We start from the raw sequence: 56,960 nt of genomic DNA on the forward strand, positions 1-56,960 counted from the left end.
CACAGTGGTAACCGACACCGGCCAGCGCTGGAATATTTCGCCGCACTTACTGTCACCGATCAAAAACGTACAGGCGGGGATGGTGGTGGATATCAGGCCGAAAAAATGAAGTAACTGTGCCGAGAATCGTCTCCGCGCCAGCATGATTTGATTCCTCCCCACCTCAGGCGCCGTCTGTTTGGATAGGTGGGGTTTATGGATCAGTTACAGTCAAGTACGGGCAGCAAACTGTCTTTCGATAGTTTTCTTCGCGAATGAAAACTTGCCAGGAACGCTAAAGGGGGCACATTTTTCTGAACGACTCTGACGTCCGCTTCTGGCCGAGTCCCGCCTGTCCTGACCGGCAGTTGTGCGTCGATTCTGCCACCGTAATGTAAGCGTCCAGTCAAGTCATCTACCGATCCAGCTATCAGCACGAGGATGACTGCTTGCCGCCCATGCCGTAAGGTTCGCTACCAAAATCGCCACAGCCTTCCAGTGGTGGTAATACAGCAAGGAGAGCGAACAATGAACATCTTCAAATCATCAGTTCAAAACGTAGCTGCGGCCATAGGCCTCATCGCAGCAGTGACAGTCGGTGGATGCGTGATGATCCCTTACGACACGCCGGAATCAAAAGTCCAAATCCAGCGCGATCTGAAAATTGCACCATCGGATATTCAAGCCGTGTCGGAAACGAACTGGTGCTTGTTCCCATATGGAAGCGAAGGCAGCTGCAGAGCCACTCAAGGCCTGGGAGTGTTGACCAGCAAAGGCCTGATCCTCAGCCTCTACAACAACCACACCTACACTGAAACCGCACGCATCCTCCCAGAACAAGTGCAGTGCGTGAAGACAGTTGGTGGTCGCACTGGAGTCGAACCGTTCGTTGTATTCACCAAAGACCGAGCGATCATGCTCGCCGTCATTACGCCGGGTGGGCAAATGAATGCGCCTGTGAAAGTCAGTTTCTTTGATTATCTGACGAAGCCAGGGCAGCACGTCTTCACTGGGACGGATGGCGGATATGTGCGCAAGTCGGGTCGACAGCAAACCGTAGGCGGAATGGTGTCAGGCACTGCCGTCCCGTGGCATACAACACTCGACGTAACCGAGGTTTTTAACCCTTGCCCGCAGGTTACAGATTAACGAGGAGTGGTGCGTTCCCTCGCAAGCGGTACGCGCATGCCGAAGCCCGTAGGTGTGAAGGATGAATGCCCGAAGGGCCGAGACGCCCCGGCGGCTCGGCTCGCGACAGCCGCCCTTGAAGAGGCACACCTTGAAACAGTCAGTACAGGGCTTTTAGCATCCGCTCAAGCGTTTGATGTCCCCAAGTCGACAGCAGCGCTACCCATTAACAATAATTGGTGCGGGAACCAGATCCGACCCTGGGCGTTGGGTCGCAAGAACTGGCTCTTTACAGGGTCGCTACGAGCGTTGCTGGGCTCGTTGAAGCATCCGCTGATCTTGGTCGATTGGTCTCGAATTGATGCCCCTGGTTGCGCTTTTTTGTTGAGAGCCGCAATCCCGCTGGCAGGTCGTTCGTTTCCTATTTATGAATGTGTTCATGAGCGGGAAGGTTGCCCCAGGTATCAAAGTCGCCTGATTAAAACGCTGGCTCAATTGCTGCCTGATGGCTGTATCCCAATCTTGGTAACTGATGCAGGCTTCCGGCGGCCATGGATGAAGGCAGTAGCCGCGCAAGGTTGGTATTACGTGGCGCGCATACGTAACCGTGAGCTTTATCGTCGCGAAGAAAGTGAGTGGTTACCCGTGAAGAATTTGTATGCTCTGGCCACCTCTTCGCCCAAGTCGCTGGGTCGAGTTGAGATGACCCGCAGCGCGCCTCACTTCATTGATTTGTACTGCGTTCGCCACTCTGCCAAGGGCCGTAAACATCAACGAGTCACTGGATCAATCGCCAAAAGCAAGCTCAGCCGGCAGTCCGCCAGTCGTGAGCGAGAGCCGTGGTTGCTGGCAAGCAATCTGAAGCAAAGCGAGTGGAATTCAGCAAAAATCGTGGCCATTTATAAGCGGCGTATGCAGATCGAAGAAGGCTTCCGAGATGTGAAAAGTGAGCACTTGGGGCTGGGTTTGAATCTGCATCGAAGCAGGTGCCCAAAGCGAATAGAGGTGCTGCTGTTGATTGCTGCACTGGCCAACTATCTCCTCTTTTTAACCGGGCTTCAGGCGCGAGAACGTGATTTGGAACGACGCTATCAAAGCAACAGCCTCAAGGTGAAACGTGTACTTTCATTGTGGCGGCTAGGCATGGAATATTGGCGCAGTTGTACAGATTTTGGTGGGCGAGAAGGCTTGGAAGTGTTGGAGAAAGCCCTGCGTGATGAGGTGCGCCATCAGGCGCAGAGCCTGGAGTAGATTTGTGGGGATCCCTCAGGGACGGATCTGTTTTCTAAACGTCGGCGTCTGGCCGATGCTGTTGAAAAAGTAGCGCCCCTATCTGGCCTGCGGTGCTGCGGTTGTAGCAGACGCTGACCATACTGGAGCCCTGAACCCGCGTAGCCTTGATCGACATCTGTACAAGGCCCGCAACCTGGTGGTGCGCTTTCTCCTGAAGTTGAAGCAGTTCCGCCGGATAGCGACACGACACGATCGGCAGGCAAGGAATTACCCGTCGATGTTATCTCTTGTTTCTCCTGTCATATGGCTGGCCTGAATGAGCCCCCGCAGCACGATCCGATTTTTCATAAAATCCGAAACTGGTCGCTCATTGGCCTGCCCCCAACGACTAAACCTTGCCTTTCCACGGTACCAGCTTGCGTTCCAGCCAGCGCATGCCTAGGTCGAACAGCAGTGCCATGGCTCCAATTACCAGAATGCCCATGATCACCACGTCGGTGGCCATGAACTTGGAAGCTGTCAGCACCATAAATCCCAAGCCGGCGGTGGCGGCAACCATTTCAGCGGCAACCAGAGTGGTCCATCCAAAGCCGATGGCGATGCGCATTCCCGTTAACACTTCAGGCAGTGCCGCCGGCATAATCACATGCTTGAGTACCTGAGCGCGGCTCGCCCCCATGGAATACGCGGCGTGAATCTGTTCGATGGCCACAGACTTCACACCGGCCCGCGCACTCAGCGCCAGCGGAGCGAACATGGCGAGATAGATCAGTAAAATTTTCGAGCCTTCACCGATGCCCATCCAGATCACCACCAATGGCAGATAAGCCAGCGGCGGCAGTGGACGATAAAACTCAACCAGCGGATCGAAGATGCCGCGAGCCACGCGATTGACGCCCATCAGGATGCCGACCGGAATGGCGGTCAGCACCGCCAGCACAAACGCACCAAACACCCGCAAGGCGCTCCAGCCAATGTGCGTGAGCAAAGTGGCATCGGCAAAACCTTCCTGGAATACATCCACCAATTGCGCCCACACCGCCTGTGGCGAAGGTAAAAACAACGGTTTGATCCAGCCTCCGTTGGTGGCGACGTACCATGTGCCGAACACCACGCAGAGGGTCGCTAGGCTCAATGTCAGGCTCGAGCCGTTACCAGGCGCGCCGTATTGCTCGCCAGGCCGGGCAGGTGCCGCGCGACGCAGCTCGCTCCAGGTGTGCATGACTGCGCGGCGTTGTTTTTCGTCGAACAGGCTCATGCGGCCACCTCATCACCATGAATTATGCTCAGGATCTGCTCGCGCAGCGCAATGAAGTCAGGGCTGGACTTGACTGATCGAGCATCGCGACAGGCGAGAAATCGCTTGCCGAAGTCCACCGGGAATTCGTGGGTGATACGGCCGGGACGCGGCGACATAATGATCAGGCGGGTCGCCATGAACAGAGCTTCCTCGACATCGTGCGTGATGAAAAACATCATTTTTTGCGTGCTGTGCCAGATGTCGAGAATCAACTCCTGTAAGCGCTCGCGCGTCAGCGCGTCGAGTGCGCCCAGCGGCTCGTCAAGCAGCAACATTTGTGGATCGTTGGTCAGCGCACGAGCGATTCCGACCCGTTGTTGCATGCCTCCTGACAGCTGATAGATCGCGTGTCCGCTAAAATCTGCCAGCCCGGTCAGCTCAAGAAAATACATGGCCCGCTGTTCACGTTCGGTCTTGGACATGCCACGCAACTTCAGGCCAAAGGCAACGTTGTCGAGTACGTTGAGCCATGGAAGCAACGCATGCTTCTGGAACACCACCCCACGCTCGGCGCCGGGGCCGCAGACCTGATCGCGCAACTCTGCACCTCTGCCGAATTTTTCTGGCACTTGCCCTTGAAAGTCGCCCAGCGTGATCAGGCCGCTGCTGGGCTGGATGAACCCCGCCATCAAATTCAGCAGCGTGGTTTTGCCACAGCCTGATGCGCCTAGCGCAACGACAAAGTCGCCGGCGGCAATGTCTAGGTTAACGCCGGCCAGGGCGCTGACCTGTTGGCCTTTCTGCTGCCCAGGATAGAGCACCGAGACATCGTGGATCTTGAGGCTCAGGGTCATGATGGTTCCTCATATCGGGTTCGGCATCGGGCGATCACTGACTGATCCGCCCGTGCAGGTTTTGCTCCGGATTACTCGGCGGCTTGAACGAAGTCGGGAGTGATGGCGACGCTGTAGTCCGGCAGTACGGCCGACACTTTTTTCTGCGCCTTGAGGAACTCCGCCGTTGCTGCCAGCGCCTTGGCTGCTCCGCCGTCTTTGCCGTTGCCCAGCCACTTGTTGCTGGCCTGTTCGGACGCCAGCGGAAACTGATACAGCGCCAGCACCGGCGGAACTTCGTCTGGCTTGGCGCCAGACTGTTTGGCGATATTGATCACTTGCGGCGAGCTGGCGGTCCAGGTATCCGGCGCCTTTACGTAATCGCCAGTGCTGGACTGCAGCACTTTGGTGAACGAGGTCATACCGTCCTTGTTTTTGGCCGCGAATTTTTTGTCGACAACAATGCCGTCGAAGGTGGCTTTGCCCCAGTTGGTCAGATCGCCCGAGGTCAGTAATACGTGACCACTTTGTTTCAAACGACCCAGCGCCGGGTCCCAGATGAAGGCTGCGTCGATGTCGCCACGCTCCCACGCCGCCGGAATGTCCGAGGGTTGCAGGTTGATGACCTTGACCTTACCGGTTAGGCCGAACTGCTCAAGGGCAAACAAGGCATGAAAATGCGTCGTGGACACGAAGGGTACCGCCAAGGTTTTACCCGCCAGGTCCTGCGGCGCGACGATGCCACTGCCATTACGCACTACCAGCGCTTCAGCGCTGGCGATGTTGTCGAGAATCCAGAACAACTGCGCATCGACGCCACGGCTGACCGCTGCGGCGATCGGGCTGCTGCCGGCCACGCCGATCTGCACGTCACCTGAGGCCATCGCCAGCATCACATCGCCGCCGCTATCGAAGTTGCGCCACTGGATATCCCAGCCGGTGGCTTTCTCGAATTCTTTCTCGGCTATAGCGTTTTTCCACGGCGCAAACATGCTCTGCACGCCGATGGTCACAGTTTGGGCATGAGCGGTGGCAGCGAGGCCGATAGTCAGCGGCAACAGGAGTGAGTGGCGAATCCATTTATGCAGAGGTTTAAGCATGGTGGAACTCCAGAGTGGGACGACAGGTTTGAAGTCCATGCGATCTTAGTGCCGGCTCGAAACTTGCTTTAGATCCAGTTGCTACAGCCTTTAGTGCCAGCGGGTTTCAGCCCGTCATGGGATAAGGCCTATAGCATTTTCGGTGCGTCATAAGGGGGCGGCGATGCGGGAGTCCGGACCATGTTGGAGCGTTATTTACATCCGTTCGAAGCGGGGCGGGGCTTGCAGGAACAATTGCGCGAGCGGCTTCTCAACGCGATCCTTGACGGCGCGATGCCGCCCAGCGAGGCAATGCCGTCATCGCGCAAGCTCAGCGAACTTCTGAAGATATCTCGCAACACCGTGGTTCTCGTTTACGAGCACTTGGTGCAGGACGGTTACCTGATCCCATCCGACCGGCGGGGTTACTTTATCAACGAAAAATTCCTGCATCAGCAACTGAACGTCAGTTTGCGTGCTTCCAGTCAAAAACTCTTCGACCGGCCGGATCATGCGCCGGACTGGGGGCGCCGAATGCAAACCGAATCGGCGCAGATGCGCGCGATCATCAAACCACGCAATTGGCGTGAGTACCGTTACCCTTTTATCTATGGGCAGGTTGAAGCCGATGAGCAAACTGCGGTGCGTTGGCGTGACTGCGCGCGCATCGCGGCCATGGGGGCGCACATGCGTTGCTGGGTCGACGATCAGGTGACGCTGGATGATCCGTTGTTAGTGGAACAGATCATCGCGCGTGTGTTGCCCAAACGCGGAATAAAAGCCGGACCGGAAGAGATTCTGGTGACCATTGGCACACAAAATTCGCTGTACATGCTCGCGCAGTTGCTGGGGCGACCGGGGCTGATCATGGGCCTGGAAGATCCGGGCTACGTCGACGCTCGCAATATTTTCGGCTTGAGTGGTTGTGACTTAAGGCCCTTGCGCATCGACGGCCAAGGTCTGGTGGTGGACAAGCAACTCGATGGCTGTGACATGTTGTTTTGCACGCCCAGCCATCAATCGCCCACGGGCGTGACAATGCCGGTGTATCGCCGTATGGAATTGCTGGCCAGCGCCCGAGAGCGGGATTTCCTGGTGATCGAAGACGATTACGAAAGCGAGCAGAACTACTTGGGAAGCAACCATCCGGCGTTGAAGAGTTTCGATGACAGCGGTCGTGTGATCTACCTTGGTAGCCTGACCAAAAACTTGCTGCCTGGGCTGCGTCTGGGATTTATTGCGGCAGATCCCGAACTGATTCATGAGTTGCGGGCGTTGCGGCGTTATATCTATCGTCATCCCCCCTCCAACAATCAGCGCACGCTGGCGCTGTTTCTGTCGATGGGGCACTACGACGCCCATGCTCGCCGCCAGCGTGACCGATTGGCCCGTAAATGGCGGTTGATCAGCCGTGCATTGGCCAAGCATTTACCGGATTGCCACACCAGCGGAATGGCCGGTGGCTCGTCTCTATGGGTGACCGGCACACCGGAACTGGATGCATGGAGGTTGCAACGATTGGTGGCCAAGCGTGGTGTATTGATCGAACCGGGAGATATTCATTTTCTGGGCAGTGAGCGCCCGCAATACCATTTCAGGCTAGGGTTTGGGGCGATCGCAGAGGAGCTGATCGAGCCGGGGATTGTTGCCCTGGGAGAGGCTTGGCGAGAGATGCAAGGCCAGTTGCAGGCTGAGCCTGCCACGAGTATGTAGATGCCGCCGAAAGGCTGCGATTGTCCGTCAAACGGATCGCCGCCTTTGGCCGTTACGCAGAGTTGAGTGCTCGATCAGGCGTTATAGATTTTCCTGACCCAGCGTGGTCTTGAGGATATCGATCATGGCATCCACATGCTGGCGCTCAGCCACCAATGCCGGGGCGAAGATGATCGCGTCCCCGGTGGTTTTTACGTGCAGACCTGCTTCATACAAGGCTCGCTGCACACGGTTTCCTTTCGCTCCCGGTGTTTCTCCCGGCGTCAGTTGAATACCGCTGAGCAAGCCGTAACCACGGAGGTCGCTGACCTGCGGCAGACCGCGCAACCCACTCACACACTCAAGGAAGTATGGCGACAGCTTCTCGCCCTTGGCGAACAGGCCTTCATCGCGGTAGATGTCCAGCGAAGCCAGCGCTGCCGCACACGCCACGGGATGTCCCGAGTAAGTGTAACCGTGGAAAAATTCTGGCCCAGCGCCTTTGCTGGCGCCGACGACGGTGTCGAAGATTGCCTGATCCACCGCCACCGCCCCCATTGGAACCGCCCCGTTGGTCAGCGCCTTGGCCATAGTGATGATATCGGGCTTCACGTTGAAGCTCTGCGCGGCGAACGCCTTACCCGTTCGACCGATTCCCGTAATGACCTCGTCGAACACCAGCAGAATGCCATGCGTGTCGCAGATGTCCCGCAGACGCTTCAGGTAACCGGCGGGTGGCACGTAAACGCCAATGGAGCCGGCAATCGGCTCGACGAAACAGGCCGCGATGCTGTCGGCTCCGTGGGTGGCGATGATCCGTTCCAGATCGCTGGCCAGGTCAGTGTCGCTGTTCGGCTCGCCCAGTTGAAAACGCTGTTCTTGCTGCCAGGTGTGGCGCATGTGGCTGACGTGAGGCAGTCCGCCTGCCGCGAAGGTCTGCCGGTTACGCATCATTCCGGACAGCGCCACGCCACCAAAGTTGACGCCGTGATACGCCCACTCACGCGACACAAAACGTGTGCGCTGCCCCTCTCCGCGAGCGCGATGATAGGCCAGGGCAATCTTCATCGCGCTGTCCACTGACTCGGAACCGGAGTTGGTGAAGAACAGCTTGTTCAGACCTTCAGGCAGCAATTCGCTCAGTCGCTCGGCCAGTTCGAACGAAAGCGGCGAACCGCGCTGAAAATGAGGGGTGAAGTCCAGGGTCATCAATTGCCTCGACACGGCCTCGGCGATTTCCGAACGTCCGTGGCCCGCAGCGCTGCAAAACAGGCCTGAACTGCCGTCCAGCAGTTCGCGTCCGTCAGCGGTCCAGTAGCTCAGTCCCTTAGCCCGAACAAACAGCTGTGGAGCACGCTGAAACTCACGATTGTCGGTGAAAGGCATCCATTGATGATCAAGGTTCGTTGTCATGGGTTCATTCCTGAAGGTGGACACGGTAAAGGTCGATGGTCATCAGCCTAGCCATGCACCTCTTCGAGCCTTAGAGCCAGATGGGGGATTCTATGGAGCCAGGTTTTGCCCAACGTTCTGGCTCCATAAAAATAGCTGTCTGGATCTAAAGTGAGTCCCGGCGCTTGAATAGAGTGGCACCCTACTATTAGGGAGGCCGACAGTGAGTCCTGAACTGAGTTTTGTCCTGAGCGCCCTGTGTGTACTGGTTGCGGCGATTATTCGCGGCCTGACCGGATTCGGCTTTGCCGCCATCGCGGTCGTTGGTCTGGCAATGCTCGGCCCTCTGAATCAGGCTGTACCGCTGGTGCTGTGTCTAGAAGTCTTGTCGAGCCTGATGCTCTTGCGCGGGGCCTTGCCACAAACCGATTACCCACAACTCAAGCGCCTGTTGATGGCCGCCGCTTGCGGTGTGCCCTGCGGCATCTGGTTGCTGACTGGGATGAACAGCGACGGGTTGACCATCGGCGTCTATTTGCTCATCGGGCTACTGGCGTTGCTCGGACTGGTGCGGGTCACGCTGCCGATGGGCAAAGGGCAAGTGGGCGGCTGGGTGGTTGGCGCCAGTAGCGGCGCCTTGATCGCGGCATTTTCTATCGGCGGCCCGCTGGTTGTTGCCTGGCTCAGTCATGTTGGGCTGAAGGCCCTGGCATTGCGTGCCACCCTGATTCTGTTCTTTTTTGTCGTGGACCTGGTGGCGATTTCGGGGCTGGGACTGGCCGGAGCGATCCCGAATCAGACATTGACTCATGCTCTGTACCTGGTGCCTGCCTTGCTGGTGGGGTTGTGGATCGGTCAACAGTTGTTCATCTACATACGTGCCGAAACGGCGGCGCGTTTTACTCAATGGCTGTTGCTGGCGCTGGCAGGCTTCGGCTTGCTCGGTCATGCATGGTCCTGAATCGAAGGAAGTCCTGATGACCCCGACACTCTTTATCACTGGTGCCACGTCCGGTTTCGGCGAAGCGTGTGCTCGACGATTTGCCGCAGCAGGCTGGTCGCTGATTCTGACCGGTCGCCGCGAGGAGCGTCTGCACTCATTGGCGGATGAACTCTCGGCGCAGACTGACGTGTTGCCGCTGGTGGTGGATGTGCGTGACCGACTGGCCATGCAAGAAGCCATTCTTAGTCTACCCCCCAGGTTCAGCACGCTTCGCGGACTGATCAACAACGCTGGATTGGCGCTCGGCACCTCGCCAGCGCAGGACTGTAACCTGGACGATTGGGACACCATGGTCGATACCAACATAAAAGGCCTGATGTACACGACCCGTCTGCTGCTACCACGGTTGATTGCCCATGGCGCGGGTGCCAGCATCGTCAATCTGGGTTCAATCGCCGGCAACTGGCCGTATCCCGGCAGCCACGTATACGGCGCCAGCAAGGCGTTTGTCCGTCAGTTCTCGCTCAGCTTGCGTTGCGATCTGCAAGGCACCGGCGTCCGCGTGACCAACCTCGAGCCGGGTCTATGCGAGAGCGAATTCTCTCTGGTGCGCTTCTCGGGTGATCAGTCGAAATACGATGCGGTTTATGCGGGAGCCAATCCGATCCAGCCAACGGATATCGCAGAGACGATCTTCTGGGTCTTCAACCAGCCTGCCCACATCAACATCAATAGCCTGGAATTGATGCCTATCACCCAATCTTGGAACAACTTTGCGATCACACGGGGCTCAGCCAATGGTGTGTAAATATGGATCAACGAAGCTAAGTGCGGCGGTTATCGGATTCTTGCCTTCTGCTGCATCCGATCTTCATTCGGCAGTCTTTTGCCGGGCAAGGGCGCCGCTGACTTCTGGACAACCGCCAAGCCCGAGCCACGACCATTTGCCGTCGGGCTTCTTATAGCGCAACTCCCACGATTTCTGCCCGTTAGGCTTTATTCTGAAACACAGGTCTGAGCTGTCTAACCCACGGTATGCCCTTGCTTCAGGAGCCAGGTTGGCCAGTGTGGTATCGGAGAGGGGAGCATATACGATGTGAAGGATGCGGGCAGATCAGGATGCCCACCAATTGGACGTCTAACACATTTGGGTTGTATGCCCGTGGTTGGCTTAAGACGCCGTTAGCTTATCTCGCCCCATCTCGTGAGATGCGAAGATCATTCGGATGGCCAGCATTGCGCCTGTTAACACTGCCGTCATACCTAGGGCTTCATACAGCGTTGGTAAACGTTGTTCAAAAAGCAATCCGAATAGGGTCGCGAAAAGGGATTCGAGAGCAATTAGTTGCCCCGAAAGCACCATGGGTAAATACCGAGACGCTTTGTTCCACGCCCATGCCCCCAATACGGACGACAAAATTGCAATTAGAAATGCCCACACATAAAGGCCTCCAGCATTGGCAAAGTTAGCGCCCTGAGAGGGCATTTCAAAAAGGTTAAACGCATACCCCAAGGGCATTACCAGAAGCATACCCAGCGCGCTCCCGACCATCATGAGTCCGGTCCACGCGCTGGTGGAATGTGCTGGGATTTTGCTCAGGCCTTTTTGGTTCAGCACACTGAACGCCAACCAAAACGCCACGGCACAAACAGAAAAAAGCACCCCGAACACGGCGGTGCCTTGCGAGGCGAGCGGGGTGTCATTAGCCATAACATTGATGAGCAGCAGGCCGAACACCAGCATGGATAAAGGCAATGCCAGTTTTCGCCACGCCAATATCTTGTTTTGCGCATTTCCAAGCAGAGCCAGCATCACTGGCACCACCGCAATGAATGCTGGCGTCAGGACGGGGCCGCTGATCTTAACACCGCATGCAATGCAGACGCTGTACCCTAGATAGCCTATGGCTCCCAGCGTCAGCGCCACCGTCCGCATAGGAAGTGTCAACTCTCGAACACTGGTGCGGTCGACGAACATCCAAACGACACCGATTACTCCAACGATCATGAATTTAACTGCCAGAAAGTCAAATATGCTGTAGTTCCCTGTGACATACGGAACGATAAAATTCGACCCCCAGCATAATGTTGCAAATACCGCAAAAAATACGCCGAGGGCAAAAGGATGAGCTGATGTGTTCATAGGCGACTCCAAGGCTGGTAATCGCAAGTTTGAACGTTTCCGGATGTATGCTACAAACGAGTTCTCAGCCCTCAATGCATAATCCATGGTTATGAATTTACTCGGTAAGTCACTTCCTCCTCTCGCTAGTTTGTTGCCTTTTGAAGCGGCCGCCCGTCTGGAGAGTTTTTCACGAGCAGCTGACGAACTTCATATCACTCAAGCAGCGGTAAGCCGTCAGATTCGTGGGCTGGAAGAGGATCTTGGTGTAGCACTCTTCGACAGGCGCAATCGTGCGGTCTTTTTAACGCCAGAAGGACGGCAGCTTGGGCTTGTCGTGAATGCCGCGTTAAATCAAATAAGTTCTGTCGCTGAGAGCTTGCGAGGCGCGGCCCGCAGGCATCAGGTCGTATTGCTCTCCCAGCTTTGTGAAGCGTTTTACTGGCTAATGCCGCGCCTTTCTCGCTTCCACCAACGCCATCCGGATATCGAAATTCAAGTCGTTACCACTACCCAACCGTTGACGGAGTTCGGTGGTCATTTTGACGTTGCTCTCCACTGATAGAGTGGCTCAGGATTGAACTGTTAGAAGCGATAGATTAGACGCACGAGTTCCCTGATCGAAACGCGACCGATTCGACTACCGGTTGCCACCTATGCGGTAGCAACTCGGAAATTTCACTCGCCCGCTGCGTCGGCAGGCGCGTGAGGACGTCCTTCAAATGAGCATACGGATTGCTGATCAACGCGAGGATTACTGGAAGAATCGAGTTCAGCCATTCTGGCAGCATATCTGGCCGAAAAACCGAGAGTTCGCAACCAGTGGAATAGCCGAGTCTTTGGTTAGATTAAGTATTGCTGCGGGCCCTGAGTTTTCGAGTGCGTTTTTGGCTGTATAGGATTGGTTGCTCCCGATAGAACATCCGCACTACGTAGTGCATCAATTGCATGAGTCAGGGTTATGCAACAGCTTTCCTATTGATGCCTTGCGACTTCTAAACGCAATCATTGATGATCAGCCGTGGGCTCCCCCGTGAGTTGCAGCAATGTCTCAATGCGATAGCGCAGACAAGCCCTTTGCTGACTCATGAAACCCAGTATCAGCGGCTTACCGAGTACTCTCGCAGACGGGGAAGGTCATTCAGTAAAGGCGGCTAAACGGCCTTTCTAAAAAGGTCGTTGAAGTTTGCTTTAGCAAGGAAAAAATAATCTGAGCGTCTTCGATTTTTGAGTTGGGCATTAGTTGGAAAGCGCGTAGTGACCTTCTACGGTGGGTACTAGAGTGGATATTGTTCGATCTCAGTCTAGTCCGCGGTATGCCCCAGCCTCAGGTTCCAGGCTGGAAAGTGTCGTGTCAGCGAGAGGGCGTCGCTTGATATCGGCGCGTTTCATCCTTGTATGCCTTCAGTTCAATTATTTATGAAGCATTCACGTGGGCATACACGGTGGGAGCTGAACAGCCAGAAACAAGAAAGCCCGCACGAGGCGGGCTTCTTGAGGTGATTCATAGACTGCTGTAGACATCTATGGATCGTACACTGAGTGTCGATTTCAACACGCAGAAATCTGACATTCAAATCGCTGGCGGTGGGTCATTCATGGGGTTTGTTTCGCAAACTGGCGTTGGCGATCAGATAGGGGAATGAGCCTCTGAGCCTCGTGACACATCCCGCAATATTCTGTTGCTCAGCCTAGCGGCGAGCTAGCCGATAGGTATCCGTAGGTAAACGCAATCTGCTGCTTGGAGCATGTATGTTCGACTGGATCAGCAATATCCGTATAGGTACGAAACTCGGTTTTGGCTTCGGCCTAGTGTTGGCGCTAACTTCTCTGCTCGCTCTCACTGGCTGGATAGCAATCAATAGTCTTGATGAGCGGGGCCTCAAGATTGAGAGTATTGCTCGCGTCGCCGAGATGACCAAGGACTTGCGCGTTCATCGTTTGCAGATAGAGCTCAACCGCAAGGGAGATGGCGCCCAGTTGATCCTTCAGACGCTTGAGAAGCTAACTGTGCATTTGAACACTGCGCGTACTCATCTGACCTCTCCCAGCGATTTTGCGCTGATTGACCAGCAGATAGCTGCAGTTAATGCGTACCGCGATGCCCAGCCTGCTTTAAGCCAAGCGGGAGCCGACCTGACTCCAGTGTTTGCCCGAATGAGTGAGCAAGGTGAAATCTTGCTCAATACTGCGCAGCAGTTGATAGCGTCGCAATCCGCCAAGCGCGAGGCCGATTCTTCTTTTGCTAAAACCCTGCTTGCGAGTATCGCTGCGCTGGCGTTGCTGCTCGGCGCCGTCGCGGCCTGGATTATTACCCGGCAAATCGTTACACCGTTGCAGCATGTCCTCAAGGACGTCGATCGTATTGCCTCAGGCGATTTGAGTCAGGATCTGGAGGTCAACCGTCGCGATGAGTTGGGGCAATTGCAGAGAAGCCTGCAAAAGATGACCACCAGCTTGCGCGAACTGATTGGCGGTATCGGCGCTAGTGTCATTCAGATCGCTAGTGCTGCCGAAGAGTTGTCAGCCGTCACTGAGCAGACCAGTGCGGGTGTGAATAGCCAGAAAGTCGAAACCGATCAAGTTGCTACTGCCATGAACGAAATGACTTCCACCGTGCAAGAGGTAGCGCGTAATGCTGAAGAAGCGTCTGACGCCGCGGCCGCCGCAGATCGGCAAGCTCAAGAGGGAGACAAAGTTGTTGGTGAGGCCGTGGCTCAAATCGAACGCCTGGCTATCGAAGTCGGCAACTCCACCGTGGCTATGAGTAATCTCAGAGAGGAAAGCGACAAAATCGGCGGCGTGCTCGATGTTATTAAAGCGGTTGCACAACAAACCAACCTACTCGCTCTCAATGCCGCCATTGAGGCAGCGCGAGCGGGTGAAGCTGGACGAGGTTTTGCGGTAGTTGCCGATGAAGTTCGTAGCCTGGCGCAGCGTACCCAGCAATCCACCGAAGAAATTGAAAAACTAATCTCCAGCTTGCAAAGCGGCACTCTAGAGGTATCCGCCGTTCTGGAGAGCAGTCGTATATTGACTGATAGCAGTGTTGAGTTAACTCGTCGTGCCGGAGCATCTCTGGAAAATATCACCCGCACGGTGTCTACAATCCAGTTGATGAATCAACAGATTGCCTCAGCTGCTGAGCAGCAAAGCGCAGTGGCTGAAGAGATCAACCGTAGCGTGCTGAACGTGCGTGATATCTCTGAACAAACCGCTGGCGCTAGTGATGAGACAGCCGCCTCAAGTATCGAGTTGGCACGCTTAGGTCATGAACTTGACGATTTGGTTAAGCGCTTTCGATTATAGGGCTGATTTAAAGCGCTCCCCAATCAGCGAGCCAGCATAGGAATAGATTGAAGCTTCGCGAGCATTGCATTGCGGGGGGGATTACATGTAGCGCTTCACCGCTTGGTGTAGCGCTTTACATAAAACATCCGTGATGTTTGTTTAGCCAACGGCCAGGTTGCCAGTCAAAACACCTGATTTTGGTGGAAACCACAGTGGAGACCATCGCCTGGCTACCATAACTTTTGATAACAGGCTGGCGGCATGGTTCGCACCAGGTTCACATAAGAGGGTGCGAACCAGAAGTGCGAACCTCAGTGCGAACCTGCTGCCAGTACGCACCCGAATGCGTACCAACCGTGCGTACTGATCTGCGTACTTGCTGTGCGCAATTTGCGCAATTTGCGCAGTACTGCGCAGTCCGGTGGCGAGCCGTCGCTGGCGCTGGGGAGCCTACATGCCGGCCCGGGCATCACGCGGCCCAGTGCGTGAATATGCTGCGTGAAGGGTGCGTTAAACCTTGGCGGGGGAGGGCTTCGCGCAAAGGCCAAGTGCGCGATGGGCGTGCGCGAAGCACTGCGCGAAAACACGCAGATATGCGGCATTCGTCCCCTCTCGATGTGAGGTATGGGGCTTTCATGCGCCAGCAGTTTCCACTGCGCGACGGGATGGTGACGATCCGATTGTTGTTGACGCTCCAGAAGGCACACCGTAAATTATTAGGAACGATCATTCCAATTAGATGGATTGCCATGCGTACCAAGGAATTTGAACCAGACGAAATCGCCGATGCTGCCATGCGCGTTTTTTGGGCGCGTGGCTATGCCGCGACCTCGGTGCAGGATCTGGTCGAAGGCACGGGGCTGTCGCGCAGCAGTCTCTACAGCACGTTCGAGAGCAAGCAGGGGCTCTATCAGCAGGCGTTGCGCCGCTACCAGGCCATAACTACGGCCAATGTGGAGCTGATGGCCAGCCCCGGCTCGACAAAAGATGTGATCCGGCAGCTTCTGATGCGCATTGTGGAGGACGAACTGGGCGATCCGCAGCGGCGCGGCTGCCTGGTTGCCAATGCGACGCTGGAGCTGGCAGGCCATGACGAGTCGGTGGCCGAACTGGTGGCCGACAACTTCCAGCGCCTGCAGAAAGCGCTGGAGAAGCTGATCGTCCGGGGACAGCAATCAGGCGAGGTTGCTGTCGAGAAGAATCCGCGCGCGCTGGCCCGTTTCTTCGTCAGCACCATGCAGGGCATGCGGGTACTGAGTAAAGGCAGTCCCGCGCGGCAGCGTCGCCAGTGTCTGCTGGATGTGATCGACGTAGCGCTCGATACGCTATAACCACCCGCCCGCCGTCCTTGCGCATCGAGGTGCGCAAGGATGTTGGGTTTTTTTTGGTCTAAATTGGAATGATCATTCCATTTAGAGAGTTTTCATCCACTATCAAAAGGAGTTCACGTGAGCACTGACCCAAAAACCACCATCGCTTTCCTCCGTACCGGCCTGATCGGCGCTCCCGTCGCGCGCAATCTGCGTAAGCGGGGGGGGGCCGTGCATGCCTGGAACCGCACCGCGGCCCAGGCCGGTCTTTGGCGCTTCGAGCATGAACTGGAAGCTGAGCGCGGTGCAAAGGACATGGCGGCGCCCTATCTCGCCTGACATACATAAGGACGAACACCGTATGAACATCCGAAATCACAAGACACCCGCGTCGGTACCTGAAGCAATCGTTGGAGGGCTACCTGTCTGGAAGCTACTGGCGTTCACGATGGCGGGTTTCCTTGCCATCATGACCGAGACCATGCCGGCCGGCCTGTTGCCACAGATCAGCCAAGGCCTGGGCGTCTCCGAAGCCTTGGCGGGCCAATTGGTGACCCTCTATGCGCTGGGGTCAGTACTGGCCGCAATCCCGATCATCGCCGCCACACGCAGTTGGAACCGTAGGCCGTTGCTACTGCTGGCCATCGGCGGTCTGCTGATCTTCAATTCCGTCACGGCCTTGTCCGCCCACTATGGGCTAATTTTGGTAGCGCGCTTCGTCGCTGGTATGGCGGCCGGCGTGATATGGGGGCTGCTGGCCGGCTATGCGCGGCGGATGGTTCCCCACCGCCAGCAGGGACGCGCACTGGCAGTTGCGGGCGTTGGCCAGCCCATTGCCTTGGCCATCGGCGTGCCGTTGGGAACGTGGTTGGGCACCTTGTTCGATTGGCGAGGTGTGTTCTGGATCATGTCGGCGCTGTCACTGCTGCTGTTTGTCTGGGTGCGTCTGGCGGTGCCGGACTTTGCAGGACAATCCGCCAGACAACGCGTGCCGATTCGACGCATCTTCCTGATGCCCGGCATCCGCCCGATACTGCTAGCGCTGTTTGTTTGGATATTGGCGCACAACATTCTCTACACCTACATCGCTCCCTTCCTGGCCTCGGTGGGGCTGGGGCATCGGGTGGACGCCGTGCTGCTGTTGTTTGGCGCAGCCTCCATTATGGGAATCTGGATCACCGGTGTGCTGGTGGACCGATGGCTACGCGCACTGACCCTGCTGAGTCTGGCCGTGTTCACCGTAGCGGCGCTGACGTTGGGTTTCTCGGGCGGCTCGGCACTGGTCGTGCTACTGGGCGTTGCGACATGGGGGCTGACCTTTGGCGGCGCACCAACATTGCTGCAGACCGCGCTGGCTGATACGGCGGGCGATGGGGCCGATGTGGCGCAATCCATGTTGGTGACAGCCTTCAACCTAGCAGTGGCCGGCGGCGGTGCGGTGGGCGGTGTCCTGCTGGAGCGTCTCGGGCCTGCCTCTTTCCCTTGGGCATTGGTGGTGTTGGCGCTGCTGGGTTTGTCGGTGGTCTGGTCGGCTGGGGCACATGGCTTCCGGCCAGGCCATCGCATCGCTGCTTCTTGATCGAGGACATCCCATGGAAAGGACCTCGATGAACACCTAGCGCGACTTAGCGCTGATGTAGGCCTTCCATGGGGTTATTTCGCAAATTGGGCATCCTGGTGGTTGTGACCAGCCCCAAGTGGTCACTGATGTTGGTCATCGCGCCTGGTCACCACCCTGGTATCCGGCGTAGATCAACGCCAAACCGTGGATACCAGAGTGGCTACCGCCCAATCTGGTCAGCGCCAGCGACTTAACAAAACTTAACCTTTTTTAGGTCGAACACCTGTCATCGAGCGCATCGTACTAACGGCTATCTGGACAGTGATGGCTTTGAGTCTATATCTGTCTAGAAGTCAGTGGGAAGCACCCAGTCAGGCTCGCTTGCCAAAGTCGCCCTGGATAACGATGCCACCGGCAAGACCGTCGAGGTAGTTCGCATACCATTGCATCATCACCGTGCGCTGTGGGAGGTACTGGGCCTTGTTGTAGACGCCAGCAACGCCAGGTTTTTTGTGCGATAGCTGGGCCTCGACGTGGTTCTCGTCGAACCCGTTCTCGTTGAGCACTGTCGACGCGATATGCCGGAAGCCGTGACCGGTTTGCCGGCCTTCATATCCCATACGGCGCAGCGCCATCAGAAACACGGTGTCACTGCGTGGTTTGGTGTGGTCGCTGCGGCCAGGGAATAGAAGGGGATAGCTGCCGGTGTACTGGCGTAGTTCCTCCAGCGCCTCGATCGCTTGCGACGAAAGCGGCACCAGGTGCTCAAGTCCTTTCTTGCGGCCTTTGCGCTCGACGGGGATCGTCCAAACCTTCTTGGCAAAGTCGAACTCAGACCACTGAGCTTCGCGTAGCTCGCTTGGACGCACGGCGAACAGGCTCAGCAGCCGCAGGCCGAGGCGCACGTCGTGGGCGTGTGGATAGGCTGCGATGGCTCGGATCAGGCCGGGAAGTTCATCGGGTGAGACGTGGGCGTAGTTCTCGGCCTTGCCGGACTGGAGATATTTTTGCAGCCCCTCGAGCGGGTTATGGGTGGCCCGGCCGGTTACCCTGGCCAAGTCGTAGGCGTCTCGGCAGTACGAGCGCACTCGGCTCATTTGCTCAAGGATTCCCTGCCGCTCCATGCCGCGCAGAAACTCCATCCACTCAAGCGGAGTGATATCGGCATAGGGGCGTTTGCCGAACACCGGGAAGACGTGACGTTCCAGGGCGCCGATGATTCGCTTGGCGGTGCCCGCATCCCAGTTGGTGAGACGCGAGGCGTACCATTCTCTCGCCAGTGGCTCGAATGTCTCGCCGGCGATATCCCTTTCTACTTTCTTGCGGACTTGCTTGGTAACGATCGGTTTTTTGCCGTCGGCGCCGTCGGTGCGTAACTCGGCAGCTTTCTGCCTGGCGACTGATCTGCTCACCTCGGGGTAACCGCCAAGCCCAAGCCCAAGCCATGACTATTTGCCGTCAGGCTAGCTGCCAGGGCTTTTGGCCATCAGGCTTCACGCGGAAATAAAGGCCGCTCCCGTCCAGCTCGCGATACTCGTTGGCATCAGGCTCCAGGCCGGCCAATGCGGTGTCGGAAAGGGGGGGCGTTCTATCTCGGAGCGCTTCATTTGGGCTCGTATCCCCTCGGTTCAATTATTTGTCGAGGAAGCACAGAGGATACACGGAGGACGGTATAGGGGGGATACAAGGAGAGACAGCCAGAAACAAGAAAGCCCGCACGAGGCGGGCTTCTTGAGGTGATTCATAGACTGCTGTAGACGTCTATGGATCGGTACTTGGTGGTACACAGTCATTTGAACCATAAGCCTAAGCTAATGTATTTGTTATGCTTTTTAACTGCTAAATCAGTTAGGCATACACATAGGCATACATGCTGTCGGGCATCTCAACGGATGCTCCCCTGATATCTGAGCTTGGCATGATGTCGTCCATCTCGACAAAACGACGTTCCAGACCTCTGACTGGTCTACTAAAAAATATGCCATACATAGCCTTGGAGTGGCATTACTAGCCAGATAGGCTGGAAAATCTGGTTTGCGGGTGGTGTTGATGGAGTGATTAGCCGCTCATCGTTTTTAATGTGAGCCCCTGAACATAGGAATGCGGAGCCATCCTATGTTCAGGGGCTTGGTCTAAAAGTCTTAATGACCTTGGTGTTGGCGACAGCCGTCGGCAACCTGTGTTTCTACTCGCATTGCACTTCGCTGAACGGGGTGATCTCCTTTGGCGGTGTCACAGCACACAGTGGTTTGCGCCAATAACCCACGCTATGCCATTGGCCATGCTTGAATCCGACCTCAGGGTAAGTGCCAATATGCGTGAACCCGAGTGATTCGTGGATACCTATACTTCCGGCGTTGGGTAAGGCGATACCTGCATAGGCCGCATGAAATCCCTGTTTTTCAAGGAGTGGCAAAAGCCGCTGATAAAGTGCACGGCCAATCCCTATTCGGTGTACGGCTGGATCGATATAGACGGTGACATCTACCGACCAACGATAAGCTTCCCTGGCTCGATGCTGGCTTGCATAAGCGTATCCAACGACCTTGCCGCTCATCTCTGCTACCAGATAGGGGTACGTCCGCATTGTTACTGCAATTCGCTCCGCCATCTCGTCGATGGTCGGTGGTGCCAGCTCAAACGAGATGACGGTGTCCAAAACCATCGGAGCATAGATGGCCTGGATATCGGAGGCATCAGTGGGTGTAGCAACTCTCACTTTGTAAGTCATGTCTTTCCTCGTCGCTCCCCTTATAGAGCCGTGGCTGATGGATGATGAACCATACAGGCACCGTCCCTCCAGGATGTCGCGTTAGCTTCGTATATCACCATCTTGAAAAGCTTCACCACATTCGCGAATCAAAGTGAGCTTCGATCACTGTATAGGGAGCTTGAGGTAAGTGCGAGCCGCCCTTAATACGTTTTGGATGTGTGAGGTTCACAGCAGCAGATAAGTTCTGAAGATGGCGTCTCAGTAAGAGAACATGTTCAATTCACGTATGACGGATGCGATGATTTCAAACGATCGAAAACGTTGGTGGTGACCGCTATCTGTCGGATATGGATTTGGCGGGTCGGGCAAGTCGGTAGACAGGACTACGCCTAGGCAACAGTGCAAGATGCCGCCAAAGTTCAAAATGTTTTCATGCGGTTTTACCCATTCACCAGACCTTCAGATTTTTTGCCTTGGGTAATCTGCTCGTACATCCGGACCCTGCGGTGATTGCGCGCGTAACCGCCCATAGCCGAAACGGTGCCGCTTTGAATGTGATCCAGGTAACGGAACATCTTTCGCGGTGAAATAGAACGCACCTGATAGCCCAAGGCAGTCATTCGATCTTGCAGTTCATAACCCGGATTACGCTCATCCATTTGAAAGTGAAAGCCGTGTTGCTTGATGAACGCCACATTCCACAATGTGCAAAAGCTCTTCAGGTGGACTTCTCGATACGGCTTGGGCGCTCTCGCCTGAACGCCGAGTGCCAGCAAACTCCGTCGGGCGTAGTGCTTGCAAAAGCGTGAGGCCAGGCGCCAGGCCGAGCGAACGCTCCCTCGATCCAATTGCTCCAAGCATCCGACGGCAGCCACGTCGCGTTGCCCCGTGCATTGGTCGAGCATCATGGTGAACACTGCCGGATCGTAAATGAAGGTATCGGTATGCAACAGAAACAGATAGTCGGTTTCAACCTGCGCCAAAGCGAGATCCAGAGCACGGCCATGGGCAATGTTTCCGGCTTCGGAGTCGGTGTGCTTGCGTTCGATCAGCTCAATCCAGTCCAGCGAGCGCAAGTACTCGCTGCTTGCATCGTCAGAGTGGTTATCCACCACAATCACCGGAACATTTGTCCCTCGCAGAGCCTCCTGCAGAAGCATCAGACAGGTTTTGGTCAGATCAAGTGTTTTGTAGTTAACCAACACAATGCTGTAGTTGGCGGTCGCTGGAATTGGACGAGTCATAGTTTGTGGTACCTCGATGATTTCACCGATATCGCGCAACACCGTTCTTAACGGTGACGGACGTTCACACGGTCAGTTCGAACGCGAGGCGTCACTGGTGGAGGCGTTCTGGTTGCTGGCAGTGGCTGCAGCCGTGGCAGACTCTGACTGTTGAAACGAGGCCATGGCGGTTGCCCTTGCCGCTTCCATTTTGTCCATCACGGTATCGCCACCGCCTTCTGCCATTGCGGCGACGGAAGCGGTCATCAAGGTCACGATCAAAAGGGCTTTAAGGCTGTTCATGAGTGTTTTCCAGTAGTGAGTTGAGCCAACACATTGTTTGTTGGCTTGAACTCATCTTGACGCTCACGGCCTTTCGCCCAGTTCTCCGCAAAATGAATTTCTCGACAGGTTGGCGGCGAAGCTGGATTTTTTGAGGGCTAGGGGGAGATAAATACGACGGGAAGTTTTGTCGCGTTGCGTGTTTCGGCCCACGCTCAGCCAAACCCCCAGGAACATGATCAGACAATGCCGAGTGACGCGGATGGGCCCGTCGACCCCGTCTTGCCAAGCAGTTCGATGCGACAGCCAGGCGCTGCATCACTGACTGTCAGCTTGAGGTCGTGTAGGCGCGCAACGGCGGTGACCATGCTTAACCCCAGGCCATTACCCGGTGTGTTTCGGCTCGCTTCGGCACGGTACAACCGACGAAACACGGCTTCGCGCTCTCCTTCGGCAATGCCCGGTCCATTGTCTGTGACACAAATTCCGACCGACCCAAGATTGGCGATTACGGTCAGGTTGACTTGGCTATCGTCGGGACAGAACTTGATGGCGTTATCCAGCAGATTGCAGAGCGCATCAAATAATAACTGTGCGTCTCCGGCGATGACGGCAGGACCCTGACTTTTATTGAGCGTGAGGCTGATGCCACGTTCTTCTGCCAACGGCTCATAGAGTTCGGTGGCGTCGGCACTGATCAGGTTCAGATCCAGCGGCGCGAAGTGACTGCGGCGGGCGCTGTTTTCGATTTCCGAGATACGTAGCAACGCCTTGAAGGTCAGAAGCAGTGCCTTGGCTTCGACCAGTGCCGCGTCGATGCTGGCGGCATATTGTGCTTCATCGAGACCGCGGCGCTGGGTGCGCTCCAGCCCTGCGATCAACCGAGTCAGAGGGGTGCGCAGGTCGTGAGCGATGTCGTCGCACACGCCTTTGACCTCGTTCATCAAGCGTTCCAGCTCATCGAGCATGCCGTTGACCACGGAGGCGAGGCGGTCGATGTCGTCGTTGTTGCCCTGGATGGGCAAGCGGCCGGTCAATTCGCCTTCGATGATCCCCTTAATCGAGCTACTGACCTTGTCCAGGCGTCGGTGGGCCGAGTAACCCAGTACAACCGCGCCAAACAGGCCGACCACCAGCAGCAGCACGCCACCGGAAACCAATGCCTTGATCAACAGTTCGTCAAATTCGCGTATGTCGTGGATGTCCTGGGCTACCAGCAAGGTCTTGCCGTCGGCCAAGTGATGGACAATGAAGCGTATCGGGCGCTGATGACCGCTGGGCTTGTGCCAATCGAACTCCTGAGGTTTGTCGTAGGCGGAGAAGGGCGGCAATTGCTGGATGGCCCCGGCGATGAACTGGCCTTGTGCGTCGAACAGGCTCTGGGGAACGCGCGCTTCGGTATCCTGCTCGGCGTGATTGCGGATTTCCCTGAGTTGTAACTCGGTATTCTGTGCACTGCGGGTTTCTACCTGGCGATACAGCGCGGTATCCGCTTCGGCTTTCAGGTAGAACGCTGTTTGCCAATAGACATAGCCGAACAGTGCGAGAAACGAACAGCCGAACAGTCCGAGAAACAGCAGGCCGGTGCGAAAACTGATGGTCCGCGGAATCTCACTCAGGCGAACGGAGGACATAACCGGCTCCACGAATGGTATGGATCATCGACGGTTCGTTTTCGTCGTCGATCTTGCGTCGCAAACGGCCCATGTGGACTTCGATGACGTTGGTGCGCTCATCGTAGGCGTAGTTCCAGACCGCTTCGAACAGCATGGTGCGGGTGACCACTTGCCCTGCATGGCGCATCAAGTGTTCCAGCAACGCGTACTCACGGGGCACCAGATCAATGACACTGTCACCACGCCGGACCACCCGGCTCAACAGGTCGACCTCCAGATTGCCGACCCGCAAGCGTGTTTCCCGAGCTTCGGAGACCGGTTCGGCGCGGCGACGGTTCAACGCATCCAGCCGTGCGGTGAGCTCGATGAATTCGAAGGGTTTGGTCAGGTAATCATCACCGCCTGCGCGCAGGCCGCGAACCCTTTCGTCCAGCGCACTCAAGGCGCTGAGGATCAGCACCGGGGTGCTCACGCTTGCCGCCCGTAATGCGGTCAGTACGCCAAGTCCATCGAGGCCGCCGGGTAGCATGCGATCCAGGACGATCAGATCGAACGGTTCACTCAGGGCCTTGAGCAGACCTTCGCGACCATTGTGGACGCAGCTCACGGTGAAGCCGTGGTCACACAGCGCCGCTTCGATTTCGCGGCAGGTAAGCAAGTCGTCTTCGACGACTAGAACATGGGTCATGGCAGATGAACCGCTCACATAATCGGGCAGAGATGGCATAGTGTGACAAAGCCTGCGGCTATGCCACGTTCCCGCCAGGTAAATAAAAGTTTAGGTTGGATTTCTGGAGGCGGTACCTTGCGCATTCTTGTGGTTGAAGATGACGCCCAGACCGCGGCTTACCTGTTACGTGGGTTGAGCGAAAGTGGTCACATCGTCGATATCGCCAGCGATGGCAATAGTGGGCTGGGCATGGCCCTGGAGCAAATCCATGATGCGCTGATCGTCGACCGCCGCTTGCCCGGCCTCGACGGTGTTGGCCTGGTCAAGGCTCTGCGAGCGCAACAGTTGCGGGTGCCGATCCTGATGCTCAGTGCGCAGGCGTCCACCACCGACAAGGTTGAAGGCCTGCAGGCCGGTTGCGATGATTATCTGGCCAAGCCTTACGCGTTCGCCGAAGTACTGGCGCGGCTCGATGCTTTGCTGCGCGGGCGCGAACAGACGACGAGGCCCGCGCGTCAGTTGCAAGTCGGTGAGCTGCAACTCGACTGCGCCACACGCACCGCGATACGTCAGGGCCGAGTCATTGCCTTGCAGCATCGCGAGGCGCTTTTGCTGGAGAAGCTCATGCGCCACAGCGGTCAGGTGGTCACCCGCGACATGCTGCTCGACAGCGCCTGGGACTACTCTTTCGACCCCAACGACAACGTCATCGATAAACATATCCATCGCTTGCGGCGCAAACTCGATGAAGGTTTCGACTATTCGCTGATCAAGACCATTCCCGGGGCCGGCTACAGCTTTCAGGAAACGCCGGAGCAAGGCTAAACAAAAATTTATCTGCCGACGAACGCTCTGGCAGGCACTCCTCGCTATCTTCTGCCCATTCGTGGATCGCTCCACACAGGATTTAGCGGGGGATGGCTTGCCCATGTCGGTAACAACTTTGGTGGCCCGCCGCAGGCGGGTTACGTGTCTTTCATCCGTGGCGGTGACGTTGTTCGGCATGCTCATGCTTGACGGCTGCTCGATGGTGCCGCAGTACCAGCAACCCGAGTTGCTCTTGGCGCAACAGTTCAATGGTCCGACAGACAGCTCGGCGGCTGAGGGCGGCCAGTGGTGGCGCGAGTTTCGCAGCGCCGAACTCGACTCATTGATCGCCCGGGGCCAGGCCTCCAACTACACCCTTAAGGCAGCGGTCAGCCGCATCGATGAAGCCCGCGCTTCGGCGCAGGTGGCCGGGGCGGCGCAATATCCGGCGCTGAATCTGGGAGGCAATTACCAGCGACAGAACAATTACGGCTCCACGGAAAAACGTAGCGTATTTGCCGAAGCCACCTATGAAGTGGATTTCTGGGGCAAACAGCGCGCTGCCGCTGACTCCGCCGATGCGTTGGCCAATGCCACAGTATTTGATACGCAAACCCTGCGCATGAGCCTTAGTGCGAGCATTGCCGACCGCTACTTTGAGGTGCTGTCCCTGGAGGACCGGCTGCGTCTGGCCCAATCCATTGCCGACGATGCGCGACAGGTGCTGGATTTGGTGGAAGTCCAGGCCAGTCAGGGCGCCGTGTCGAATCTGGAAGTCGCCCAGCAGCGCAATGCCATGCAGACCTTTGAAGCGGCGATGCCGCCCCTGCGGCAACAACGGGACCTGGCGCTCTACCAACTGGCCGTTTTGGTGGGGGCACAGCCCGAGGGCTTTCATCTGCAAGGAAACGGGCTGAAAACTCTGCAAGTGCCGCAGCCTTCGACTGGCCTGCCGATTGGATTGTTGCGTCAGCGCCCAGACATCCAGGCCGCCGAAGCACGGCTGAAATCCGCCAATTTCGACGTGGGCGTTGCCCGCGCCGCGTTTTTACCGAACCTGTCCCTGGACCTGCTGGGTGGCATCGATACGCTCGCCGGCGGCCAGATCTGGAGCGTCATCGGCACGCTCAGCCAACCGGTGTTTGCCGGCGGTCAGCTCAAGGGTCAACTGCATTTCGATCAGGCCCATGTCCAGGAGCTGGCATCGAGTTATCGCGAGTCGATCATCGAAGCGCTGCAGGATGTTGAAACCCAGCTTAGTGCGGCCCGCGAACTCGATAAAAGCTACGTCCTGAACCAGTCCGCCGTGGACTCTGCCCGCGAAGCCGCACGTCTGGCGCAGGTTCGCTACCGACTCGGCTCGACCGATTTCCAGACACTGCTGATCGTCGAACGCACCCAATACCAGGCCGAAGACACGCTGTTACAGGTACGCCTCCAGCATTTGCAGGCCGCTGTCGGCCTGTTCCGCGCCTTGGGCGGGGATTTCTCGCCGAACACCCTTACTTCCAGTTCTTCTGCTCAGGTTGCTCACCCATGAATGCCTTGAACCCACGTCGTCGCGTTATGTTCGCAGGGGGAGTGGTGCTCTCGCTGGCCGCTCTCATCGGCGGCTTTCAATGGAACCGTCAAGCCCATGCCGCACCGGTGCAGGTCGACGCCGGCGCCGTGCCGGTGCAGATGAGCCAGGTCAGCCGCCAGGACCTGCCCGTCTGGATCAGCGCCATCGGTAACGTACAGCCGCTCAACAGCGTGAATGTGCGGGTGAGGGTGGACGGTGAGCTGCAAAAAGTCCTGTTCAACGAAGGGCAGACTGTCACCGCTGGCAGCTTGCTGGCGGTCATCGACCCGCGGGTTTTTCAGGCACAGGTAGCCCAGGCACAGGCCTTGGTGGCCAAGGATCAAGCGCAACTGACTAACCTGAAAGTCAACCTTGACCGGGCCGGCAAACTGGCCGCCGCCAAGGCAGGGCCGACCCAGGACGTTGAAACCTACCGCGCCCAACTGGCCGCCCAGCAGGCCACCTTACAGGCCGATCAAGCGGGATTGGATGTGGCGCGCCTGCAACTGGAGTTCACTCAGGTCAAGGCACCGTTGACCGGTCGTACCGGCCAGCGCCTGCTGGACGTCGGAGCGATTGCCCACGGCGCCGAAGCCACCGGGTTGGTGACCATTACCCAGATGAACCCGATTTCCGTGGCCTTCGCCGTGTCTCAGGACGAATTGGCGGAAATTCTCGAAGAAAACGCCAAAGGCGCATTGCAGGTGGTGGCGATGACCCGCGATGGAAAACAGGAAATCGCCCGCGGCCATTTGAGTTTTATCGACAGTCAGGTCACCGCCGCCAGTGGCCAGATTCAGCTCAAGGCGCAATTCGACAATGGCGCTGCGAAACTCTGGCCGGGAGAGTTGGTGAGCGCGCGGTTGCTGGTGCAGACGCATAAGGACGTGGCCGTGGTCCCGGCTGAAGCGGTGCAGTTGGGACGCCAGGGTAACTTCGTCTATGTGGTGGATGCTGATCAACGGGTGCAACCGCGTCTGGTCGATGCCGCCACGGTCGTCGATGGCAAGCAGTGGATTCGCCAGGGTCTGACGGCCGGTGAAACCGTGGTGGTGCAGGGCCAGTCCCGCGTCGCGCCGGGGCTGAAGGTCACGCCGGTCAAGGCCAACACCACCGCCGATTTGGCAGAGGCCGCCCGATGAATGCGCTGGCCGGATTGATTCAACGGCGCGTGGGGCTGAGTCTGCTGGCCATCGGGGTCTTGCTGCTCGGTACCTTTGCTTACTTTCATCTGCCGGTGGCGCCGCTGCCGACGGTGGATTTCCCGACCATTCAGGTCACCGCCAAACTCTCCGGGGCAAGCGCCGAAACCATGGCGTCTTCGGTGGCGACGCCCTTGGAACGCGCCTTTGCGGCCGTGCCACAAGTGACGTCGATGACCTCGTCGAGTGCGGCGGGTAAAACCCAGGTGGTACTGCAATTCGATCTGTCGCGAGACATCGATGGTGCTGCGCAGGATGTGCAAACAGCAATCAACACAGCCACGCCGAACCTGCCCAAGACCATGTCCAGCGCACCGACCTTCAACAAGGTCAATCCGGCCGAAGGTACCGTGATGTCGCTGGCCGTGACGTCACCTGTGCGCACGTTGCCAGAGCTGGACCGCTACGCCGACAACTACATTGCCCAGCGCTTGTCGCAGATGCCCGGCGTCGGCCTGGTGGATTTTCACGGAGAACAGAAACCGGCGGTGCGGGTACAGATCGATCCCGATGCGCTGGCCGCTCGCGGCCTGACCCTGGAGGATGTGCGCAGTGTGATCGGCGTCAGCACCCTTGATCAGCCCAAGGGCACCCTCGATGGCCAAAGCCGTTCGATCACCCTTGGTGCGACCGATCAATTGCTGGACCCACAGCACTATCGTGATCAGGTTATCGCCTATAAGAGCGGCATGCCGATCAAGCTCGGTGACCTGGGGCGGGTGATTGCCGGCGCCGAGGACACGCAACAAGCTGCGCAATTGGGTGCCGAGCCAACGGTTATCGTCGACATCCACAAACAGCCTGGTTTCAACCTGTTGTCGACCATCGCCACCATCAAGGCCAAGCTGCCCGAACTGACCGCCTCGTTGCCGCGAGACGTACAGGTACAGGTGGTTGGTGACCGCACCCAGACCATCGAAGCCTCGGTCAACGACATGCAGTTCACCTTGCTGCTGTCGATTGCGCTGGTGGTCGTGGTGATCTTTGTGTTTCTGCGCAAAGCCACGGCAACGCTGATTCCCAGCCTGACCATCCCGCTGTCTCTGGTGGCCACGTTCGGGGTGATGTACTTGTTAGGCTATAGCCTCGACAACCTGTCGATCATGGGCCTGGCGATTGCCGTAGGGTTTGTGGTGGACGATGCCATCGTGGTCATGGAAAACATTGTCCGGCATCTGGAAATGGGCAAGTCGCGACTGCAATCGGCGGTCGATGGTTTGCGCGAGGTGGCGTTTACCATTGTCTCGATGACGGTGTCGCTGATCGCGGTGTTCCTTCCGATCCTGTTGATGTCCGGCATTGTCGGGCGCTTGATGCGTGAGTTTGCGGTGACCGTCAGCGTCGCGATTATCATGTCCGGCATCGTTTCCCTGACCATCACACCCATGCTCTGTGCGTGGCTGCTCAAACCCCATGCCTATCATGAAGAGGGGCGCTTTGCCCAGGCTTGCGAGCGGGTGTTCGAAGGCCTGCACAACGGTTATCGCCGTAGCCTGGGTTGGGTGCTGGACCATCAGCGCATCACCATGGCGGTGGCCATCGCAACAATGGTGGCGACGGCGGTGCTGTATGTCGGCATCCCCAAGGGCTTCTTCCCGCAACAGGACAACGGCTTGATCCAAGGTGTGGCCGAAGCAGCGGCTGATATTTCACCCATCGCGATGCGTGCACAGGTCAACCGCGCGGCCGACATCATCGGCCAGGACCCGGCGGTGGCCCGGGTGTATTTCTGGATCGGCCCGAACCCGACTGTGAGCCAGGGCAAGGTGATGATCAACCTGAAGCCGTTCAGCGAGCGCACCGCCAGCGCCGCCGAAGTTATCCGTCGCCTGCAACCGGCGCTCGACCGGTTATCCGGAGTCAAAGTGTTCATGCAGGCCAACCAGGACATCCAGATTGGTGGTCGCGCCAGCAAGACCCAATACCAGTACACCCTGCAAGATCCGGACAGTGTCGAACTGGATCACTGGAGCGGTGTGCTGCTGGAGAAGCTCAAGAGTTTGCCGCAGTTGCAGCACGTAACGTCGGACCAGCAACAGGCCATCGCCCAATCGACCCTGGTGATCGACCGTTCCACCGCTGCACGGCTGGGCGTAACGGTGCAGGCCATCGACGACGTGCTGTACGACGCCTTCGGTCAGCGACAGATTGCGACGATGTTCACGCAGCTCGATCAGAACCACGTGATTCTTGAACTCGACCCGAGCTGGCAAACGTCCACCGCCACCCTTGAGCATTTATTTGTCCGCGCAAGTTCCGGCACCCTGGTGCCGCTGAACCTGCTGGCCAGCGTCAAGACCGAACAAGTGCCGATCATCATCAACCATCAGGGCGTGTTCCCGGCCATTACCCTGTCGTTCGACCTCGCGCCCGGCCATGCCCTGAGCGAAGCGGTCACGGCGATCAATCAGGCGTCCCTGGCCGTCGCAATGCCCGACACCGTGCTGGGCAGTTTCCAGGGCACCGCCCAGGCCTTCCAGGATTCATTAAGCTCACAACCCTGGCTGATTCTGGCGGCGATCCTCACGGTCTACATCGTATTGGGTGTGTTGTACGAGAATGCCATTCACCCGTTGACCATCATATCGACCTTGCCCTCAGCTGGTTTCGGCGCACTGCTGGCATTGATGCTCTGTGGTCAGGATCTGTCGGTTCTGGGGATGATCGGCATCATTTTGCTGATTGGTATCGTCAAGAAGAACGCGATCATGATCGTCGACTTCACGTTGCAGGCCCAGCAACAGGGCCTGTCGCCCCGGGAGGCGGTACGCGAAGCCTGCCTGTTGCGTTTGCGCCCGATCCTCATGACCTCCCTGGCTGCGTTGCTGGGCGCTGTGCCGCTGGCCTTCGGTCATGGTGCCGGTTCCGAGTTGCGCCAGCCGCTGGGTATCGCGATTGTCGGTGGCTTGGCGGTGTCGCAGATTCTGACGCTGTACACTACGCCGGTGGTCTATCTGTGGTTTGAACGTAGGCGTCGAAAAACACTGCTCAACCGCGCTGAGGTTACGGTTTTAAACCCTTAACTACCCAAAAACCTCTGCAACCCGGTCGGGGTTTTGCGATTAAAGCCATCCTGACTTGTAACAACCAACCCAGAGTTAGCGGTGACGAAAGGCAGAAATCAGCCCAAAGCCGTCATTTCGTAGACGCTGAGTGGAATACGGTAGCTGCTTGACTTGTTGAGGGTTCGAGTGGTCAGGCGTGCTGGGAGAGAGTGAAATGGCGCTTCACTGCCGTAAGTGAATTCCCCGTCTGGCGGACGGCAGCCCTGATTTCATCTTTAGTTACCCCGAACTTCACGGCCCAAAAACTTAGCTCGAAGCCGTCGTTTATGTTGATTATGAGTGCGTCGGTGTTAGCCACAGATTTTTGCTTTTTCATTGGACTTTCCTTGTCAGAATTCAAGAGTGCTCTGTCAGAGTAGTCTGTGCAGACGAAGAGCGCTGAGGTTTTCTGAGCTACTTTTAAAAGTTTTTGATCGATCGTCATTGATCCTGGCGATCGGTGAAGTTGATCGTACGGACAGAACATCGTTTGGAAATCGGCTACATGATGGTGAAAACTGAAATCGCCAGGACCTGAAGCCGATTGGGAAATTACGAACTTTGGAAGTGATCGCACATTATTTAGACGATCATGTCCTGCTGCATAAATCGAGACGCAACTGATTATCCTAGGTCCCATGGTCAATTTCCTACAGACACCTAATTGGGGAGCTCGCTATTCTCCACTAAACAGATGCGCATAACCGGAATCGAAGTCATGGGCGAGCAATGGATTGCTGTTACTAGTATGTTGGCGTTGGCATGGATCGTATTCATCGCGCTGATTATCGAGCGGTACCTTTTTTGATTCCCAAGCGCGCCGTTAAATTCTGGTAATTTTGAAATGTGCTTGTGGGCGGAAGTCGGAGAAACACACCAAAGCGCCCTTAACGTCATAAACGCATGTCCCCCCCTCTTCCAATAACGCCGCTTATGTTCAAAAGGCCCCCACATCCAGTCTAGGTGTGGGGGCCTTTTTTAAGGTAACCAAGCCCCCAACACTGGCATGCAAGTGCAGGGGGGCTTGGCTGAGGAGCGTGTCGTCCGTGGCATCAGAAGATTTCATTGTCGGGCGTCTATAGGGCTGATAAGGCCACTCTAGGGCGGATGTTGGCAAAAAAAGTCAAAAAAGGTGGTGATTGTCTTTGTTCGGCGCAGGTGCTTACAGCGCTTGCAGCCAAACCGTCACGCACAGGCCACGCTGCGCTTGGGTATCGCTGAACGACAACTGCACCCGTGCGCCGCTGCGCTCTACAATCGCCTTGACGATCGACAGGCCCAGCCCGGAGCCGGCCTCGTCGGTGCCCAGGCTGCGGTAGAATGGGTCGAACACCCGCGCCTGTTCTTCTGTGGCAATGCCGGGGCCGGAGTCCTTGATGTGCAGCACTACGGCGCCTGGGGTCTGGGTCACCGAGAGGTCTATGCGCCCGCCCTCCGGGGTATAGCGAATGGCGTTGTCCACCAGGTTTTTCACCAGACTGAACAGGTCCATCGCGTTGAAGGTCACGTGCACGTCCTGAGCGCCGTCCACGCCTATATCGAGCTGCTTGCGTTCGGCCAGCGGCAGCAGGTCTTCAAGGACCTGGCGATACACGGCATGCACCGACAGGCGGGTGTGCACCCGTTCCGAGGTTGACTGTGCTGCCGCCAGACTCAGCAGTTGGTCAATCAGCTGGCGCCCACGCGCGATGCCCCGGGACAGCGGCACAAAACGCTCGCGGCTCATGGGCGACATCTCGGTGGCGGCCAGCCGGTCGGCCTGCAACGCCAAGGCCGTCATGGGCGAGCGCAGCTCATGGGCGGCATCGGCGACAAAGCGCCGCTGGCTGTCCATGGACTGCGCGACGCGCGCCAGCAGGCGATTGATCGCCACCACAAACGGGCGCACTTCGGTGGGCAGGTGCTGCTCCTCAATGGGGTGCAATTCTTGCTCGGCGCGTTGGTCGATCTCGGCCGCCAGCACACCAATCGGGCGAAACAGCTTGCGCACCAGGTCGCCGACTACCAATAACAGCACGGGGAAAAGAATCAGGAACGGCAACAAACTGCGCCAGGCGGCTTCACGGGCGTCCTTGTCGCGGGCGTCGGACTCCTGGGCCACGGCGATGCGCTCGCCACCGGCGGTGGTGTGCACCAGCACGCGAAAGGCTTCACCGGCCATCTCAACCGTGGATAAGCCATCGGCCAGGTCGGCAGGAAAGGGCAGGGGCAGGGCTTCATCAGTGGTGCCCGTGGCGTGCGGGCTATCGTTCAGGCGTTGAATGATCACCCGGGTTTCTTCGTCGTCGCCAGCCAGGGCCGGGCCTTGCGGGTACTGCAGGGTCATGTGCTGGCGGTCGAACAGCATCGCCACCTGGCGCAAGGTGGCGTCCTGTTGTTCGTGGGTTTCTTCAAACGCCGAGACAAACGCAAACACGCTGGCCGCCAACGCCACCAGCAGGATCGCCAGACACAGGGTCACCGACAGCCGCAGTTGCACCGACTCACTCAAACGCTTCTTGAAACCATCCATCCCATGCCCCTGACATTCTTGATCACGTGGGTGCCCAACTTGCGCCGCAAGGCGTGAATCAGGAACTCGATGGCGTTGCTCTCCACTTCATTGCCCCAACCATACAGGCGGTCTTCCAACTCACTGCGCGAAAGGATCGCCCCCGGGCGGATCAGTAACGCTTGCAGCAGCGCAAATTCGCGGTTGGACAACGCCACTTCGCGCTGTTCGTCGGTGCTCGCGTGTTTGCTCAGCAGGTTCAGGGTCACCACGCCATTGCCCAGCACCGACTGGGCGGCTCCACCTTTGCGCCGCAGCACGGCGCGAATGCGTGCCAGCAGTTCGGCGATGTCGAAGGGTTTGAGCAGGTAATCGTCGGCGCCACCGTCCAGGCCGCGCAGGCGGTCGTCGAGGTTGTCGCGGGCGGTGATGATCAGCAGGGGCACGGGATTGTTGCGCGCGCGGATGCAGTCCAGCACGTCGAGGCCGTCCTTGCCGGGCAGGCCCAGGTCCAGCAGCACCAAGTCGTAGGAGTGGGTATCGAGCGCGGCCAGGCCCGTGAGGCCGTTTTTAACCCAGTCGGCGGCATAGCTCGCATCGCTGAGCGCGCGCTGGATGGCGTCGCCAATCATGGAGTCGTCTTCGACCAGTAGAATCCGCATCTTGCTCTCCAGCGCCAACGCAAACGCGGCGAGGAAGTCGCCGCGTGTGTAGTGAAGCATGTTGTCAGCCTTTCATCGAATCGAAGGCCTTGAGAAGGTCGTCCATCGCGGCCTGGCAGTCGGCCTGGTTCGGGCTGATGTCACGCAATGCCGAGAGCGCGCGGTCGATGGCTTTATCCAGCACGTGCCAGTCGCTGGCGGCACGCGGTTTGATCCCGGCTTCGGCGCTGTCCCAGCTGCTTTCTAGGTCCTTGATGCGGGCTTTGGCGCCGGCCAGGTCGTGCTTGGAGACCAGGGCCGACACGTCCACGGCAATGTTGCGGAACTCCGACAGGTCCCCTAGTTTCGAGGTCTGGCGCTGGCTGCTGCTTGAGCCGGCACTGGCTGCGTCCTTGGGTGTATCGCCAGGTTTCGAGCAGCCAGTGGCGATGCTCAGCAGGCCGATGGTGGAAATAATCGCGACGTGGCGGATCATTTTTCTGAGGTTAAGCATGGCGATGTCCTTGGGTTCAATGAGTAAGGGGTTTGCGGTTGCCGACGCTGAATTGAGCCACGGCCACCAGCAGAACGATGACGAACAGGAACAGCGCGCTGGTCCAGCTGGCGCCCATGCCCAGGCCGCCATAAGTCTTGGCCTGGGTGAGCAGATCGCCCAGCGAAGCACCGAAGGGGCGGGTGAGGATGTAGGCGACCCAGAAGGTCAGCACGCTGTTGACGCCCAGGCGCCAGGCCAGCAGGGCAACGCCGATCAGGCCGGCGAAAATCACCGCGCCGAGGGTGAAACCCAGGCCCAGTGCCTCGGTGGCCAGGTCGCCGGCGGCAGTGCCCAGGGCGAAGGTGCAGAGCACCGTGGTCCAGTAGAACCATTCGCGCCGTGGGGTGACGATGTCGCGGATGGACAGGCTGCGCTCGGTGCGGTACCAGAGCATGAAATTGAGCGTGAGCAGCACTGAGAAAATCGCCGTGCTGGCATACAGACTGACGTCGAGTTTATCGGTGAGGATATCGGTGATCTGTGTGCCGACGATGCTCACCAGCACCACGGTCAGCCAGTAGATCCACGGTGTGTAGGCCTTGGTGCGCAGCTGCCCGAACAGCGCGAGCCCCAGCAGCGCGGCCATGCCGAGGCTGGTGGGGCCGGCGCCGAAGCCGGCATCCACGGCGAGGTAATCCGCGCCGGTTTCGCCCACGGTGGTGGACAGTATCTTGATCACCCAGAATGACAGCGTCACCTCGGGTACTTTGTTCAGCCAACGGGCTGCTGTGGCATTCATCGGGATTACCTCTCCTTGACCGCGCGGTGGTTGGCGCAAGGGAGAAGGTACGGCACGAGACTTAGCTGAGACTGAGGGCCGGGTTTTTTATCCAAACAGCACGTGGGCGGTGCCCGTGGTCGACAGGTGCACCGCGCTGCCGGCCGGTGGCGCCAGCAGGCCGGCGCTGCGCACCAGGATCGTATGGCTCGGGTCAGCGTGCAACGCCACGGTCAGCGTGCAGGTGTTGCCGCCGAACTCGCGCTCGGTCACCACGCCAGGGCAACCGGTGGCACTGAGGTGCACCTGCTCGGGGCGCAGCATGATCCGCGCCGAGTCGTGGCTCAGCGGGCTGTTGGTTTGGATCCGCCCCAGGTCGCAGTCGGCCCAGCCGGCCTGGATACGCGCGTGCAGCACCACTGCATCCCCGAGAAACAGCGCGGTCTGCTCATCGGCCGGGTACTGGTACATCTCCATCGGGTGGCCCGACTGCACCAGGCGGCCCTGGCGCATCACCGCCAATTGGTCGGCAAATGACAGTGCTTCCGCCTGATCATGGGTCACCAGAATGGTGGTGATGCCGGCATCGCTCAGCAGCCGCGCGACCATCTTACGCATGGCCGAGCGCAAGCCGGTGTCCAGCGCCGAAAACGGCTCGTCCAGCAGCATCAGGCGTGGTTGTTGCGCCAGGGCGCGGGCCAGCGCCACCCGTTGCTGTTGGCCGCCGGACAGTTCATGGGGCCAGCGCCGCGCCATATTGGCGTCGAGGGCCACGCTGTCCATCAGCTCGGCGATACGGCTGTGGTACGCCTCGCCCTTGGTCGCCAGGCCAAAGCCGATGTTGTCGGCCACCGTCATGTGCGGGAACAGTGCGCCATCCTGTGGCACATAGCCGATCTGGCGCTGATGGGCCGGCACGGCGTGGGTGGCGTCCACCAGGACCTGGCCGTTGAGTGTGAGGCTGCCGCTGTCGGGGAATTCAAACCCGGCGATCATGCGTAACAAGGTGGTCTTGCCGGAGCCGGAGGGCCCGACGATCACCGTGCGCCCGCCGGTGGGCACCGACAGGCTGACGTCGGCCAAGGCGCGCTGGCTGCCGAAGGATTTGCAGAGGGCGTGGAGTTCAAGGGCGTTCATCGGCCTGCCGTGCGTTTGGATTGGTGGTAGAGGAGGCCGGTCAACGGCAGTGACAACAGGATCATGATCAGCGCGTAAGGCGCGGCGGCGGCGTAGTCGATCTCGCTGGTCATCGCCCAGAAGCCGGTGGCCAGGGTGCGCGTGCCATTGGGCGCGAGCAGCAAGGTGGCAGTCAGCTCGTTGGCGATGGCCAGGAACACCAGCGCCGCCCCGGCAGCCGCGGCGGGTGCGGCCAGGCGCAGGGTGATCAGCCACAGGGCGCGGCCCGGCGAGCGGCCGAGGCTACGGGCCATGTTTTCCAGCTCCACCGGCGCCTGGGCGATGCCTGCGCGCAGGCTCACCAGGGCCCGTGGCAGGAACATCAACAGGTAGGCCAGCAGCAGGGTGATAGTGGTTTGGTAGATCGGCCGGGCGAAGTGGATGGTCACCGTCACCAAGGCCAGCGCCACCACGATGCCCGGCAACGAACTGGTGATGTAGTTGCAGCCCTCCAGAATGCGCTGCAAGCGCCCCGGCGCACGGATCGACAGCCACGCAATCGGCACCGCCGCGCAGGTGGTCAGCACAGCGCCGGCCACTCCCAGCAATACGGTTTGCTCCAGCGCCGGCAGCAATTCGTCGAAGCGCCAGACCTCGCGGCCGCCGGAGATCAACCATTGGCCCAGGGTCACCAGCGGAACGCCCAGGGCCAGCGCGCAGGTGAGGATTTGCAGGCCCAGGGCGAGCAGGGTGGTGCGCGGGCTCAGGCGTACGATGCGCTGCTCGCGGGCGCTGCCGGAGCCGACCCGCGCATAGCGGGCATGGCCGCGTGCGGCGGACTCGGCGGTGAGCATCGCCAGGCAACACAGGGCCAGCACCGCCGCGAGCATATTGGCCGCCGGGCCGTTGAAGGTGGATTTGAACTGATCGAAGATCGCTGTGGTAAAGGTGTCAAAGCGGATCATCGCGTACAGGCCGTACTCGGCCAGCAGATGCAGGCCCACAAGCAGCGCACCGCCGCAGATCGCCAGGCGCAACTGCGGCAACACCACGCGCCAGAACACCGCCCACGGCTTGAGGCCCAGGGACTCGGCTACATCTTCAATCGCAGGGTCGAGCCGGCGCAGGGTCGCCGCCACCGGCAAGTACAAAAACGGGAAATAGGCAATCACCGACACCAGCACGCCGGCCGGCAAGCCGTGTATCGAAGGCACCAGGCTCACCCACGCGTAACTGTGCACAAACGCCGGCACCGCCAGCGGCGCGACGGCCAACAGCGACCACAGCCGCCGCCCCGGCAGGTCGGTGCGCTCGGTCAGCCACGCCAGCGCAATACCCAGCAGCATGCACAGGGGCAGGGTGATCACCACCAGCAGCACGGTGTTGACCAACAGTTCACCCGCACGCGGGCGCCACACCAACGCTTCGATCTGCGCCCAGCCGATTTGCCAGGACACGCCGATCACAAACGCAATCGGCAGCAGTGCCAACAGCGACACCAGCACCGATAAACTCGTGACCCACCTGCCCCCACGGCCTTTGAACAGGCCGTGAACGCGGCGTTGCGCGGGCGCCGTCAGCGCCTGGGCCGCAGCCTCAGGCAACAATCAGAGCAGCCCGGCCTGGGTCATCAACTCCACCGCTTTTTTGCTGTTGAGCTTGGAGGCGTCGACGTTCGGCGCGTCCAGCTGTGCCAGCGGGGTCAGCTTGGGGTTGGATTGCGCGCTCTGGCCCACGGCGTATTCGAACGAATTGCCGTCCTTGAGGATGGCCTGGCCCTCTTTGCCGGTGATCCATTTCAAGAACGCCTGGGCTTCTTCTTTATGTTTGCTGGAAGCCAGTACCCCGGCGCCGGAGATGCTCACAAACGCGCCAGGGTCCTGGTGCTTGAAATAGTGCAGTTGGGTGTTCTTGCTGTTTTCGCCGGTCTTGGACTCGTCGACGAAGCTGTAGTAGTGGTAGATCACGCCGCTGTCGACCTGGCCGGCGTTGACGGCCTTGAGCACGGCGCTGTTGCCACGGTAGATGGTCGCATTGGCTTTCATCGCCTTGAGCCAATCGAGGGTGGCGGCTTCGCCCTTGAGTTCCAGCACCGCGGCGACGATGGCCTGGAAGTCGGCACCGGCCGGTGAGGCAGCCCAGCGGCCTTTCCAGCTGGCCGACGCCAGGTCTATCAAGGATTTGGGCAAGTCGGCTTCTTTGAGCTTGCTGGGGTTGTACACAAACACCGTGGAGCGCGCGGCAATGCCCAGCCACTTGCCATGTGCCGGGCGGTACGCAGCGTCCACCTGTTGCAGGGTGGCCGGCGCGACCGGAGCGAACAGCCCGGCAGTGTCTACCAGCACCATGGCCGGGGAGTTTTCGGTGAGGAACACATCGGCCGGGGAGGCGGCGCCTTCCTGTACGATCTGGTTGCCCATCTCGGTGTCGTCGCCGTTACGGATGGTGACCAGAATCCCGGTTTCCTGGGTGAAGCCCTCAACCCAAGCCTTGGTCAGGCTTTCGTGCTGGGCGTTGTACACCACGATGCCGGCCGTTTCGGCGGCATACACCTGCCCGGCGCCGACCAATGCGGTGGCGATAAGGGCTTTGGTGAGGAAAGACGGTAGACGGGACGCCATACGTTGAATGCTCCGTTTTTTATGGGGACACGGGAAGCCCGTGGGTTGTCGATTGAGACTCGAACAATAGGAATCATTTGCATGTTGCAAGCGCGGCGAATGTAGAGCTGGGAATGAGAAAAAAATGTCAAATAAACAGTTAACAATTGTGAGTGGGCTTATCAAACGACGCGGTTGCAACTATGGGAGGGCGCCTTCTGTCGGTGCTCGTTCCCCGGTATTAATCGCCCCTACTTACGTAGCCGTCTCGAACGCCCCAATGGGTCGACTGTTGCATGTAACTACCTTCCGCTATTGGCCGTTTTCTGCCCGTCGCAGACCGAGGCCAGCAGGAGAGGGCTGGTGTTCCGTTATGCCTTGAAATGTTGGATTGACCGTTAGCTTTGAAGCCTGCGAACGGCTACGGTAATCGAGGTTAAGACCCTCACTTCACACGAACTGGTCGGCCGGGCGGGCCGCAGGGATGAAATGCGCTTTAATCGGACGTTAGCGTGCCCGCTTACATCGACTTGACCGAGATAACTTCCACAAATCTGAATTTTTTCTTGGCTAACTTTGTAGCTTCTTGCTCTGCAACTAGAGAACTGAGCGTATCGGCTTCATGTACGATCTCGTGCATCTTGCCTTCGAATTCATTACCCACCCTCAGTGTGACTTTCAATCTGGGAGTAAAGAATTTTGAAAGTTTCTTTTTCTTCACTACCTTTGTCTGCTCCGCGATCACGTTTTCCGGTGCAGTGTCTTGCTCATGGGTGTCGATTACTGATGCAGGGGCCTCTGGCGCACCGAATAGCGCCCGACGCATTTCTTCTTCCGTCAGCTCTGTAGTCATACCATTTCTCGAGAGGGGGGCGTGTATAGCGTTTTCGATTCTATCACTGCGGATAGCGTCGGAAATAAGAAGGCTTGACGTGGTATCTGACTTTCCACAGCCACTAAATCCGAACGTGCGTGAGTTTCTGCTCGGAGCGCGTGTTCGAATGCAGCCTTATTGACACTCATGCTTGTGTTGTCGCCGCTTCACATTTACGCTTTGCTCCGTCGCGGTCAATCCCGCGACCGGGTGTCGCAACCTGAATCGAAACCAAGGCGCGGTATGTGCCATATCGCACAGTCAGCACTTCAAGTGCTAGCTGCTGCTTTTCTATGGCGCACCGTGCAGGGCAGGCTTCGGCCTGGCCGGGTTCCTTGGTTTCCGGTTTGCGACCCCTGTACGGTGTGCCACCCATTCGTGTCGCAACGGTGGATGGCATTCCTTAATCAAACCAAGGAGATAAGGAAAATGGCATGTCCCCCTTTTAAGCTCGTGCGCCACCCCGGCCAAATGGTTCAGGCTGCAAACTATCTCGGAGGATTCCGTGATGTTTGATCTTTCGCTTCTCATTGGACTCCCCAAACCCAACAGCATCGATACTTCAGTGCTTACCCCTGAAGATGCTGCGATTAAACTGCGGCAGGCTGCCACTCTCCGGCTTAACGGAGCCCAGAGTATTCTGCTTCATTTTCCGCAAGACGTTGAGCTGGCAGTAGAGCTGTTGGATGACGCCGCGGTGTTGTACGACAGGGCGTTCCGGAATCTGACTGGCATCCCAGCTCAAAGCGTCCATCAACAGATCCATGAATATGTCTCTGTCCCGTCAGTTGAAGGAGCTCCCGCGATCCAAACTCCGTGGGGCGATGAGTTCGCTCCGGTAATCAAGGAGGGCGTTCGTTGCGCAGAGACTTGGCTCGATGGCTCATCATTACCGTTATGGTGGGCGCTGTCTCAGAACCGAAAACGTCATCGTCCAGGTGATCCACAAGAGGCATTTGAAACAGGTTTTTTACTGCGGTTGCAGCAGACGCTGATCATGCGACGTGAGGCCGTCACTTCCCAATCAACCCGCTTCGATGCCTGAGTTTGTAATTGACGTTTGAGATTTGCTTTTCCCGCCAAACCCTCCGATCAAGCGATCTTTGATCGCGCCGATCGGAGGGTTCACTCGCTTTTTTTCGAAGCCGCCGCGTTCCATCCTCCATGCTCAAATTTAATTCACACCACGCCTACTTTCACCATCAGTATTTCCCCACGATTTCCATCGAGCGCAACGTTATTCAGTGTGTGTCCGAATCTTTTCGTTGGGCATGGATGTAGGTGTGGCGACAGTGGCGACGGCGGCGACAACCCACGTATAACGTGGTCTGGGGTATGGCGACAGAAGTGGCGACAGTCGCCACTTTCTCAGCGCATTGGCCGTGACGCTTGACCGCCTTTTCCAGTGGGTATAAAAATTGGCGCACGGACCGCTGTCGTTGACAGCACCTGCCCAGGTAGCCAGAACCTTCAAGGCTACGCCACTTGGTGGTGGTTCTCCCAAAGTGCGATTAGCGTCCGGCGGCTCGCACGTTCACTCCCCAAGAGTGAAGGATGCCTACTCGACTTATCTGTCCACTGCGGCAGACGATGGACCCTCCTCGCTGCGCTGCAGCAACCTCACCTCTCGACGCACCTCGCTGCGCCAACCTGCGCCCGTCTCTTTCTTCTGGAAAGAGACGGGCGCTCGTATCACTGCTGCAATCCACGTCTTACATGGCATTGCCGCAATTCTCCTCGTGACAATCGGCGTGACAAATCAGATTCGTCACCCTCCGCAACAGCACAGGCACCGGTGCTGCAGCCTATGGAAAGGCTGCACCTGACTGACAGTCAGGCATGCCCCAGGTGTCGATGTTGTTGCCTCCTCTCACCCAGGATCTCCAGGTGCCGAACTCGTCAGTCGGCACAGCTTCCACCCGCCCGTATCTTCGGATGCGTTTAGGAGGCCAGATTCATGGGTTTATGCCCTTGCTCTCGGTCGTAATGAGCCGTTCGTTCCGCGTCAGTGAACACCTCACAGGCCGCAGGGGCCTTGATCCCTGATAACACTCAACAGCCGTGGCGGGACTACGTGAGGACTACCAGCGATGACGAGGAGACGGCCCATGCAGCAGTTAGATCCGAAGCTTGAACTACCACAACTACCTCGACCGCTGATTGAGTCGAATCCCGTGGCTCAGCCTTATCCGGTGCAGGCACTGGGTGGGATTCTTGGGCCTGCGGTCGAACGCATGGCTGAGGTTATCGGGGTGCCCCAGGCATTGGCTGCACAATCGGTGCTGGCTGCTTCGGCGCTGGCCACTCAAGGTCATGCGGGCTTACAGCTCGATGGTAGAAATTATCCGCTGTCGCTGTACCTGATCACCGTGGCCGCATCCGGCGATCGCAAAACGGCGGCAGATCGATTTGCATTGCTGCCCGCACGGCAATGGGAGCGTGAGCAGTGGCAGCGCTATCGCGAACAACTCGCCCGGTACCGTGTCGCGCAGCGACAGGCGCAGCGTATCAACCCTGGCGATCACAACCCCACAAACGGCGTATCGCTTGAAGCTGAGCCCTCAGCACCTAGGCTAATCACCACGGATCCGACTATCGAGGCCCTGATCAAGGGACTCTGCCATGACTTGCCGAGCATGGGCCTGTTCTGTGACGAGGGGGGACAATTCCTCGGTAGCAGCACCATGAGTCGGGATAACCGTTTGAAAGCGGTCACGACCTTGTCGTCACTCTGGGACGGTAGCCCGATTGATCGTGCTCGCTCTATGGCAGGCGAAAGCCTACGAGCCTATGACCGACGCCTGAGCCTGCACCTGATGCTGCAACCGTATTTGGCCATGCAGTTACTCAGTGACCCGTTACTGCAGGGGCAAGGCATTCTAGGGCGCTGCTTGATGACCTGGCCAACCAGTCTAGCCGGGCAACGTAGCTACCAGGCTGTCGACTTGTCCAAAGACGCCGTCCTCAAGCGCTATCATCACCGGCTTTCGGCTCTGTTTTATCAGCCTTGGTCACTTTCCGCTGACGGTGCCTTGCAACTGTCAAAGCTGAGCCTCAGTCCGCTGGCGCGTCGTCGCTGGATTGATTTGCATGATGCTATCGAAGCTCAACTGGGGGAGTTTGGCGAGCTAGCCAGCGTGCGGCCCAGCGGATCAAAGGCCGCCGATAACCTGCTGCGCGTCGCCGGCATTCTTGCAGTTGTGGAGGAGAGCAGCGTCGTGGAGGTCGACCATATCCAACGGGCCTCCGCTTTAGTCGGCTACTACCTCACCGAGATCCAGCGCCTGACTGAGCAGGAGCCAGTGTGTCGGGTAAAGGAAGAGGCGGACCGGTTGCTGCGATGGCTACAGGTCAAAGATTGGAAGCGTTTCAGTATTCGTGAATTGAATCGCAACGGTCCCCGTTTTGCCCGTAAGAGCAGTCGTCATACCGCCAAGCTGTTGGTCGAGTTGATTGATCATCAGTGGCTCATCACCGACGGCCACACCTTCGAGGTGCGCCATGTTCAATCTTGATGAAGCGCTGCGCAACCATCTGGCTCAGCGCCAAAAGGAGCCGAAAGCGCAATTTGTCGCCGCTACTGTCGCCACTTTGTCGCCACGCTCAAAGCCAGGCAGGGCAAGGGATGTCGCCGCTGTCGCCGGTGTCGCCACCACCCGTAAAACTATCACCTCGACGACAGCCATCATTCAGTTGTTGAAAGAGCAGGGCGTGCATCTCTACGTCACTGACAACACGCTGTGTTTTCGCCCGACTGATTGGGCTCAGTTCGCGATTGTAAGTGCGCACTGGCGAGCCCTTTTGCATGATCTCGCGGCAGTCGATCAGGAACAGAAAAATGGCTCGGGTCGGTAAGCGAGCGGGGCGCAATTTCGGCTTCGGTCGCCAGCTTAGCTATGCTGGACCGCAAGCACTGAAAGACCTGTTTGGCGACGGCCATTTTGCTACCGTCAAAGCCCATAGTGATCGCTGGCAGGCGTTCGTGCATTGGTGTCGATCCGATGAAGGACCGAGGGTCAACGACGCGCGCCAGATAGACCGCGAGATCCTCATGCGGTACGCCGTCCACGTGCGGGAGCAGGTTGATCAGGGCAACGTCGGCATTGCCACCGCGCAGAACCGACTGTCCAGCGTGAACCGAACGATGGCCGCGCTGCGCGGTGATCAGTACGTCAAAATCCCCAGTCCGAGCAAGGCGCTGGGCTTGCAGCGCTCAAGCGTGCGTAGCGAGGCACCGCAAGGCCAAGACCGCGTGCAGGTCAGGCTAATTACGCAGGCGCTGTCAGAGCGTCAGCAGGCGAGGGTGAGTGCCATTGTGCTCCTCGCTCGAGAGACTGGTATGCGCCTGCGTGAAGCGATCTTGGCCGATCTGCCCCGACTGCAACGTGAGGTTCAGCAACTGGGCAAGATCAACATCCAAGATGGCACCAAAGGTGGTCGATCAGGGGCCTCGGCACCGCGCTGGATTACGGTAACGGATCAAGTTCGCGATGCCCTGGATTGGGCCAGCGCGACCTCACCCAATGGCAGCCGGAATTTGTTGGCGCCCGACGAAAGCTACAAAGACTTTATGCGGGCAGTTGTGCGACCGGCACGGGACATCCTGCATGAGTATGGGTTGAAAGGTTTTCATGAGCTGCGGGCGGCTTACGCCTGTGAGCGCTATGAGCAACTAATCGGCTTTCCTGCACCCGTTAATGGTGGTCGTGTTCATCAAGAGGATCGAGCACTCGATCAGCAAGCCCGTAAGCAGATCAGCCACGAGTTGGGACATAACCGCATCGATGTGGTGAGTGCCTACATCGGAGGCCGGCGATGACGGCCGAGTTCGACATAGCGTTGTTCCTGCGTCCCGTGCTCAAAGGTGCACATGCCACGCAGGAGCGGCACATCAGGCAAGCAGAAAGGATGCACGAGGTGATTCGTGAACGCTGGGGTTGCACGACCCCCTGGTCCTGGAGAGAAAAGCACGTGAGATGGTTTCTGGAGCACTACCTGCGATGCTCAGCGCCGTCTACCGTTTACTATTACGAGTTAACAGCAACGATAATTCGTAGGCGGCGTGAAAGTGTTAAAGCTGACAGTCAGCTCCATTTGGATAAGTGCTCACCAAGCTGTGCCATCCCGCAGCCTAAATGGTCGACTTCAAGCTAGGCCTATCAGGACGCTCTTTACTGGGCAAGAAGCTAAGAGGCCGTAGTTTTATACGGCTCTGATATTTCCTGTTTCCAGCCCGTCAAGATGATCGGCGTACCACTGCATCATTGTCGTACGTTGCTCCAGATACTGAGCCTTGTTATAGATTCCTCGGACACCTGGCGGCTTGTGACTGAGCTGAGCTTCAATGTGGTCCGCCGGAAAACCGTGCTCGTTGAGTACGGTGCTTGCAATATGACGGAAGCCATGTCCAGTCTGTCGTCCTTCGTAACCCAGGCGCCTTAGCGCCATCAGGAAAACGGTATCGCTGCGAGGCTTGGTTCGATCGCTTCGGCCAGGGAACAGCAATGGATACGCTCCCGTAATTTTTCGTAGCTCATTGAGAGCGCTAAGTGCCTGCTTGCATAGTGGTACAAGGTGTTCACGCCCTTTCTTACGGCCTTTGCGTTCAACGGGGACCGTCCAAAGCCGTTTGTCAAAGTCGAACTCAGCCCAGCATGCCTCTCGAAGCTCGCTGGGGCGGACAGCCATGAGAGTAAGCAGTTGGAGGCCAAGCTGAACATCTTTGGCGTGAGGGTATGATCGTATTGCTCTTAGCAGTGCGGGAAGTTCTTCCAGGGAGACATGGGCGTAGTTTGCGGCCTTTCCCGATGAGAGAAATTTATGAACCCCCTCTAAGGGGTTGTTCATCGCCCTGCCGGTTACGCGAGCCAGGTCGTAAATGTCTTTGCAGTATGCCCTCACGCGACTCATCTGTTCGAGGATTCCCTGGCGTTCGAGCCCTCTCAAAAGCTCCATCCACTCCATCGACATGATGGAGATATAAGGACGTTTTCCGACAAGAGGGAACACGTGACGCTCCAAGGCTCCAAGGACTCTTTTTGCTGTGCCAACATCCCAGCCAGCCAAGCGAGACGTATGCCATTCACGAGCCAACGCTTCAAAGGTTTCGTTTGTTGCTGCTACCTCGGCAGCTTTTCTAGCTTTCTTGGCGGCTATCGGATTTTTGCCTTCTGCTGCATCCGATCTCAATTCGGCAGCTTTTTGCCGAGCAAAGGCCCCGCTGACTTCTGGGTACCCGCCAAGCCCGAGCCACGACCATTTGCCGTCGGGCTTTTTATAGCGCAACTCCCATGATTTCTGTCCGTTAGGCTTTACTCTGAAATACAGCCCCGAGCTGTCTAGCTCGCGGTAGGCTCCCGCTTCGGGAGCGAGATTGACTAGTGCGGTATCGGAGAGAGGACGGCGTTTGATATCGCTGCGTTTCATCCGTGTATGCCTCCAGTTCAATTTTTATTGAAGCATACATGGGGGCATACAGGATGTGAAGGATGTGGGTGGATCACTTTGGATGTCCAGACACAAGAAAGCCCGCACGAGGCGGGCTTCTTGAGGTGATTCATAGACTGCTGTAGACATCTATGGATCGGTACTTGGTGGCTACACAGGGACTTGAACCCCGGACCCCAGCATTATGAATGCTATGCTCTAACCAACTGAGCTATGTAGCCAAGTGGCGCGCATTATTCGCGGAGAACGACAAAGCGTCAAGCGTTTTTATTGAATTTTTATCTACGCTTTCAATTGTTTAACGAAAAGCCCTGGCTGGGCCGACGGGTGGCAGGGGGATTTGCAGGTCTTTATGGCACGCCCCGGTCTCCCACATTTGATCGGCGTTGGCTGTCAGGACGTGCGGGGCATGCAGTCGATGGAGCGGTCGACCACGGTCTTGGCCATTTCCAGCAGGTGCCACACGGCGTGGATCTTGGCGCGGTCGTGGGGGGGCAGGTGGTCGCCGCAGTCCAGCACGGTGGCCGAGGCGCTGTGGATCAGGTGGGCGATGTAGAGCTGGGCGTCTTCGAAGCTGAGGTGTTCGTTGACGGCGAGGCAGTCGACCGGGGGATCGGGGAGTGCTTTGGTCATGGTGTAGCTCCTATTGAACGAGAGAGCGACCCCCCACGCTGCTAAACGAGGGGTGGTAGCTGTACGCGGGTTAGCAGACCGGTCAATAGGAAAACCAGCGCACCCGAAGGCGCCCCACGCACAGCCACCATAAGCGGTGACATGAACCATGCGTCTATTGAAACGGGCTGCTAAACCCGATCACTGATTCCAGTGACGGATCGAAGACTAGCCAGCGGTTTCCACAGGCACAAGGCGCCGGGGATTGTCTAGGAAACATCCTTCAAATTAAAGCGATCCACCCTGCTGGCCTTTTACAAAGCGTGACCGCTACAGTCGTTAGCTCCCTAACGGGATAGCCTTGCCATGGGCAAAGGTGGCACATTGTCGCACCTGCACCTGTGCATTCCCCCGCTGTACGGAACCCTCTTATGGCTCTTAGCAATTCCCCCGCCGCCGGGCAGACCAGCCCGCTGGTCATGCGGATCATCGGCGCGGTGGCGCTGGCGCATTTGATCAATGACTTGATCCAGTCGGTGCTGCCCTCGATCTACCCGATGCTCAAGGCCAGCTATGGCCTGACGTTCACCCAGGTCGGGCTGATTACCCTGACGTTCCAGCTCACCGCGTCGCTGTTGCAGCCGTGGGTGGGTTATTACACCGACCGGCATCCTCAGCCGTTTCTGTTGCCGTGCGGGATGGTCTGCACCCTGGTGGGGATTGTGATGATGTCCCAGGTCGGCAGCTTCCCGCTGATTTTGCTGGCGGCGGCGTTGATCGGGATCGGTTCGTCGACTTTTCACCCCGAGGCGTCCCGCGTGGCGCGGCTGGCGTCGGGTGGGCGCTATGGCCTGGCGCAGTCGACGTTCCAGGTCGGCGGCAACGCGGGCTCGGCGTTCGGCCCGTTGTTGGCGGCGGCGATCATCATTCCGTTCGGCCAGGGCAATGTGGCCTGGTTCGGCCTGTTCGCGGTTTTTGCGTTGGTGCTGCTGTATGCGATCAGCCGCTGGTATCGCACGCACTTGAACCTGTTCAAGCTCAAGGCCGGTCAGGCGGCGACGCATGGCTTGTCGAAACGGCGCGTGATGGCGGCGCTGGTGGTGCTCGGGCTGCTGGTGTTTTCCAAGTATTTCTACATGGCGAGCATCACCAGTTACTTCACGTTTTACCTGATCGAGAAGTTCGACCTGTCGGTGGCCAGTTCGCAGTTGCACCTGTTTCTGTTCCTCGGCGCGGTGGCGGCGGGCACGTTCTTTGGCGGGCCGATTGGCGACCGCATCGGGCGCAAGGCGGTGATCTGGTTTTCGATCCTCGGCGCGGCGCCGTTCACGTTGTTGATGCCCCATGTGGACCTGTTCTGGACCAGCGTGCTCAGCGTGATCATCGGCTTTGTACTGGCCTCGGCGTTCTCGGCGATTGTGGTGTACGCGCAGGAGTTGGTGCCGGGCAATGTGGGGATGATCGCCGGGGTGTTCTTCGGGCTGATGTTCGGGTTTGGCGGGATCGGGGCGGCGCTGCTGGGGCACCTGGCGGACAGTCACGGCATCGAGTATGTGTACCGCTTATGCGCGTTCTTGCCGTTGTTCGGGCTGCTGGCGATCTTGCTGCCGCGCACGAAAAAGGTCTGATACGGTTGGGCAGATATCCCTCTCGCCCAACGGTTGCCAGCTAGGGCTGGACTACGGTTGCAACGGGTTGCGGGTGGCGCGCTTGAGGTGTTCGCGGGCCCGGGACAGGCGTGAACGCACGGTGCCGATGGGGATGTCCAGGGCGTCGGCGGTGTCCTGATAGCTGCCGTCGGTTTCCAGCGAGGCGTACAGGGTTTTGCGCATCTCGGTGGGCAGGTCCTTGATGGCGACCAGGGTTTTTTCCAGGCGGCGGTTGACCTCGAACTCCCAATCCAGGTTCTGGCTGTCTTCCTGGCCGTGCCACAGCGCTTCATCGAATTCGCAATGCACCGGTTTGGCGTACATGCGCCGGAAGTGGTTGCGGATCAGGTTCTGCGCAATGCCGCACATCCAGGTGCTAAGGGTTGCCTGGCCGCTGAAACGCTCCCTGCTGCGCCAGGCCTCCAGGTACGTCAACTGCAGAATATCGTCCGCATCTTCCGGGTTGAGTACGCGCTTGTGGATGAAGCGCCGGAGTTTTTTTTGCTGGTCGTCCGTCAGGTGGAGCATGAATTGAGGCGAGTCGCCAACAAAGTGAGCTAAAGCACCAATAGGGATATCCATGATTTTTTCCTCAGGGTGGGCGCGATCGAAATGGTTTCGATGGGAACCCCTTTAGCACCGGCTGTGCCAAACAGAAAAAAATCGCAACTGGTTGATTTATATAAATAAATATTTTTTGTTCTGAGGGTTTTGTGCGGTTTCTTGCAAAAGCCCAGGCGGGTTTGTGCCGGTAATTTCAAAACACCGCAGAGGGGAAATTTGTTGGAACCGTAAAGCCAGCGTTTGCCACATAGGGACACAATCTCTTTGTCCTGGCCTGCCCCATGAAAGTCGAATCGATCAACGATGTGCAACCGCTCCAACGCGTGGACCCACCCCGCGTCAGCCCTGAAAAAACAGCGGCCGCGGCGACGGGCTTCGATGAGGTTGCGCAGGTTTTCAATCAGGAAGTCGCGCTCAACAATCAAGCATTGAACCGGCGCTCGATGGGCCTGGCGGTGCCTGCCGTCGAGCAGCTCGTGCGGCTCTATGATCAGCTTGGCCATCCGGCCCAGGAGACCATCGCGTCCATGGCGCGCCGGGTGCGTTCGCAACTGGCGCACAACGTCAGCGCGGACAAGTGGCTGGCGCTGACCGGCGGCGACCCGGCGCGGGCGTTCGTGGTGCTCAAGTATGTGGCCGCGCAAGCCGAAGCCCGCGCCGCCGACGTGGCCTTGGCGCAAGAGGCGATCGATCGGTTGCAGGTGCGCTACAGGGGCGAGATCCAGGCCGGCCTGAACATTGCCGCCGTGCTGGAGCAGGCCGCCGGCGACCCACAAGAGCGCCAGGCCGTGCGTGGGCTGTATTACGCCAGTGTGGTCACGCGCCAATCCCTGACCTCGATGATGCAATCGTTGTTGGGGCTGTTCGGCGGGGACCGCTTCGCAGACGGCCTCAACGTGATGCGCCGGGCCCTGGCCGATGACATCGCCGCCCACTCGCCTTCGGTGCCCACGGCGCAGTTGCGCACGCTGCTGTTGGGGTTGCAAAGCTGCGCTCAGTTGGGCGGGGCGTTAGCCAATTGCCAGGCATTGTTGCAGCGCCTGAGCACCGATCAGGACTCGGTGAGTCTGTTGCAGCGCCTGTTGGGGTATACCGCCACGGGTGTCGATTCGGGCGAGGTATTGCGCCTGGCCGAAGACCTCGGTGGCGAGCTGGCGAGCGGCCAACTGGTGTCCCTCAACGCCCTGTACCCGGTGATCCAGCGTCTGCCGCAGACCTTGTGGCGTGACAACCGGGGGCGCCAGGAGGCGCTGCACAAATTCTTGTTGGTGATGGACGAGTTCGCGCGCGTGGAGCGGGGCAGCCCCCGCATTGCCGGCGAGTCGAGGGGGAACGCATGACGGTGCTGGCGACCATCAACGCTGCGTTGCTCAAGGTGGCGCGGCGTGCCGAAGTCTTGGGCGCGGTGGTGGTCATGGCCATTGTGTTCATCTTCATCGTGCCGTTGCCGACCTGGCTGGTGGATATTCTGATCGCGCTGAATATCTGTATTTCCTGCCTGTTGATCGTACTGGCGCTGTACCTGCCCGGGCCGTTGGCGTTCTCTTCCTTTCCTTCGATTCTGCTGCTGACCACCATGTTTCGTCTGGCGCTGTCGATTGCCACCACGCGCTTGATCCTGTTGGAGCAGGACGCGGGCGATATCGTGGAAGCGTTCGGCAACTTCGTGGTGGGCGGCAACCTGGCAGTGGGGCTGGTGATTTTCATGATCCTCACGCTCGTCAACTTCCTGGTGATTACCAAGGGCTCGGAACGGGTGGCCGAAGTGGCGGCGCGCTTCAGCCTCGACGCGATGCCGGGCAAGCAGATGTCCATCGACAGCGATCTGCGCGCCGGCTTGATCGACGGCGGCCAGGCCCGCGACAAGCGTGAACAACTGGGCCGCGAGAGTCAGTTGTTCGGCGCAATGGACGGCGCCATGAAGTTCGTCAAGGGCGATGCGATTGCCGGGCTGGTCATCGTGGTGATCAACCTGTTGGGCGGGTTTTCCACCGGCATGTTCCAGCACGGCATGAGCGCCGGCGATTCGATGGCGCTGTATTCGGTGCTGACCATCGGTGACGGCCTGATTGCGCAGATCCCCGCGCTGCTGATCTCCCTGACCGCCGGCATGATCATCACCCGTGCGGCGCCGGATGGGCGCAAGGGTGCCAATAACATGGGCGCGGAAATTGCCCGGCAGATGACCAGCGAGCCCAAGAGCTGGATGATCGCGTCGGTGGGCATGCTGGCTTTCGCCGCCTTGCCTGGCATGCCGACCGTGGTGTTCATCCTCATTTCGCTGATGACCGGCGCCCTCGGTTATTACCTGATGCGCCAACGCCAACGCGAGGAACAGCCCGAAGCCGAAGCCACCGAGGCGGTGCGCCCCGAGGACAACGGCGACGAGGATTTGCGCGGGTTCGATCCGTCGCGGCCGTACCTGTTGCAGTTCTCCCCGGTTCTGCAAGGCTCGCCCGAGGTCACGGAACTGATCCACGGGATCCGTCAGGCGCGTAACGCGATGGTGGCCCATATCGGTCTGACGCTGCCGCCGTTCGAGGTCGAACTCGATGCCTCGCTGGCCGACGATGAGATGCGTTTTTGCGTTCACGAAGTGCCGATGATCAAGGCGTCGGTGGTCACGCTCGTGGCGGTGGAGCGCAAGGCGCTGGCGTCCGAGCCGGCCCACGCGGTGCCGGGGTTGCCCGAGCGCGACGAGCAGGACTGGCTCTGGCTGCCGCCCGACGATCCGCTGCTGGATGACCCGCAGTTGGAACGCTTCAGCGCCACCAGCCTGATCATCGACCGCATGAAGCAGGCCATGATGCTCAGCGGCCCTCAGTTTCTCGGGATTCAGGAGAGCAAGGCGATCCTCGGCTGGCTTGAGCACAACCAGCCGGAGCTGGTGCAGGAGCTGCAACGGATCATGCCGCTGTCGCGCTTCTCGGCGGTGCTGCAGCGCCTCGCGGGAGAAGGCGTGCCGTTGCGTGCCGTGCGCCTGATCGTCGAGTCGCTGATCGAGTACGGCCAGCATGAACGTGAGCCGGACGCCTTGGCGGACTACGCGCGCATCGCCCTTAAATCGCAGATTTTCCACCAGTACAGCGAGGCGGACGGTCTGCATGCCTGGCTGTTGTCGCCGCAGACCGAAAACGTGCTGCGCGAGGCACTGCGCCAGACCCAGACCGGGGTGTTCTTCGCCCTCGATAACGACAGCAGCGCTTCGCTGATCAACCTGCTTAACCAAGCGTTTGCCGTGCGGCCCAAAAGCAAGCGCGTGATGTTGGTCGCCCAGGATCTGCGCAGCCCCTTGCGGACCTTGCTGCTGGAAGAGTTCAGCCATGTGCCGGTGCTGTCGTTTGCTGAGCTGGGAAGTGCCTCGAAGGTCAAGGTGCTGGGGCGCTTTGACCTGGGCCAGGACGAACTGATGCGAGGAGCGGCAGCATGAGTGCAACGTACATACCCACGCCAGGGAGGGCTTGCTGATGTTTGAACTGCGCGTGTTGGAGGGGTTGAATCAGGGCGCTGCGTTGCCGTTGTTTGGCGAGCAGTGGAGCCTGGGGTGTCACACGGACGCCGACCTGCTGCTGACCGACGCCGGGGTGGTCGAGCATCATGCGCGGCTGCGGTTGATCGACGGGTTCTGGTCGGTGCAGGCGGAAGCCGGGCTGTTGCAAAGCAGCACCGGGCAGGCGCTGGCACAGATCGCCGACCTCGCGCTCAATACGCCTTTTTCGCTGGGCAGCATTCGCCTGTGCGTCGCCTTGGCCGACCAGCCTTGGCCCCGGGCGGCGGTCGCGCAGGTCACGCCAGCCGCCGAGCCGCGCCAGGAGGCGCCGCCCGCGCTGGTGCTGTCGTCCATCCCGCCGTTTCAGCAGAAGCGCCTGATCAGCCTGGTGCTGGTGTGTGCGGTGATTATCGTGGCGGTCGGCATGGCGTCCACCGGCGAGCATGAGGCCCAGGCGTCGTTGATGCCCGTCGAGCCGCAAAAGCCCAACCTCGGTTCACCGCTCGAGGTGCGTCAGCAGTTGCTCAAGATGCTCGGCGAGCGCGAGCTGGACCATCGCGTCGGCTTGCAGGTGATCAATGGGCAGATCGCCCTCAATGGCGATGTGTCCCAGGAAGAGGTCGAACTCGTGGCGCGCATGCTCAGCCGCTTTGCTGAACAGTTCGATACCGCCGTGCCGGTGATCAGTCGTGTACGGGTACGTGACAGCATCCTGCCGTTCAAGATCTTGCAGATCGTCGGCGGGCCGAGCGGCCATGTGGTGTTGGAACACGGCGACCGTTTGTTCGTCGGCGATGAAGTGGACGGCCTGCGGCTGGTGCTGATCGACAACAGCAAGGTGGTGTTCGACGGCGCACAACGCTATGAGGTGCGCTGGTGAGCGGCACGGTGCAGGAGCGTCTCGACGCGTGGCAATTGATTCAGTCCCAGGGCCTGGCCCGTTTCGCGCCGGTGTCGATGCGCGGGCGTATCCAGCGTGTCAACGGCATGCTGTTGCAGTGCCGGCTGCCCCAGGCGCGTATCGGTGATCTGTGCCAGGTCGAAAAAAAGCCTGGCGATTACATGCTGGCCGAAATCATCGGGTTCGATCAGCAGGATGCGGTGCTCAGTGCCCTGGGCAATCTGGAGGGGGTGCGTGTCGGCGCCGCTGTGGAGCGCCTGGGGGTGCCGCACCGGGTGCGGGTCAGCGACGAGCTGTTGGGCCAGGTGCTGGATGGTTTTGGTCGGCCGATTGCCGGCGAGGGCCCCAGTGCGTTCGTCGAGGCCGATACGCCCGACGCGACCACGGTGTTGTGCGAGGCGCCATTGCCCACGGAGCGCCCGCGCATCAGTCGTGCGTTGGCCACCGGCGTGCGCTCGATCGATGGCTTGATGACGTTGGGCGAGGGCCAGCGCGTCGGGCTGTTCGCCGGCGCCGGTTGCGGCAAAACCACGTTGTTGGCCGAGATCGCCCGTAACGTGGAATGCGATGTGATTGTGTTCGGCCTGATCGGTGAACGGGGCCGCGAATTGCGCGAGTTCCTCGATCACGAACTGGATGACCAGTTGCGTGCCAAGGCCGTGCTGGTGTGCGCCACGTCCGACCGCTCCAGCATGGAGCGCGCGCGTGCCGCGTTCACGGCGACGGCGCTGGCCGAAGGTTTCCGGCGCAAGGGCAAGCGGGTGTTGTTGCTGATCGACTCGTTGACCCGTTTCGCCAGGGCCCAGCGTGAAATCGGCCTGGCCGCCGGCGAACCGTTGGGCCGCGGTGGTTTGCCGCCGTCGGTGTACAGCTTGTTGCCGCGCTTGGTGGAGCGCGCCGGGTTGACGCGCGAAGGCGTGATCACCGCGATCTACACCGTGCTGATCGAGCAGGACTCGATGAGCGATCCGGTGGCCGATGAAGTTCGCTCGCTGCTCGACGGCCATATCGTGCTGTCTCGCAAGCTGGCCGAGCGGGGCCACTACCCGGCCGTGGATGTGCTGGCCAGCCTTTCGCGAATTTTGAGCAACGTTGCCGAGCCTGGGCACATCCAGTCGGGCACGGCGTTGCGCCGCCTGTTGTCGGCTTACCAGCAGATCGAGTTGATGCTCAAGTTGGGCGAGTACCAGCCCGGCAACGATGCGCTGACCGATCTGGCCGTGGACAGCCGCCAGGCGGTGGATGACTTCCTGCGCCAGGACCTGCGTGAACCCTCGCCCATCGCCTCGACCCTGGATCACCTGATGGAGCTGACTGCCTATGTCCCTTTCTGACGTATTGCCGAGTGACATCGACACCTTGCGGCGCTTGCGTCGATACCGCGCAGACCGCGCCGAGCGGGCGCTGCGCGAGGCCAAGCGGGCGCATCAAACGCTGGTCGCGCATATCCAGCAGGCCCAGGAGACGCTGGAGCAAACGCGCCAGGAAGAGGCCCGGCAATGCGCGCAACTGTTGAGTGAACACCAGGGCCAGGTGGTGACCTTCAAGGCGCTGAAAACCTGGAGCGCCAAGGAGCAGCACTTGTCGGCCGGCACCCGCCGCGAAGAAAGCCAGTTGAAGACCCTGCAAGGGCAACGCGAAGAGCAGGCGGTGCAGGTCGGCAGTGCGCAAAAGCACGTGACCTTGTGTCTGCGTCAGGTGGAAAAAATCCAAGAACTCTCCCATTTACTCGCGCAGGAACCGCTATGAACCACGTTTCAGTCAACCCGTCTGAGCGCCAGTACCCGCTTGAGTTCTGGGGCGACCGTGTGCCGGCAATCGACGCGCTGGCGCCTTGGGAGCCACGACTGTTTGCCCAGTTGTTGAATGATGACAGCGACGACGCGAGCCAATGGCAGTTCCTGGCCGGAATCAAGGCTTCGGGGGAAACCGCCAGGGTCGATGCGTTGAGCGAGCAATTGGTTTCGCGGATGGACGGCGTGTCGCAGTGGCCGCTGACGGCGGTCTTGTATTTGCCGCACCTGGGGCGGATCGACAGCAGCATCGGCCGAGAGCAGGGCGCCTGGAGGGTCGAGTTGCGCGCCGAGCGAGAGGGCACGACGCGCTGGCTCAGCGGGGTACGGCAACAGTTCGAGCAAAGGCTCGCCGCGAGCCTGGCACGGCCGGTCAGCGTGCATTTGGCACATACGGCGCTGGCATGATGATGCCCTCCCTGGCGTTACCCACGGTCAAGGGCAATGTGGCGGCGGCCCGGCAACGCTTGGGGCGCGGATTGCGCATGTCGTACCAGGTTGGCGAGCTGCGCGGAGAGTTGCGGCTGGAGCCCGGGGCGGCCCCCATGGGCGTCCAGCCGCTCTGTTTCGAAACAGCCTGCGGCGTATTGGGGTTCAGTGAGCCGGGGCCGCAATTCAGCTTGCTGGGCGAATGCCCGGTGACGTTGGCGCAGGCGGGCAACGATCCGGACTCCTGGTTCTGGGCCCTGTTTCAACATCATTTGAGTGCCCAGGTGCGGGCGCTGTTGGGGCATCTGCGGCTATTGCCCTCTGCCCGGCCGTTGAACTTCGGTTGCCGGTTGTGCGTGACGCTCGGCGCTTCCCACGTGGTGGGCTATCTGTGGCTGTCGACCGAGAGCTTTCTGGCGTTGTGCGAGGCGGGGCCGTGGCGCCGCATGGCCAGCCCGATGCCGACGCGTTTTCAGTTGGCGCTGCCCGTGACGATCGGGCGCCTGCGCGTGCCCCTCAGCCAATTGCGCGGCCTGCGCGCCGGCGATGTGCTGATGTTCGAGCAGGTGTATTTCCAAGCCCATGGCAACGGCCATGTGCAGGTCGGCAGGCAACGCCTGTGCGTGTTTATTGATGATGAATCCGGGCCTGTCTGCCTGACCCTTACTTCGATCGAGGAAGCGCCTTTGGAAGAGGATTTCGCAACACCGCCCTATGCAGGGCATGAAGACGACACGCCGGTGGTGGATGTCTTCGGGCATGAACCGTTCGACGAACTGAGCATGGCGCTCAATGTGCGATGCGGCACGCTCAACCTGACCCTCGGCGAGCTGCGCAACCTGGCGCCCGGTGCGGTGCTGGGCATTTCCGGGTATGCGCCGGGCATGGCCGGGTTGTATTACGGCGACCGCCCGCTGGGCGTGGGGCAATTAGTGGAGGTGGACGGTCGCCTGGGGTTGCAGATGTCTCGTGTGATTTTTTCCCGATGAGTTTTCAAGGCGTAGACCCGATTGTCCTGGCCGTGTTCGTGGGGGCCTTGTCGTTGATGCCCATGCTGTTGATCGTCTGCACCGCGTTCTTGAAGATCGTGATTGTGCTGATGATCACCCGCAACGCGATCGGTGTGCAGCAGGTGCCGCCCAGCATGGCCATCAACGG

General features: G+C 58.9%; 49 protein-coding genes, 1 tRNA gene and 5 pseudogenes (1 of these 55 running past the window's edge). 28 read left to right on the forward strand and 27 right to left on the reverse strand.

What is annotated here, in order from left to right:
• Positions 1-507: 507 nt before the first annotated feature.
• Both INT12_RS18950 and INT12_RS18955 read left to right on the forward strand, forming a co-directional pair.
• Positions 508-1,128: a hypothetical protein gene (locus INT12_RS18950; protein WP_193040016.1), complete on the forward strand. Its 621-nt coding sequence runs from the start codon at positions 508-510 to the stop codon at positions 1,126-1,128.
• Positions 1,129-1,326: 198 nt separating this feature from the next.
• Positions 1,327-2,358: pseudogene (locus tag INT12_RS18955) on the forward strand (IS4 family transposase); the annotation flags it as partial.
• 370 nt (positions 2,359-2,728) lie between these two features.
• Here the strand turns inward: INT12_RS18955 and INT12_RS18965 are convergent.
• The 3 genes from INT12_RS18965 to tauA form a co-directional block, all read right to left on the reverse strand.
• Positions 2,729-3,562: an ABC transporter permease subunit gene (locus INT12_RS18965; protein ID WP_032804179.1), complete on the reverse strand. Its 834-nt coding sequence runs from the start codon at positions 3,560-3,562 to the stop codon at positions 2,729-2,731.
• A gap of 32 nt (positions 3,563-3,594) precedes the next feature.
• Positions 3,595-4,434, reverse strand: a complete 840-nt coding sequence (locus INT12_RS18970) for a taurine ABC transporter ATP-binding protein (RefSeq protein ID WP_017844460.1) — start codon at positions 4,432-4,434, stop codon at positions 3,595-3,597.
• A 71-nt stretch (positions 4,435-4,505) separates the two neighbouring features.
• Entirely contained in the window at positions 4,506-5,513 is a 1,008-nt protein-coding gene (gene tauA / locus INT12_RS18975) for a taurine ABC transporter substrate-binding protein (RefSeq protein ID WP_017844459.1), read from the reverse strand.
• A gap of 180 nt (positions 5,514-5,693) precedes the next feature.
• Here tauA and INT12_RS18980 point away from each other — a divergent pair, with 180 nt between their 5' ends.
• On the forward strand, positions 5,694-7,205 hold the full coding sequence (locus tag INT12_RS18980; protein WP_017844458.1) for a PLP-dependent aminotransferase family protein: 1,512 nt from the start codon (positions 5,694-5,696) through the stop codon (positions 7,203-7,205).
• An 81-nt stretch (positions 7,206-7,286) separates the two neighbouring features.
• Here INT12_RS18980 and INT12_RS18985 read toward each other — a convergent pair whose 3' ends face one another.
• Complete coding sequence (locus INT12_RS18985) at positions 7,287-8,597, reverse strand: aminotransferase class III-fold pyridoxal phosphate-dependent enzyme (protein ID WP_193040019.1); 1,311 nt, start codon at positions 8,595-8,597, stop codon at positions 7,287-7,289.
• Positions 8,598-8,799: 202 nt separating this feature from the next.
• On the opposite strand from INT12_RS18985, the gene INT12_RS18990 reads away from it, so the two are divergent.
• Positions 8,800-9,537 (forward strand): sulfite exporter TauE/SafE family protein, encoded by a 738-nt coding sequence (locus INT12_RS18990; RefSeq protein ID WP_017844456.1) that lies wholly within the window; start codon positions 8,800-8,802, stop codon positions 9,535-9,537.
• A 16-nt stretch (positions 9,538-9,553) separates the two neighbouring features.
• Entirely contained in the window at positions 9,554-10,327 is a 774-nt protein-coding gene (locus tag INT12_RS18995; protein WP_017844455.1) for an SDR family oxidoreductase, read from the forward strand.
• Positions 10,328-10,393: 66 nt separating this feature from the next.
• Here INT12_RS18995 and INT12_RS19000 read toward each other — a convergent pair.
• Positions 10,394-10,624: pseudogene (locus INT12_RS19000) on the reverse strand (Arm DNA-binding domain-containing protein); the annotation flags it as partial.
• Positions 10,625-10,690: 66 nt separating this feature from the next.
• Positions 10,691-11,662, reverse strand: coding sequence for a DMT family transporter (locus INT12_RS19005; RefSeq protein ID WP_104903983.1), 972 nt, complete (start codon positions 11,660-11,662; stop codon positions 10,691-10,693).
• 91 nt (positions 11,663-11,753) lie between these two features.
• Here INT12_RS19005 and INT12_RS19010 point away from each other — a divergent pair.
• A pseudogene (locus INT12_RS19010) lies at positions 11,754-12,197 on the forward strand (LysR family transcriptional regulator); the annotation flags it as partial.
• A gap of 43 nt (positions 12,198-12,240) precedes the next feature.
• On the opposite strand, the pseudogene INT12_RS19015 reads toward INT12_RS19010, so the two are convergent.
• Positions 12,241-12,378 (reverse strand): annotated as a pseudogene (locus tag INT12_RS19015) (transposase domain-containing protein); the annotation flags it as partial.
• 1,015 nt (positions 12,379-13,393) lie between these two features.
• On the opposite strand from INT12_RS19015, the gene INT12_RS19020 reads away from it, so the two are divergent.
• The 4 genes from INT12_RS19020 to INT12_RS19035 all read left to right on the forward strand — a co-directional run bounded on the left by INT12_RS19020 (position 13,394) and on the right by INT12_RS19035 (position 17,821).
• The gene (locus INT12_RS19020) at positions 13,394-14,950 is read left to right on the forward strand and encodes a methyl-accepting chemotaxis protein (RefSeq protein ID WP_193040020.1); all 1,557 of its coding nucleotides are present in this window, start codon (positions 13,394-13,396) and stop codon (positions 14,948-14,950) included.
• Positions 14,951-15,567: 617 nt separating this feature from the next.
• Complete coding sequence (locus INT12_RS19025) at positions 15,568-16,263, forward strand: TetR/AcrR family transcriptional regulator (protein WP_232925466.1); 696 nt, start codon at positions 15,568-15,570, stop codon at positions 16,261-16,263.
• A gap of 117 nt (positions 16,264-16,380) precedes the next feature.
• Positions 16,381-16,581, forward strand: a complete 201-nt coding sequence (locus INT12_RS31340; RefSeq protein ID WP_186357366.1) for an NAD(P)-dependent oxidoreductase — start codon at positions 16,381-16,383, stop codon at positions 16,579-16,581.
• Positions 16,582-16,603: 22 nt separating this feature from the next.
• Positions 16,604-17,821 carry an MFS transporter gene (locus INT12_RS19035; protein WP_104903980.1) on the forward strand — a complete coding sequence of 406 codons (1,218 nt, stop codon included), beginning with the start codon at positions 16,604-16,606 and terminating at the stop codon, positions 17,819-17,821.
• A gap of 353 nt (positions 17,822-18,174) precedes the next feature.
• On the opposite strand, the pseudogene INT12_RS19040 reads toward INT12_RS19035, so the two are convergent.
• The 6 genes and pseudogenes from INT12_RS19040 to INT12_RS19065 form a co-directional block, all read right to left on the reverse strand.
• Positions 18,175-19,410: pseudogene (locus INT12_RS19040) on the reverse strand (tyrosine-type recombinase/integrase).
• Positions 19,411-19,988: 578 nt separating this feature from the next.
• Entirely contained in the window at positions 19,989-20,534 is a 546-nt protein-coding gene (locus INT12_RS19045; protein WP_193040021.1) for an arsinothricin resistance N-acetyltransferase ArsN1 family B, read from the reverse strand.
• A 422-nt stretch (positions 20,535-20,956) separates the two neighbouring features.
• Positions 20,957-21,760: a glycosyltransferase gene (locus tag INT12_RS19050; RefSeq protein ID WP_193040033.1), complete on the reverse strand. Its 804-nt coding sequence runs from the start codon at positions 21,758-21,760 to the stop codon at positions 20,957-20,959.
• Positions 21,761-21,832: 72 nt separating this feature from the next.
• Positions 21,833-22,042 carry a co-regulatory protein PtrA N-terminal domain-containing protein gene (locus INT12_RS19055; RefSeq protein WP_193040022.1) on the reverse strand — a complete coding sequence of 70 codons (210 nt, stop codon included), beginning with the start codon at positions 22,040-22,042 and terminating at the stop codon, positions 21,833-21,835.
• 218 nt (positions 22,043-22,260) lie between these two features.
• Positions 22,261-23,655, reverse strand: coding sequence for an ATP-binding protein (locus INT12_RS19060; RefSeq protein ID WP_193040023.1), 1,395 nt, complete (start codon positions 23,653-23,655; stop codon positions 22,261-22,263).
• Entirely contained in the window at positions 23,633-24,325 is a 693-nt protein-coding gene (locus INT12_RS19065) for a response regulator transcription factor (RefSeq protein WP_193040024.1), read from the reverse strand. The genes INT12_RS19060 and INT12_RS19065 overlap by 23 nt, the downstream gene beginning before the upstream one ends.
• Before the next feature lie 117 nt (positions 24,326-24,442).
• Here INT12_RS19065 and INT12_RS19070 point away from each other — a divergent pair, with 117 nt between their 5' ends.
• The 4 genes from INT12_RS19070 (at position 24,443) to INT12_RS19085 (ending at position 30,900) form a co-directional block, all read left to right on the forward strand.
• Positions 24,443-25,132 (forward strand): response regulator transcription factor, encoded by a 690-nt coding sequence (locus tag INT12_RS19070; RefSeq protein WP_193040025.1) that lies wholly within the window; start codon positions 24,443-24,445, stop codon positions 25,130-25,132.
• Between the two features lie 103 nt (positions 25,133-25,235).
• A complete protein-coding gene (locus INT12_RS19075; protein ID WP_193058974.1) occupies positions 25,236-26,654 on the forward strand; it encodes an efflux transporter outer membrane subunit in 1,419 nt (472 codons plus the stop codon).
• On the forward strand, positions 26,651-27,817 hold the full coding sequence (locus INT12_RS19080) for an efflux RND transporter periplasmic adaptor subunit (protein WP_193040027.1): 1,167 nt from the start codon (positions 26,651-26,653) through the stop codon (positions 27,815-27,817). Before INT12_RS19075 ends, INT12_RS19080 begins: the two co-directional genes overlap by 4 nt.
• Complete coding sequence (locus tag INT12_RS19085) at positions 27,814-30,900, forward strand: efflux RND transporter permease subunit (protein ID WP_193040028.1); 3,087 nt, start codon at positions 27,814-27,816, stop codon at positions 30,898-30,900. The genes INT12_RS19080 and INT12_RS19085 overlap by 4 nt, the downstream gene beginning before the upstream one ends.
• 172 nt (positions 30,901-31,072) lie before the next feature.
• Here the strand turns inward: INT12_RS19085 and INT12_RS19090 are convergent, their stop codons facing one another.
• The 9 genes from INT12_RS19090 to INT12_RS19130 all read right to left on the reverse strand — a co-directional run bounded on the left by INT12_RS19090 (position 31,073) and on the right by INT12_RS19130 (position 39,896).
• Positions 31,073-31,258, reverse strand: a complete 186-nt coding sequence (locus INT12_RS19090; RefSeq protein ID WP_069552565.1) for a DUF3606 domain-containing protein — start codon at positions 31,256-31,258, stop codon at positions 31,073-31,075.
• An 825-nt stretch (positions 31,259-32,083) separates the two neighbouring features.
• Positions 32,084-33,433, reverse strand: coding sequence for an ATP-binding protein (locus INT12_RS19095; protein ID WP_193040029.1), 1,350 nt, complete (start codon positions 33,431-33,433; stop codon positions 32,084-32,086).
• Positions 33,409-34,074, reverse strand: a complete 666-nt coding sequence (locus tag INT12_RS19100; protein WP_122251808.1) for a response regulator transcription factor — start codon at positions 34,072-34,074, stop codon at positions 33,409-33,411. The genes INT12_RS19095 and INT12_RS19100 overlap by 25 nt, the downstream gene beginning before the upstream one ends.
• A 64-nt stretch (positions 34,075-34,138) precedes the next feature.
• The gene (locus INT12_RS19105) at positions 34,139-34,567 is read right to left on the reverse strand and encodes a hypothetical protein (RefSeq protein ID WP_122251788.1); all 429 of its coding nucleotides are present in this window, start codon (positions 34,565-34,567) and stop codon (positions 34,139-34,141) included.
• Positions 34,568-34,583: 16 nt separating this feature from the next.
• Positions 34,584-35,348, reverse strand: coding sequence for a hypothetical protein (locus tag INT12_RS19110; RefSeq protein WP_193040031.1), 765 nt, complete (start codon positions 35,346-35,348; stop codon positions 34,584-34,586).
• 87 nt (positions 35,349-35,435) lie between these two features.
• Positions 35,436-36,464 (reverse strand): ABC transporter ATP-binding protein, encoded by a 1,029-nt coding sequence (locus tag INT12_RS19115; protein WP_122251787.1) that lies wholly within the window; start codon positions 36,462-36,464, stop codon positions 35,436-35,438.
• Entirely contained in the window at positions 36,461-38,023 is a 1,563-nt protein-coding gene (locus INT12_RS19120; protein WP_319017448.1) for an iron ABC transporter permease, read from the reverse strand. The genes INT12_RS19115 and INT12_RS19120 overlap by 4 nt, the downstream gene beginning before the upstream one ends.
• Before the next feature lie 27 nt (positions 38,024-38,050).
• A complete protein-coding gene (locus tag INT12_RS19125; protein WP_193040032.1) occupies positions 38,051-39,064 on the reverse strand; it encodes an iron ABC transporter substrate-binding protein in 1,014 nt (337 codons plus the stop codon).
• A 499-nt stretch (positions 39,065-39,563) separates the two neighbouring features.
• Entirely contained in the window at positions 39,564-39,896 is a 333-nt protein-coding gene (locus INT12_RS19130; RefSeq protein ID WP_169881893.1) for a hypothetical protein, read from the reverse strand.
• Between the two features lie 529 nt (positions 39,897-40,425).
• On the opposite strand from INT12_RS19130, the gene INT12_RS19135 reads away from it, so the two are divergent.
• The 5 genes from INT12_RS19135 (at position 40,426) to INT12_RS31345 (ending at position 45,071) form a co-directional block, all read left to right on the forward strand.
• On the forward strand, positions 40,426-40,962 hold the full coding sequence (locus INT12_RS19135) for a LasR-specific antiactivator QslA (RefSeq protein ID WP_193041217.1): 537 nt from the start codon (positions 40,426-40,428) through the stop codon (positions 40,960-40,962).
• A 1,063-nt stretch (positions 40,963-42,025) separates the two neighbouring features.
• Positions 42,026-43,432: a YfjI family protein gene (locus INT12_RS19140; RefSeq protein WP_193041046.1), complete on the forward strand. Its 1,407-nt coding sequence runs from the start codon at positions 42,026-42,028 to the stop codon at positions 43,430-43,432.
• On the forward strand, positions 43,419-43,772 hold the full coding sequence (locus INT12_RS19145; protein WP_193041045.1) for a hypothetical protein: 354 nt from the start codon (positions 43,419-43,421) through the stop codon (positions 43,770-43,772). The genes INT12_RS19140 and INT12_RS19145 overlap by 14 nt, the downstream gene beginning before the upstream one ends.
• The gene (locus INT12_RS19150; protein WP_193041044.1) at positions 43,756-44,736 is read left to right on the forward strand and encodes an integrase domain-containing protein; all 981 of its coding nucleotides are present in this window, start codon (positions 43,756-43,758) and stop codon (positions 44,734-44,736) included. The genes INT12_RS19145 and INT12_RS19150 overlap by 17 nt, the downstream gene beginning before the upstream one ends.
• Positions 44,733-45,071 carry a hypothetical protein gene (locus tag INT12_RS31345; protein WP_226926246.1) on the forward strand — a complete coding sequence of 113 codons (339 nt, stop codon included), beginning with the start codon at positions 44,733-44,735 and terminating at the stop codon, positions 45,069-45,071. The genes INT12_RS19150 and INT12_RS31345 overlap by 4 nt, the downstream gene beginning before the upstream one ends.
• A 48-nt stretch (positions 45,072-45,119) precedes the next feature.
• On the opposite strand, the gene INT12_RS19155 is transcribed toward INT12_RS31345, so the two are convergent.
• The 3 genes from INT12_RS19155 to INT12_RS19165 form a co-directional block, all read right to left on the reverse strand.
• Entirely contained in the window at positions 45,120-46,343 is a 1,224-nt protein-coding gene (locus INT12_RS19155; protein ID WP_193041043.1) for a tyrosine-type recombinase/integrase, read from the reverse strand.
• 165 nt (positions 46,344-46,508) lie between these two features.
• Positions 46,509-46,585: transfer RNA gene (locus INT12_RS19160), tRNA-Met, on the reverse strand.
• Positions 46,586-46,757: 172 nt separating this feature from the next.
• Positions 46,758-46,997 carry a hypothetical protein gene (locus INT12_RS19165; RefSeq protein ID WP_017844433.1) on the reverse strand — a complete coding sequence of 80 codons (240 nt, stop codon included), beginning with the start codon at positions 46,995-46,997 and terminating at the stop codon, positions 46,758-46,760.
• Positions 46,998-47,407: 410 nt separating this feature from the next.
• Between INT12_RS19165 and INT12_RS19170 the strand changes: the two genes are divergently transcribed.
• Positions 47,408-48,604 (forward strand): MFS transporter, encoded by a 1,197-nt coding sequence (locus tag INT12_RS19170; RefSeq protein ID WP_046384781.1) that lies wholly within the window; start codon positions 47,408-47,410, stop codon positions 48,602-48,604.
• A gap of 51 nt (positions 48,605-48,655) precedes the next feature.
• On the opposite strand, the gene INT12_RS19175 is transcribed toward INT12_RS19170, so the two are convergent.
• A complete protein-coding gene (locus tag INT12_RS19175; protein WP_026139726.1) occupies positions 48,656-49,207 on the reverse strand; it encodes an RNA polymerase sigma factor in 552 nt (183 codons plus the stop codon).
• The gene (locus INT12_RS31350; protein ID WP_226926253.1) at positions 49,183-49,692 is read right to left on the reverse strand and encodes a hypothetical protein; all 510 of its coding nucleotides are present in this window, start codon (positions 49,690-49,692) and stop codon (positions 49,183-49,185) included. The genes INT12_RS19175 and INT12_RS31350 overlap by 25 nt, the downstream gene beginning before the upstream one ends.
• On the opposite strand from INT12_RS31350, the gene INT12_RS19180 reads away from it, so the two are divergent.
• The 8 genes in view from INT12_RS19180 to sctR are tightly spaced (at most 37 nt apart) and all read left to right on the forward strand, a layout consistent with a single transcriptional unit that may run on beyond the window.
• On the forward strand, positions 49,666-50,529 hold the full coding sequence (locus tag INT12_RS19180) for a TyeA family type III secretion system gatekeeper subunit (protein WP_231589991.1): 864 nt from the start codon (positions 49,666-49,668) through the stop codon (positions 50,527-50,529). The two genes, INT12_RS31350 and INT12_RS19180, sit on opposite strands and share 27 nt — an antisense overlap.
• Positions 50,526-52,619 carry a type III secretion system export apparatus subunit SctV gene (gene sctV, locus INT12_RS19185; RefSeq protein ID WP_017844429.1) on the forward strand — a complete coding sequence of 698 codons (2,094 nt, stop codon included), beginning with the start codon at positions 50,526-50,528 and terminating at the stop codon, positions 52,617-52,619. Before INT12_RS19180 ends, sctV begins: the two co-directional genes overlap by 4 nt.
• 37 nt (positions 52,620-52,656) lie before the next feature.
• On the forward strand, positions 52,657-53,559 hold the full coding sequence (locus tag INT12_RS19190) for an FHA domain-containing protein (protein ID WP_046384779.1): 903 nt from the start codon (positions 52,657-52,659) through the stop codon (positions 53,557-53,559).
• Entirely contained in the window at positions 53,556-54,914 is a 1,359-nt protein-coding gene (locus INT12_RS19195; RefSeq protein WP_017844427.1) for a FliI/YscN family ATPase, read from the forward strand. Before INT12_RS19190 ends, INT12_RS19195 begins: the two co-directional genes overlap by 4 nt.
• Positions 54,901-55,329 (forward strand): type III secretion system stalk subunit SctO, encoded by a 429-nt coding sequence (gene sctO / locus INT12_RS19200; protein ID WP_126588920.1) that lies wholly within the window; start codon positions 54,901-54,903, stop codon positions 55,327-55,329. Before INT12_RS19195 ends, sctO begins: the two co-directional genes overlap by 14 nt.
• Positions 55,326-55,781: a type III secretion system HrpP C-terminal domain-containing protein gene (locus INT12_RS19205; protein ID WP_017844425.1), complete on the forward strand. Its 456-nt coding sequence runs from the start codon at positions 55,326-55,328 to the stop codon at positions 55,779-55,781. Before sctO ends, INT12_RS19205 begins: the two co-directional genes overlap by 4 nt.
• Positions 55,778-56,791, forward strand: a complete 1,014-nt coding sequence (locus INT12_RS19210; RefSeq protein ID WP_046384775.1) for a FliM/FliN family flagellar motor switch protein — start codon at positions 55,778-55,780, stop codon at positions 56,789-56,791. The genes INT12_RS19205 and INT12_RS19210 overlap by 4 nt, the downstream gene beginning before the upstream one ends.
• On the forward strand, positions 56,788-56,960 hold the beginning of the coding sequence (gene sctR / locus INT12_RS19215; protein ID WP_046384774.1) for a type III secretion system export apparatus subunit SctR. It continues 481 nt past the right edge of the window; only the first 173 of its 654 coding nucleotides appear in the window; it begins with the start codon at positions 56,788-56,790; its stop codon lies off the right edge, out of view. Before INT12_RS19210 ends, sctR begins: the two co-directional genes overlap by 4 nt.

This window comes from Pseudomonas sp. K8, assembly GCF_014889455.1.
Lineage (GTDB): Bacteria > Pseudomonadota > Gammaproteobacteria > Pseudomonadales > Pseudomonadaceae > Aquipseudomonas > Aquipseudomonas veronii.

Bases quoted from the DNA above. Each gene is read 5' to 3' on its own strand.
- INT12_RS19060 (WP_193040023.1), bottom strand. From the start codon at position 23,655: ATGTCCTCCGTTCGCCTGAGTGAGATTCCGCGGACCATCAGTTTTCGC.
- INT12_RS19115 (WP_122251787.1), bottom strand. From the start codon at position 36,464: ATGAACGCCCTTGAACTCCACGCCCTCTGCAAATCCTTCGGCAGCCAG.
- tauA (WP_017844459.1), bottom strand. From the start codon at position 5,513: ATGCTTAAACCTCTGCATAAATGGATTCGCCACTCACTCCTGTTGCCG.
- INT12_RS19005 (WP_104903983.1), bottom strand. From the start codon at position 11,662: ATGAACACATCAGCTCATCCTTTTGCCCTCGGCGTATTTTTTGCGGTA.
- INT12_RS19150 (WP_193041044.1), top strand. From the start codon at position 43,756: ATGGCTCGGGTCGGTAAGCGAGCGGGGCGCAATTTCGGCTTCGGTCGC.
- INT12_RS19075 (WP_193058974.1), top strand. From the start codon at position 25,236: ATGTCGGTAACAACTTTGGTGGCCCGCCGCAGGCGGGTTACGTGTCTT.
- INT12_RS19105 (WP_122251788.1), bottom strand. From the start codon at position 34,567: ATGCTTAACCTCAGAAAAATGATCCGCCACGTCGCGATTATTTCCACC.
- INT12_RS19095 (WP_193040029.1), bottom strand. From the start codon at position 33,433: ATGGATGGTTTCAAGAAGCGTTTGAGTGAGTCGGTGCAACTGCGGCTG.
- INT12_RS19050 (WP_193040033.1), bottom strand. From the start codon at position 21,760: ATGACTCGTCCAATTCCAGCGACCGCCAACTACAGCATTGTGTTGGTT.
- INT12_RS19130 (WP_169881893.1), bottom strand. From the start codon at position 39,896: ATGACTACAGAGCTGACGGAAGAAGAAATGCGTCGGGCGCTATTCGGT.
- INT12_RS19085 (WP_193040028.1), top strand. From the start codon at position 27,814: ATGAATGCGCTGGCCGGATTGATTCAACGGCGCGTGGGGCTGAGTCTG.
- INT12_RS19175 (WP_026139726.1), bottom strand. From the start codon at position 49,207: ATGGATATCCCTATTGGTGCTTTAGCTCACTTTGTTGGCGACTCGCCT.
- INT12_RS19190 (WP_046384779.1), top strand. From the start codon at position 52,657: ATGTTTGAACTGCGCGTGTTGGAGGGGTTGAATCAGGGCGCTGCGTTG.
- INT12_RS19155 (WP_193041043.1), bottom strand. From the start codon at position 46,343: ATGAAACGCAGCGATATCAAACGCCGTCCTCTCTCCGATACCGCACTA.
- INT12_RS18995 (WP_017844455.1), top strand. From the start codon at position 9,554: ATGACCCCGACACTCTTTATCACTGGTGCCACGTCCGGTTTCGGCGAA.
- INT12_RS19125 (WP_193040032.1), bottom strand. From the start codon at position 39,064: ATGGCGTCCCGTCTACCGTCTTTCCTCACCAAAGCCCTTATCGCCACC.
- INT12_RS18950 (WP_193040016.1), top strand. From the start codon at position 508: ATGAACATCTTCAAATCATCAGTTCAAAACGTAGCTGCGGCCATAGGC.
- INT12_RS19035 (WP_104903980.1), top strand. From the start codon at position 16,604: ATGAACATCCGAAATCACAAGACACCCGCGTCGGTACCTGAAGCAATC.
- INT12_RS19025 (WP_232925466.1), top strand. From the start codon at position 15,568: ATGCGCCAGCAGTTTCCACTGCGCGACGGGATGGTGACGATCCGATTG.
- INT12_RS18965 (WP_032804179.1), bottom strand. From the start codon at position 3,562: ATGCACACCTGGAGCGAGCTGCGTCGCGCGGCACCTGCCCGGCCTGGC.
- INT12_RS19205 (WP_017844425.1), top strand. From the start codon at position 55,326: ATGAACCACGTTTCAGTCAACCCGTCTGAGCGCCAGTACCCGCTTGAG.
- INT12_RS19080 (WP_193040027.1), top strand. From the start codon at position 26,651: ATGAATGCCTTGAACCCACGTCGTCGCGTTATGTTCGCAGGGGGAGTG.
- INT12_RS19135 (WP_193041217.1), top strand. From the start codon at position 40,426: ATGTTTGATCTTTCGCTTCTCATTGGACTCCCCAAACCCAACAGCATC.
- INT12_RS19020 (WP_193040020.1), top strand. From the start codon at position 13,394: ATGTTCGACTGGATCAGCAATATCCGTATAGGTACGAAACTCGGTTTT.
- INT12_RS19045 (WP_193040021.1), bottom strand. From the start codon at position 20,534: ATGACTTACAAAGTGAGAGTTGCTACACCCACTGATGCCTCCGATATC.
- sctV (WP_017844429.1), top strand. From the start codon at position 50,526: ATGACGGTGCTGGCGACCATCAACGCTGCGTTGCTCAAGGTGGCGCGG.
- INT12_RS18980 (WP_017844458.1), top strand. From the start codon at position 5,694: ATGTTGGAGCGTTATTTACATCCGTTCGAAGCGGGGCGGGGCTTGCAG.
- INT12_RS19170 (WP_046384781.1), top strand. From the start codon at position 47,408: ATGGCTCTTAGCAATTCCCCCGCCGCCGGGCAGACCAGCCCGCTGGTC.
- INT12_RS19090 (WP_069552565.1), bottom strand. From the start codon at position 31,258: ATGAAAAAGCAAAAATCTGTGGCTAACACCGACGCACTCATAATCAAC.
- INT12_RS19100 (WP_122251808.1), bottom strand. From the start codon at position 34,074: ATGCGGATTCTACTGGTCGAAGACGACTCCATGATTGGCGACGCCATC.
- INT12_RS19065 (WP_193040024.1), bottom strand. From the start codon at position 24,325: ATGACCCATGTTCTAGTCGTCGAAGACGACTTGCTTACCTGCCGCGAA.
- INT12_RS18985 (WP_193040019.1), bottom strand. From the start codon at position 8,597: ATGACAACGAACCTTGATCATCAATGGATGCCTTTCACCGACAATCGT.
- INT12_RS19140 (WP_193041046.1), top strand. From the start codon at position 42,026: ATGCAGCAGTTAGATCCGAAGCTTGAACTACCACAACTACCTCGACCG.
- INT12_RS18970 (WP_017844460.1), bottom strand. From the start codon at position 4,434: ATGACCCTGAGCCTCAAGATCCACGATGTCTCGGTGCTCTATCCTGGG.
- INT12_RS31345 (WP_226926246.1), top strand. From the start codon at position 44,733: ATGACGGCCGAGTTCGACATAGCGTTGTTCCTGCGTCCCGTGCTCAAA.
- INT12_RS19165 (WP_017844433.1), bottom strand. From the start codon at position 46,997: ATGACCAAAGCACTCCCCGATCCCCCGGTCGACTGCCTCGCCGTCAAC.
- INT12_RS19110 (WP_193040031.1), bottom strand. From the start codon at position 35,348: ATGAATGCCACAGCAGCCCGTTGGCTGAACAAAGTACCCGAGGTGACG.
- INT12_RS19210 (WP_046384775.1), top strand. From the start codon at position 55,778: ATGATGATGCCCTCCCTGGCGTTACCCACGGTCAAGGGCAATGTGGCG.
- INT12_RS19145 (WP_193041045.1), top strand. From the start codon at position 43,419: ATGTTCAATCTTGATGAAGCGCTGCGCAACCATCTGGCTCAGCGCCAA.
- INT12_RS31350 (WP_226926253.1), bottom strand. From the start codon at position 49,692: ATGGCCAAGCTGATCATAGAGCCGCACGAGCTGCTCGACGGCAGGCAC.
- sctO (WP_126588920.1), top strand. From the start codon at position 54,901: ATGTCCCTTTCTGACGTATTGCCGAGTGACATCGACACCTTGCGGCGC.
- INT12_RS19055 (WP_193040022.1), bottom strand. From the start codon at position 22,042: ATGAACAGCCTTAAAGCCCTTTTGATCGTGACCTTGATGACCGCTTCC.